This is a genomic window from Paracoccus sp. P2 (genome assembly GCF_046335115.1).
Classification (GTDB): Bacteria; Pseudomonadota; Alphaproteobacteria; order Rhodobacterales; family Rhodobacteraceae; genus Paracoccus; species Paracoccus pantotrophus.
In genome coordinates, this window is record NZ_JBGOSN010000014.1 from 56,014 (window position 1) to 108,102 (window position 52,089).

66 protein-coding genes and 2 pseudogenes are annotated in these 52,089 nt (G+C 65.1%); 24 read left to right on the forward strand and 44 right to left on the reverse strand.

Annotated elements, in window-relative coordinates:
- Positions 1-35: 35 nt before the first annotated feature.
- Positions 36-620, reverse strand: coding sequence for a TetR/AcrR family transcriptional regulator (locus tag ACDP63_RS11015; RefSeq protein ID WP_024844483.1), 585 nt, complete (start codon positions 618-620; stop codon positions 36-38).
- A gap of 81 nt (positions 621-701) precedes the next feature.
- On the opposite strand from ACDP63_RS11015, the gene ACDP63_RS11020 reads away from it, so the two are divergent.
- Positions 702-1,073: a hypothetical protein gene (locus ACDP63_RS11020; RefSeq protein ID WP_231486734.1), complete on the forward strand. Its 372-nt coding sequence runs from the start codon at positions 702-704 to the stop codon at positions 1,071-1,073.
- A 10-nt stretch (positions 1,074-1,083) separates the two neighbouring features.
- The gene (locus ACDP63_RS11025) at positions 1,084-2,247 is read left to right on the forward strand and encodes an alpha-hydroxy acid oxidase (RefSeq protein WP_024844481.1); all 1,164 of its coding nucleotides are present in this window, start codon (positions 1,084-1,086) and stop codon (positions 2,245-2,247) included.
- 9 nt (positions 2,248-2,256) lie between these two features.
- On the opposite strand, the gene ACDP63_RS11030 is transcribed toward ACDP63_RS11025, so the two are convergent.
- Positions 2,257-3,258, reverse strand: a complete 1,002-nt coding sequence (locus ACDP63_RS11030; RefSeq protein WP_024844480.1) for an acyltransferase family protein — start codon at positions 3,256-3,258, stop codon at positions 2,257-2,259.
- Positions 3,259-3,441: 183 nt separating this feature from the next.
- Here ACDP63_RS11030 and ACDP63_RS11035 point away from each other — a divergent pair, with 183 nt between their 5' ends.
- From ACDP63_RS11035 to gluQRS, 3 genes are all read left to right on the forward strand, one after another.
- Entirely contained in the window at positions 3,442-4,071 is a 630-nt protein-coding gene (locus ACDP63_RS11035) for a 50S ribosomal protein L25/general stress protein Ctc (protein WP_024844479.1), read from the forward strand.
- Between the two features lie 113 nt (positions 4,072-4,184).
- Positions 4,185-5,525, forward strand: coding sequence for a methylenetetrahydrofolate--tRNA-(uracil(54)-C(5))-methyltransferase (FADH(2)-oxidizing) TrmFO (gene trmFO / locus ACDP63_RS11040; RefSeq protein WP_024844478.1), 1,341 nt, complete (start codon positions 4,185-4,187; stop codon positions 5,523-5,525).
- Positions 5,504-6,367 carry a tRNA glutamyl-Q(34) synthetase GluQRS gene (gluQRS, locus tag ACDP63_RS11045; RefSeq protein WP_024844477.1) on the forward strand — a complete coding sequence of 288 codons (864 nt, stop codon included), beginning with the start codon at positions 5,504-5,506 and terminating at the stop codon, positions 6,365-6,367. Before trmFO ends, gluQRS begins: the two co-directional genes overlap by 22 nt.
- On the opposite strand, the gene hisI is transcribed toward gluQRS, so the two are convergent.
- The gene (gene hisI, locus ACDP63_RS11050; protein WP_024844476.1) at positions 6,349-6,714 is read right to left on the reverse strand and encodes a phosphoribosyl-AMP cyclohydrolase; all 366 of its coding nucleotides are present in this window, start codon (positions 6,712-6,714) and stop codon (positions 6,349-6,351) included. The two genes, gluQRS and hisI, sit on opposite strands and share 19 nt — an antisense overlap.
- A gap of 60 nt (positions 6,715-6,774) precedes the next feature.
- Between hisI and ACDP63_RS11055 the strand changes: the two genes are divergently transcribed.
- Positions 6,775-7,212 carry an iron-sulfur cluster assembly scaffold protein gene (locus tag ACDP63_RS11055; protein WP_024844475.1) on the forward strand — a complete coding sequence of 146 codons (438 nt, stop codon included), beginning with the start codon at positions 6,775-6,777 and terminating at the stop codon, positions 7,210-7,212.
- Positions 7,213-7,564: 352 nt separating this feature from the next.
- Here ACDP63_RS11055 and recG read toward each other — a convergent pair whose 3' ends face one another.
- From recG to ACDP63_RS11075, 4 genes and pseudogenes are all read right to left on the reverse strand, one after another.
- The gene (gene recG / locus ACDP63_RS11060) at positions 7,565-9,679 is read right to left on the reverse strand and encodes an ATP-dependent DNA helicase RecG (protein ID WP_036747520.1); all 2,115 of its coding nucleotides are present in this window, start codon (positions 9,677-9,679) and stop codon (positions 7,565-7,567) included.
- Entirely contained in the window at positions 9,655-9,987 is a 333-nt protein-coding gene (locus ACDP63_RS11065; protein ID WP_409928077.1) for a BRCT domain-containing protein, read from the reverse strand. Before ACDP63_RS11065 ends, recG begins: the two co-directional genes overlap by 25 nt.
- A 154-nt stretch (positions 9,988-10,141) precedes the next feature.
- A pseudogene (ligA, locus tag ACDP63_RS11070) lies at positions 10,142-12,103 on the reverse strand (NAD-dependent DNA ligase LigA); the annotation flags it as partial.
- Positions 12,104-12,224: 121 nt separating this feature from the next.
- Positions 12,225-12,422: pseudogene (locus ACDP63_RS11075) on the reverse strand (helix-turn-helix domain-containing protein); the annotation flags it as partial.
- A gap of 107 nt (positions 12,423-12,529) precedes the next feature.
- Between ACDP63_RS11075 and ACDP63_RS11080 the strand changes: the two are divergent.
- The 4 genes from ACDP63_RS11080 to ACDP63_RS11095 are packed head-to-tail and all read left to right on the forward strand — an operon-like array spanning position 12,530 to position 13,906.
- Positions 12,530-12,844 (forward strand): hypothetical protein, encoded by a 315-nt coding sequence (locus ACDP63_RS11080; RefSeq protein WP_409928027.1) that lies wholly within the window; start codon positions 12,530-12,532, stop codon positions 12,842-12,844.
- Between the two features lie 24 nt (positions 12,845-12,868).
- On the forward strand, positions 12,869-13,132 hold the full coding sequence (locus ACDP63_RS11085; RefSeq protein ID WP_409928028.1) for a hypothetical protein: 264 nt from the start codon (positions 12,869-12,871) through the stop codon (positions 13,130-13,132).
- 22 nt (positions 13,133-13,154) lie between these two features.
- The gene (locus ACDP63_RS11090; RefSeq protein ID WP_409928029.1) at positions 13,155-13,601 is read left to right on the forward strand and encodes a hypothetical protein; all 447 of its coding nucleotides are present in this window, start codon (positions 13,155-13,157) and stop codon (positions 13,599-13,601) included.
- The gene (locus ACDP63_RS11095; protein WP_409928030.1) at positions 13,598-13,906 is read left to right on the forward strand and encodes a hypothetical protein; all 309 of its coding nucleotides are present in this window, start codon (positions 13,598-13,600) and stop codon (positions 13,904-13,906) included. The genes ACDP63_RS11090 and ACDP63_RS11095 overlap by 4 nt, the downstream gene beginning before the upstream one ends.
- On the opposite strand, the gene ACDP63_RS11100 is transcribed toward ACDP63_RS11095, so the two are convergent.
- From ACDP63_RS11100 to ACDP63_RS11140, 9 genes are all read right to left on the reverse strand, one after another.
- The gene (locus ACDP63_RS11100; RefSeq protein WP_409928031.1) at positions 13,897-14,097 is read right to left on the reverse strand and encodes a hypothetical protein; all 201 of its coding nucleotides are present in this window, start codon (positions 14,095-14,097) and stop codon (positions 13,897-13,899) included. The genes ACDP63_RS11095 and ACDP63_RS11100 overlap by 10 nt on opposite strands.
- A gap of 135 nt (positions 14,098-14,232) precedes the next feature.
- A complete protein-coding gene (locus ACDP63_RS11105) occupies positions 14,233-14,415 on the reverse strand; it encodes a hypothetical protein (protein ID WP_179921159.1) in 183 nt (60 codons plus the stop codon).
- Positions 14,412-15,041 (reverse strand): glycoside hydrolase family 108 protein, encoded by a 630-nt coding sequence (locus ACDP63_RS11110; RefSeq protein ID WP_409928032.1) that lies wholly within the window; start codon positions 15,039-15,041, stop codon positions 14,412-14,414. The genes ACDP63_RS11105 and ACDP63_RS11110 overlap by 4 nt, the downstream gene beginning before the upstream one ends.
- A gap of 9 nt (positions 15,042-15,050) precedes the next feature.
- Positions 15,051-15,347 carry a hypothetical protein gene (locus ACDP63_RS11115; protein ID WP_024844649.1) on the reverse strand — a complete coding sequence of 99 codons (297 nt, stop codon included), beginning with the start codon at positions 15,345-15,347 and terminating at the stop codon, positions 15,051-15,053.
- Positions 15,344-17,599: a hypothetical protein gene (locus tag ACDP63_RS11120; protein WP_409928033.1), complete on the reverse strand. Its 2,256-nt coding sequence runs from the start codon at positions 17,597-17,599 to the stop codon at positions 15,344-15,346. Before ACDP63_RS11120 ends, ACDP63_RS11115 begins: the two co-directional genes overlap by 4 nt.
- A gap of 220 nt (positions 17,600-17,819) precedes the next feature.
- Positions 17,820-18,212, reverse strand: coding sequence for a hypothetical protein (locus tag ACDP63_RS11125; RefSeq protein WP_409928034.1), 393 nt, complete (start codon positions 18,210-18,212; stop codon positions 17,820-17,822).
- Between the two features lie 74 nt (positions 18,213-18,286).
- Positions 18,287-18,580 carry a hypothetical protein gene (locus tag ACDP63_RS11130; protein WP_409928035.1) on the reverse strand — a complete coding sequence of 98 codons (294 nt, stop codon included), beginning with the start codon at positions 18,578-18,580 and terminating at the stop codon, positions 18,287-18,289.
- On the reverse strand, positions 18,577-19,146 hold the full coding sequence (locus tag ACDP63_RS11135) for a phage antirepressor N-terminal domain-containing protein (protein WP_409928036.1): 570 nt from the start codon (positions 19,144-19,146) through the stop codon (positions 18,577-18,579). The genes ACDP63_RS11130 and ACDP63_RS11135 overlap by 4 nt, the downstream gene beginning before the upstream one ends.
- Entirely contained in the window at positions 19,147-19,404 is a 258-nt protein-coding gene (locus ACDP63_RS11140; RefSeq protein ID WP_409928037.1) for an Arc family DNA-binding protein, read from the reverse strand.
- Between the two features lie 59 nt (positions 19,405-19,463).
- Here ACDP63_RS11140 and ACDP63_RS11145 point away from each other — a divergent pair, with 59 nt between their 5' ends.
- Positions 19,464-19,769, forward strand: a complete 306-nt coding sequence (locus ACDP63_RS11145) for an Arc family DNA-binding protein (RefSeq protein ID WP_409928038.1) — start codon at positions 19,464-19,466, stop codon at positions 19,767-19,769.
- 3 nt (positions 19,770-19,772) lie between these two features.
- A complete protein-coding gene (locus ACDP63_RS11150) occupies positions 19,773-20,003 on the forward strand; it encodes a hypothetical protein (RefSeq protein ID WP_409928039.1) in 231 nt (76 codons plus the stop codon).
- A gap of 428 nt (positions 20,004-20,431) precedes the next feature.
- On the opposite strand, the gene ACDP63_RS11155 is transcribed toward ACDP63_RS11150, so the two are convergent.
- The 28 genes from ACDP63_RS11155 to ACDP63_RS11290 all read right to left on the reverse strand — a co-directional run bounded on the left by ACDP63_RS11155 (position 20,432) and on the right by ACDP63_RS11290 (position 45,168).
- Complete coding sequence (locus tag ACDP63_RS11155) at positions 20,432-23,731, reverse strand: hypothetical protein (RefSeq protein ID WP_409928040.1); 3,300 nt, start codon at positions 23,729-23,731, stop codon at positions 20,432-20,434.
- 17 nt (positions 23,732-23,748) lie between these two features.
- Complete coding sequence (locus ACDP63_RS11160; protein ID WP_409928041.1) at positions 23,749-26,349, reverse strand: hypothetical protein; 2,601 nt, start codon at positions 26,347-26,349, stop codon at positions 23,749-23,751.
- A complete protein-coding gene (locus ACDP63_RS11165; protein WP_409928042.1) occupies positions 26,349-26,897 on the reverse strand; it encodes a hypothetical protein in 549 nt (182 codons plus the stop codon). The genes ACDP63_RS11160 and ACDP63_RS11165 overlap by 1 nt, the downstream gene beginning before the upstream one ends.
- On the reverse strand, positions 26,897-27,364 hold the full coding sequence (locus tag ACDP63_RS11170; protein ID WP_409928043.1) for a hypothetical protein: 468 nt from the start codon (positions 27,362-27,364) through the stop codon (positions 26,897-26,899). Before ACDP63_RS11170 ends, ACDP63_RS11165 begins: the two co-directional genes overlap by 1 nt.
- Position 27,365: 1 nt before the next feature.
- Positions 27,366-29,405, reverse strand: a complete 2,040-nt coding sequence (locus ACDP63_RS11175) for a hypothetical protein (protein ID WP_409928044.1) — start codon at positions 29,403-29,405, stop codon at positions 27,366-27,368.
- Positions 29,405-30,013: a hypothetical protein gene (locus ACDP63_RS11180; RefSeq protein ID WP_409928045.1), complete on the reverse strand. Its 609-nt coding sequence runs from the start codon at positions 30,011-30,013 to the stop codon at positions 29,405-29,407. The genes ACDP63_RS11175 and ACDP63_RS11180 overlap by 1 nt, the downstream gene beginning before the upstream one ends.
- A 141-nt stretch (positions 30,014-30,154) precedes the next feature.
- Positions 30,155-30,484 (reverse strand): hypothetical protein, encoded by a 330-nt coding sequence (locus ACDP63_RS11185; protein ID WP_409928078.1) that lies wholly within the window; start codon positions 30,482-30,484, stop codon positions 30,155-30,157.
- Positions 30,477-30,905 (reverse strand): Bbp16 family capsid cement protein, encoded by a 429-nt coding sequence (locus ACDP63_RS11190; protein ID WP_409928046.1) that lies wholly within the window; start codon positions 30,903-30,905, stop codon positions 30,477-30,479. The genes ACDP63_RS11185 and ACDP63_RS11190 overlap by 8 nt, the downstream gene beginning before the upstream one ends.
- A 58-nt stretch (positions 30,906-30,963) precedes the next feature.
- On the reverse strand, positions 30,964-31,995 hold the full coding sequence (locus ACDP63_RS11195; RefSeq protein ID WP_409928047.1) for a major capsid protein: 1,032 nt from the start codon (positions 31,993-31,995) through the stop codon (positions 30,964-30,966).
- Positions 31,996-31,998: 3 nt separating this feature from the next.
- Entirely contained in the window at positions 31,999-32,643 is a 645-nt protein-coding gene (locus tag ACDP63_RS11200) for a hypothetical protein (RefSeq protein ID WP_409928048.1), read from the reverse strand.
- Positions 32,636-32,965, reverse strand: a complete 330-nt coding sequence (locus ACDP63_RS11205; protein ID WP_409928049.1) for a hypothetical protein — start codon at positions 32,963-32,965, stop codon at positions 32,636-32,638. The genes ACDP63_RS11200 and ACDP63_RS11205 overlap by 8 nt, the downstream gene beginning before the upstream one ends.
- Entirely contained in the window at positions 32,962-34,638 is a 1,677-nt protein-coding gene (locus ACDP63_RS11210) for a portal protein (protein WP_409928050.1), read from the reverse strand. The genes ACDP63_RS11205 and ACDP63_RS11210 overlap by 4 nt, the downstream gene beginning before the upstream one ends.
- 6 nt (positions 34,639-34,644) lie before the next feature.
- Positions 34,645-34,818: a hypothetical protein gene (locus tag ACDP63_RS11215; RefSeq protein WP_409928051.1), complete on the reverse strand. Its 174-nt coding sequence runs from the start codon at positions 34,816-34,818 to the stop codon at positions 34,645-34,647.
- 124 nt (positions 34,819-34,942) lie between these two features.
- Positions 34,943-37,540 (reverse strand): hypothetical protein, encoded by a 2,598-nt coding sequence (locus tag ACDP63_RS11220; protein ID WP_409928052.1) that lies wholly within the window; start codon positions 37,538-37,540, stop codon positions 34,943-34,945.
- Positions 37,540-37,794, reverse strand: a complete 255-nt coding sequence (locus ACDP63_RS11225) for a hypothetical protein (protein ID WP_409928053.1) — start codon at positions 37,792-37,794, stop codon at positions 37,540-37,542. Before ACDP63_RS11225 ends, ACDP63_RS11220 begins: the two co-directional genes overlap by 1 nt.
- Positions 37,795-37,857: 63 nt before the next feature.
- The gene (locus ACDP63_RS11230; protein WP_409928054.1) at positions 37,858-39,177 is read right to left on the reverse strand and encodes a phage terminase large subunit; all 1,320 of its coding nucleotides are present in this window, start codon (positions 39,175-39,177) and stop codon (positions 37,858-37,860) included.
- Positions 39,178-39,436: 259 nt separating this feature from the next.
- Entirely contained in the window at positions 39,437-39,832 is a 396-nt protein-coding gene (locus tag ACDP63_RS11235; protein WP_024844655.1) for a hypothetical protein, read from the reverse strand.
- Positions 39,833-39,834: 2 nt separating this feature from the next.
- Positions 39,835-40,167 carry a hypothetical protein gene (locus ACDP63_RS11240; protein ID WP_041530400.1) on the reverse strand — a complete coding sequence of 111 codons (333 nt, stop codon included), beginning with the start codon at positions 40,165-40,167 and terminating at the stop codon, positions 39,835-39,837.
- The gene (locus tag ACDP63_RS11245) at positions 40,164-41,057 is read right to left on the reverse strand and encodes a helix-turn-helix domain-containing protein (protein WP_409928055.1); all 894 of its coding nucleotides are present in this window, start codon (positions 41,055-41,057) and stop codon (positions 40,164-40,166) included. The genes ACDP63_RS11240 and ACDP63_RS11245 overlap by 4 nt, the downstream gene beginning before the upstream one ends.
- Complete coding sequence (locus ACDP63_RS11250; protein ID WP_409928056.1) at positions 41,054-42,454, reverse strand: replicative DNA helicase; 1,401 nt, start codon at positions 42,452-42,454, stop codon at positions 41,054-41,056. Before ACDP63_RS11250 ends, ACDP63_RS11245 begins: the two co-directional genes overlap by 4 nt.
- 106 nt (positions 42,455-42,560) lie before the next feature.
- Positions 42,561-42,929, reverse strand: coding sequence for a hypothetical protein (locus tag ACDP63_RS11255; protein WP_409928057.1), 369 nt, complete (start codon positions 42,927-42,929; stop codon positions 42,561-42,563).
- Entirely contained in the window at positions 42,926-43,468 is a 543-nt protein-coding gene (locus tag ACDP63_RS11260; RefSeq protein ID WP_409928058.1) for a hypothetical protein, read from the reverse strand. The genes ACDP63_RS11255 and ACDP63_RS11260 overlap by 4 nt, the downstream gene beginning before the upstream one ends.
- A 4-nt stretch (positions 43,469-43,472) precedes the next feature.
- Positions 43,473-43,751, reverse strand: coding sequence for a hypothetical protein (locus ACDP63_RS11265; protein WP_409928059.1), 279 nt, complete (start codon positions 43,749-43,751; stop codon positions 43,473-43,475).
- A 204-nt stretch (positions 43,752-43,955) separates the two neighbouring features.
- Positions 43,956-44,180, reverse strand: coding sequence for a hypothetical protein (locus ACDP63_RS11270; RefSeq protein ID WP_409928060.1), 225 nt, complete (start codon positions 44,178-44,180; stop codon positions 43,956-43,958).
- Positions 44,180-44,500 carry a hypothetical protein gene (locus ACDP63_RS11275; protein WP_409928061.1) on the reverse strand — a complete coding sequence of 107 codons (321 nt, stop codon included), beginning with the start codon at positions 44,498-44,500 and terminating at the stop codon, positions 44,180-44,182. Before ACDP63_RS11275 ends, ACDP63_RS11270 begins: the two co-directional genes overlap by 1 nt.
- Positions 44,493-44,627: a hypothetical protein gene (locus tag ACDP63_RS11280; RefSeq protein ID WP_323008508.1), complete on the reverse strand. Its 135-nt coding sequence runs from the start codon at positions 44,625-44,627 to the stop codon at positions 44,493-44,495. The genes ACDP63_RS11275 and ACDP63_RS11280 overlap by 8 nt, the downstream gene beginning before the upstream one ends.
- Positions 44,624-44,836: a hypothetical protein gene (locus ACDP63_RS11285; protein WP_409928062.1), complete on the reverse strand. Its 213-nt coding sequence runs from the start codon at positions 44,834-44,836 to the stop codon at positions 44,624-44,626. The genes ACDP63_RS11280 and ACDP63_RS11285 overlap by 4 nt, the downstream gene beginning before the upstream one ends.
- 113 nt (positions 44,837-44,949) lie before the next feature.
- Positions 44,950-45,168, reverse strand: a complete 219-nt coding sequence (locus ACDP63_RS11290; RefSeq protein WP_409928063.1) for a carph-isopro domain-containing protein — start codon at positions 45,166-45,168, stop codon at positions 44,950-44,952.
- Between the two features lie 85 nt (positions 45,169-45,253).
- Here ACDP63_RS11290 and ACDP63_RS11295 point away from each other — a divergent pair, with 85 nt between their 5' ends.
- The 12 genes from ACDP63_RS11295 to ACDP63_RS11350 all read left to right on the forward strand — a co-directional run.
- Positions 45,254-45,640 carry a helix-turn-helix transcriptional regulator gene (locus ACDP63_RS11295; protein WP_409928064.1) on the forward strand — a complete coding sequence of 129 codons (387 nt, stop codon included), beginning with the start codon at positions 45,254-45,256 and terminating at the stop codon, positions 45,638-45,640.
- A gap of 120 nt (positions 45,641-45,760) precedes the next feature.
- Entirely contained in the window at positions 45,761-45,985 is a 225-nt protein-coding gene (locus ACDP63_RS11300; RefSeq protein WP_409928065.1) for a hypothetical protein, read from the forward strand.
- Positions 45,986-45,988: 3 nt separating this feature from the next.
- Positions 45,989-46,234 carry a hypothetical protein gene (locus ACDP63_RS11305; RefSeq protein WP_409928066.1) on the forward strand — a complete coding sequence of 82 codons (246 nt, stop codon included), beginning with the start codon at positions 45,989-45,991 and terminating at the stop codon, positions 46,232-46,234.
- 1 nt (position 46,235) lies between these two features.
- The gene (locus ACDP63_RS11310; RefSeq protein WP_409928067.1) at positions 46,236-46,829 is read left to right on the forward strand and encodes a hypothetical protein; all 594 of its coding nucleotides are present in this window, start codon (positions 46,236-46,238) and stop codon (positions 46,827-46,829) included.
- 348 nt (positions 46,830-47,177) lie between these two features.
- Positions 47,178-47,372, forward strand: a complete 195-nt coding sequence (locus ACDP63_RS11315) for a hypothetical protein (protein ID WP_409928068.1) — start codon at positions 47,178-47,180, stop codon at positions 47,370-47,372.
- The gene (locus tag ACDP63_RS11320) at positions 47,369-47,674 is read left to right on the forward strand and encodes a hypothetical protein (protein WP_409928069.1); all 306 of its coding nucleotides are present in this window, start codon (positions 47,369-47,371) and stop codon (positions 47,672-47,674) included. Before ACDP63_RS11315 ends, ACDP63_RS11320 begins: the two co-directional genes overlap by 4 nt.
- A gap of 98 nt (positions 47,675-47,772) precedes the next feature.
- Positions 47,773-48,741 (forward strand): YqaJ viral recombinase family protein, encoded by a 969-nt coding sequence (locus ACDP63_RS11325; RefSeq protein ID WP_409928070.1) that lies wholly within the window; start codon positions 47,773-47,775, stop codon positions 48,739-48,741.
- On the forward strand, positions 48,738-49,724 hold the full coding sequence (locus tag ACDP63_RS11330) for a recombinase RecT (RefSeq protein ID WP_409928071.1): 987 nt from the start codon (positions 48,738-48,740) through the stop codon (positions 49,722-49,724). The genes ACDP63_RS11325 and ACDP63_RS11330 overlap by 4 nt, the downstream gene beginning before the upstream one ends.
- A gap of 100 nt (positions 49,725-49,824) precedes the next feature.
- Entirely contained in the window at positions 49,825-50,076 is a 252-nt protein-coding gene (locus ACDP63_RS11335) for a DUF2312 domain-containing protein (protein WP_409928072.1), read from the forward strand.
- Between the two features lie 83 nt (positions 50,077-50,159).
- Positions 50,160-50,717 carry a hypothetical protein gene (locus tag ACDP63_RS11340; RefSeq protein WP_409928073.1) on the forward strand — a complete coding sequence of 186 codons (558 nt, stop codon included), beginning with the start codon at positions 50,160-50,162 and terminating at the stop codon, positions 50,715-50,717.
- Positions 50,707-51,837, forward strand: a complete 1,131-nt coding sequence (locus ACDP63_RS11345; protein ID WP_409928074.1) for a hypothetical protein — start codon at positions 50,707-50,709, stop codon at positions 51,835-51,837. Before ACDP63_RS11340 ends, ACDP63_RS11345 begins: the two co-directional genes overlap by 11 nt.
- Positions 51,834-52,089 (forward strand): hypothetical protein (locus ACDP63_RS11350; protein WP_409928075.1); only part of this gene is annotated, 256 nt, incomplete at its 3' end. The genes ACDP63_RS11345 and ACDP63_RS11350, both read left to right, overlap by 4 nt.

A 52,089-nucleotide genomic window follows, 5' to 3' on the forward strand; every position in this document is an offset into this window, starting at 1 on the left:
CCTTATATCGGATCACGCCGGCCGGTTGCAAAGGGTCATGCACCGACCGCGCCGCGCACCAGTTCGCGATAGACCGCGACCACCCGCTCCTGGTCCAGCCGCCCGCCCTCGCGGTACCAGTTGGTGACGCCGGTCAGCATGGCGATCAGCGCCATGGTGGCCAGCCGGGTATCGGGCACGGCCATGGTGCCCTCGGCCTCGCCGGCGATCAGGATCGCCTCCAGCGCATCCTCGTAGCGACGGCGCAGGGCCGCGATTTCGGCACGGTTTTCCGGCGTCAGGTTGCGCAGCTCCATATAGGACAGGAACACCGCCTCGGGGCGCTCCAGGCTGGTCTGGATGTGAAAGCGCAGGAACGCCTCCAGCCGGTCGAGCGCCGGCCGGGCCGGATCGTCGCGCCAGGCGGCCAGCAGCTCCTCCATATGCACCCGCAGCAGGTCGGCCAGCAGCGCCTGCTTGTCGGCGGTATAGCTGTAAAGCGTGCCGACCTGCACGCCGACCTCGGCCGCGATCTGGCGCATCGAGACGGCGGCATAGCCGTGGCGCGCAAACAGCCTGCGCGCGGCGTCGCGGACCAGCGGTCCGGTGATCTCTGCCCTTGAGCCCTGGGTTCTTGCCATGCCGTCTTCTAGGCGGCGAGCCGCGGCAAGGTAAAGAGCGCATCTTGCCCCCGCCGCCCCGCCGGGCCTATGGTCCGGCGCATGAAGACATGGGGGAACGGCATGGGGCGGATCTGGGGCGGGCGGATCTGGGGCGCGCTGGCGCTGGCAAGCCTGGCCGCATGCGGCGACATGGTGGGCGACTATCCCGAACTGATGCCGACCGACCGGCTGCTGGCCGAACCGGCCCTGCCCGGCCATGCCGCCGATGCCGCCCGCGACCCCGCGGCGGCGGGCGGCGCGCTGGATGCGCGCGGCCGCTCCCTTGCCGCCCGCGCCGGCACCGCGCCGGCGGCGGGCGACGCCGCCTTGCAGCGCCGCGCCGAGGCCCTGCACGCCCGCGCCAGGGCCCTGTCGCAGCAATCCCCGGCCGAGGACTGCCCCGAGGGCAGCACCGACTGCGCGCCGAACTGAGGAGAATGCCATGCCGGTCATCACCTGCATCGAGGATCTGAAGGCGATCTATCGCCGGCGCGTGCCGCGCATGTTCTACGACTATGCCGAAAGCGGCAGCTATACCGAAAGCACCTTCCGCGACAATTGCAGCGATTTCCAGCGCATCAAGCTGCGCCAGCGCGTCGCGGTGGACATGACCGGACGGACGACGGAAAGCACCATGGTCGGGCAAAGGGTCGCCATGCCGGTGGCCCTGGCCCCGGTCGGCATGACCGGCATGCAATGCGCCGATGGCGAGATCAAGGCGGCGCGGGCGGCGAAAGCCTTTGGCGTGCCCTTCACGCTTTCGACCATGTCGATCTGCTCGATCGAGGACGTGGCCGAGGCGGTGCAGGCGCCGTTCTGGTTCCAGCTTTACGTCATGCGCGACCAGGAATTCCTGGAGGCGATCATCGAGCGGGCCCGGCGCGCCCATTGCTCGGCGCTGGTGCTGACGCTGGACCTGCAGATCCTGGGCCAGCGCCACAAGGATCTGAAGAACGGGCTATCCGCCCCGCCGCGGCTGACCCTGCCGGTGCTGCTGGATCTGGCGACGAAATGGCGCTGGGGCATCGAGATGCTGCAAACGAAGCGCCGCTTTTTCGGCAATATCGTCGGCCATGCCAAGGGGGTGGGCGACCCCTCGTCTCTGGTCGCCTGGACGGCCGAGCAGTTCGACCCGCAGCTCGACTGGGGCAAGATCGCCCGCATCCGCGACCTCTGGGGCGGCAAGCTGATCCTCAAGGGCATCAACGACCCCGAGGACGCCCGCATGGCCGCGGATTTCGGCGCCGACGCGATCATCGTCAGCAACCATGGCGGCCGGCAGCTCGACGGCGCGGTCAGTTCCATCCGCATGCTGCCCGAGATCGTCAAGGCGGTGGGCGACCAGGTCGAAATCCATCTCGACAGCGGCATCCGCTCGGGCCAGGACGTGTTGAAGGCGCTGGCCATGGGGGCGCATGCCACCCATATCGGCCGCGCCTTCATCTATGGGCTGGGTGCCATGGGCGAGACCGGCGTGACCCGCGCGCTGGAGGTGATCCAGAAGGAACTGGACATCACCATGGCGCTCTGCGGCGAGCGGGACGTGAAGAACCTGGGCCGCCACAACCTGCTGGTGCCGCAGGATTTCCTGCAAGCCTGGGGCTAGGCGGCCGGATCAGGGCGCCGGATCGGGCCGGGTCTGTTCGCCTTGCCCCCGCGTCCTTTCCTTGCCGAATCCGGGGATCCGCAACCGGCCCAGAAGCATCGCGGCCAGGGTCGGCAGGCCGACGGCGAACAGCATCAGCTCGCCCAGGTGCTCGAAGCCCAGCAGGCGGGCCAGATGCAGCGCCATGACATGCATGAAATAGATCATGGCCGAGATCGGATCGAGCCGGATCGGCGGCTGCGGCATGGCCGTGCCCAGCACCGCCACGAACAAGGCCGGCGCCGCGACGTAAGAGCTGATCGGGATGTCCAGCATCACCTGGTCGCTGCGCCAGGCCTGCACCAGCCAGGCCTCGGCCATCAGCAGCCCGGCCCCGGCGGCGGTGGCAGCCAGCGCCAGCCGGCGCGGCGGCAGCCCCTGCAGCCCCAGCCGGGCCACGCGGCGGCCGCAGAGATAGCCGATGGCCACGAAGGGAAAGCACATGAACAGGCCGTTCGAGAATTTCTTCACCCCGATCTGCATGATCCCGGACAGGGCGACATATTGCAGAACCAGCCCGATCGCGGCGCAGACCGCCGCCGCCGCCAGCAGGATGCGGTATTCATAGGCCGGCGCGACCCTGCGGGCAAAGCCGCGCAACAGCAGAACCACCGCCCCGGCAACCAGGATGCCGGCCATGAACCACAGGTGGAAATAGCCCCAGGCCAGGGTCTTGAGCAGCGAGACGAGCCCATGCACCTGATCCATCCAGAAAGGCAGATAGACCGCCATCCAGAACAGGTAGAGCGCCGCCACGCGGGCCAGCCACTTGTTGCCCTTGCCGCGCGCCACCGCCGAATAGAGGAAATAGCCCGCCACGATGCAGAAGGTCGGCACCATCACCCGCATCAGCCCGTTGCCGATCATGAACAGCTGCGGCGTCATATGCGACTGCAGCCAGTAGGTATGGGCAAAGGCCACCAGGACCGCCAGTCCCAGCTTCAGATAGTCCAGCGAATGAATCCGATGCAACGCGAAAACCCCGACCCGCACTGGAGCAAGCTTTGCAGCCAGCGAGGACGATCTGACAAGCATTTTCCCCGCGGCATGCAACTGTTTTTTCGCTTCACATCCGAATGACGTCGCGCTATAGGCGCGGCTTCGGCCATGCACCCTTGGAGGATGGCCGCGAACCGTAACCAAAGGAATACCATCATGGCCAAAGAGATCCCGGATCTGGTGGCCGAGGCACGCGCGGGGACAGGCAAGGGGGCCGCCCGCCAAGCTCGCCGCGAAGGCAAGGTGCCCGGCATCGTTTATGGCGACGGCAAGGAGCCGCAGCCCATCCAAATCGAGTTCAACTCGCTGCTGACCAAGCTGCGCGCCGGCCGCTTCATGTCCACGCTGTGGAACCTGAAGATCGACGGCCAGGACGACGTGCGCGTCGTCTGCCGCGGCGTCCAGCGCGACGTGGTGAAAGACCTGCCGACGCATATCGACTTCATGCGCCTGCACCGCAACACCCGCGTGAACCTGTTCATCCACGTGAACTTCGAGAACCACGACGCCGCCCCCGGCCTCAAGCGCGGCGGCACGCTGGTCGTGGTGCGCCCCGAGGTCGAGCTGGTCGTGACCGCCTCGGACATCCCCGAGCAGATCACCGTGGACCTGACCGGCCGCCAGATCGGCGACACCATCCACATCAACGACGTGGTGCTGCCGGCCGGCGTGAAGCCGACCATCGACCGCAATTTCGTCATCGCCAATATCGCCGCGCCCTCGGGCCTGCGCTCGGCCGATAACGAGGAAGCTGCGGCTGCCGAAGGCGAGGCCGCCGAGGCCTGATTGCGGGCCGAGGCCGGACAGAATCGGGCGGCACCCCTGCGGGCGCCGCCCTTTCTCTTGCCGTCATGGCCCGCGATTGCTAGGAGATCGCGCCTGACGCGAAGGGGAAACGCATGGAACCGATCCATATCATCGGCGCCGGTCTTGCCGGCTCCGAGGCCGCCTGGCAGATCGCCCGCGCCGGCCTGCCGGTGGTGTTGCACGAGATGCGGCCCCAGGTCGCCACCTTCGCCCACCGCACCGGCGATTGCGCCGAGATGGTCTGCTCGAACAGCTTCCGCTCGGATGACGACCGCATGAACGCCGTGGGCCAGTTGCATTGGGAGATGCGGGCGGCGGGCGGGCTGATCATGGCCATGGCCGCCCGCCACCGCCTGCCCGCCGGTGGCGCATTGGCCGTGGACCGCGACGCCTTCTCGCAGGCGGTGACCCAGGCGCTGCAGGCCGAGCCGCTGGTCAGCTTCCAGCCCGGCGAGATCCGCGAATTGCCGACGGAGGGCCGCTGGATCGTCGCCACCGGCCCGCTGACCTCCGAGGCGCTCGGCCAGTCGATCCGCGGCCTGACCGGGGAAGGCTCGCTGGCCTTCTTCGACGCCATCGCCCCCATCGTCCATGCCGAGAGCATCGACATGTCGATCTGCTGGCGGCAAAGCCGTTACGACAAGGGCGAGACCGAGGCAGAGCGCACCGCCTATATCAACTGCCCGATGACGCGCGAGGATTACGAGGGCTTCATCGACGCCCTGCTCGCCGCCGACAAGACCGAGTTCCACGAGGGGGAAACGGCCGGCTATTTCGACGGCTGCCTGCCGATCGAGGTCATGGCCGAGCGCGGCCGCGAAACCCTGCGCCACGGCCCCATGAAGCCCGTGGGCCTGACCAATGCCCATAACCCGGCCGAAAAGCCCTATGCCGTGGTGCAGCTGCGCCGCGACAATGCGCTGGGGACGCTCTACAATATCGTCGGCTTCCAGACAAAGATGAAATATGGCGCGCAAATAGATGTTTTCCGGCGCATTCCCGGATTGCAGGACGCCAGATTCGCCCGTCTGGGCGGCATCCACCGCAACAGCTTCCTGAACTCGCCGCGGCTGATCGACGACCGGCTGCGGCTGCGCGCGCGCCCGAACCTGCGCTTCGCCGGCCAGGTGACCGGGGTCGAGGGCTATGTGGAATCCGCCGCCATGGGCCTCTTGGCCGGGCGCATGGCCGCGGCCGAGGCACTGGGGCGCGACCTGTCGCCGCCGCCCGCCACCACCTCGATGGGCGCGCTGGTCAACCACATCACCGGCGGCGCGGATGCCAAGACCTTCCAGCCGATGAACGTGAACTTCGGCCTCTACCCGCCGCTGGACGCGACGCGCGGCGGCCGCAAGGGGCGCAAGGACCGCTACCCAGCCTATACCGACCGCGCAAAAGCCGATTTCCAGCAATGGCTTGCAGGACAATCTTGAATCGGACGCGCTTCGCCCCCTCGCCGACCGGCCCCTTGCATCTGGGCCATGCCTTCGCGGCCCTGACCGCCGCGCGGCTGGCCGATCCCGGCCAGTTCCTGCTGCGCATCGAGGATATCGACCAAGGCCGCTGCCGCCCGGAATACGAGGCGCTGATCGCCGAGGATCTGCACTGGCTGGGCCTGGACTGGCCGCGGCCGGTCATGCACCAGTCCCAGCGCCTGCCCGCCTATCAAGCTGCGCTCGAACGGCTTTCGGCGCTTGGCCTGACCTATCCCTGCCGCTGCCGCCGCGCCGATATCCGCGCCGCGCTCTCGGCCCCGCAAGAGGGCGCGGCGCCGCGGATCGGTCCCGACGGCCCGGTCTATCCCGGCACCTGCCGCCAGCGCCGCATGGCCGATGCCGGAGCTGATGACGCCATCCGCCTGGATGCGGCGCGGGCGCTGGACCAGCTGGGCCTCGACGAGATCGCCTTTCTCGACGAGAACGTCGCCCCCGGCCGGCCGCACCGGTTGTCGGCGCAGGATTTCATCGCCGGCATCGGCGATGTGGTGCTGGCGCGGCGCGGCATGGGGACCAGCTATCATCTTGCGGTGGTGGTGGATGATGCCGCGCAAGACATCACCCTGGTCACGCGCGGAAAAGATCTTCTGGATTCAACGTGGATCCATGTCGTCCTTCAGAAACTGCTGGAACTGCCGACACCACGCTATCATCACCACCGGCTGATCCGCGACGAGCAGGGCAAGCGGCTGGCCAAGCGCGACGACGCGCGGGCGCTGAAGCTTTTCCGCGACGAGGGCGTCAGCGCCGAACAGATCCGTCAATCCCTGGGGATCTGAGGCGCCATGATGACGACCTCCTCTCCCCCGCGGATGGCGGTATAAAAGCAGCTGCGCCGGTTGGTGTGGCAGGCCGGCCCGGCCTGGTCCACCAGCAAAAGCAGGCAGTCGCGGTCGCAATCCACCCGCAGCTCGACCAGCTTCTGCACATGGCCCGAACTCTCGCCCTTGACCCAGAAGCCCTGGCGCGAGCGCGACCAATAGGTGACACGGCCCGTCTCCAGCGTCCGTTGCACGGCCTCGGCATTCATCCAGGCCATCATCAGCACCTCGCCGCTCTGATGATCCTGCGCGATGGCGGGAATCAGGCCCTTCGCGTCATATTTCAGGCTGGCAGGGTCGAACATCGGCTTTCCTTTCGGGCTTGCCGTCCCTATCTAGACCGGGCGGCAGCAAGGGAAAAGACCATGTCCGACAGCGACCTGATGCAGCTCTATTCCCGGCGCATCTTGGCGCTGGCCTCGGATATCCCGCATCTGGGCAAGCTCGACCATGCGACGGGCAGCGCGCATCGCCGTTCGCCGCAATGCGGCTCCTCGGTGACGGCGCATGTGGCGATGCAGGACGGCCGCATCGCCGATTTCGCGCAGGAGGTGCGGGCCTGCGCCCTGGGCCAGGCCTCGGCCGGGGTGCTGGGCCGCACCGCGCTTGGCCGCTCGCGCGACGAAATCGCCCGCGCCCGCGACGAACTGCAGGCCATGCTGAAAGCTGACGGTCCCGCCCCCGCCGCCCCCTTCGACGAACTGGAGGCCCTGCTGCCCGCCCGCGAATTCCCCAACCGCCATGCCTCGATCCTGCTGGCCTGGGAGGCGCTGCTCGGCGCCATCGACGCCTCGCCGGCCTGATTTTCACCGTTTCCCAAATACCCCCCGCCGGAGGCACCTGCCGGCGCAACCGGCACATGCGCCCGGACAAAGAAAAGCCGGCCCGCAGGGGACCGGCAGTTGCGCGCATGATCGTCCGGGGGAAGGTTACGGCCCCAGGCGAAGGGCCGTCGATTGCGCGGGGCAGTAAGGGATCAGGCCGCCAGGATCGAGGGCAGCGAAAACAGGATGATCGCGGTCACCGAAATCGCGACGGTGCCAAGCAGGTCAGAGAGGGATTGGCGGGTCATGGGTCTCTCCAAGGTTCGTTTATGCTTTGTTCTCATGATTGGCGAACAAAGTAAAGAACTTTTTAAGAACATCATGCGAACATCTAGCCGGCGCTGATCAGCCGGATGGCGCGGTCCTGCTCCATCAGCCACAGAAGCAGCCGCACGGCCTGGCCGCGCTCGCTTTCCATGGCCGGGTCGCGCTCCAGGAAGTTCTGCGCATCCTTGCGCGCCAGCGCCATCAGCCCGGCCTGGCGTTCCAGGTCGGCGATGCGGAACCGCGGCAGGCCGGATTGCGCGGTGCCGATCACGTCGCCGGCGCCGCGCATCGCCAGGTCTTCCTCGGCGATGCGGAAACCATCTTCGGTCTCGCGCAGGATGGTCAGCCGCCGTCGGCCGGTCTCGGACAGCGGCTCGTGATACATCAGCAGGCAGCTTGACGCGCCCGAGCCGCGCCCGACCCTGCCACGCAGCTGGTGCAGCTGCGCCAGGCCGAAGCTTTCGGCGCGCTCGATCACCATGATCGTGGCCTCGGGCACGTCGACGCCGACCTCGATCACCGTGGTCGCGACCAGGATGCGCGCCCGGCCGGCGGCGAAATCGGCCATGGCCGCATCGCGCTCCTCGGCCGGCATCTGGCCATGGACCAGCCGCACCTGATCGCCGAACCGCGCCCGCAACTCCTGGAAGCGCGCCTCGGCCGCGGTCAGGTCGATGGCCTCGCTTTCCTCGACCAGCGGGCAGACCCAATAGGCCCGCGCCCCGCCCTCGAGCGCCCGGGCCAGATGCGCCACCACCTCGGCCATGCGCGCATCCGAGATCACCGTGGTGCGGATCGGCTGCCGCCCGGCGGGCTTTTCGTCCAGCACCGACAGGTCCATGTCGCCGAATTGCGCCAGCGCCAAGGATCGCGGGATCGGCGTTGCCGTCATCACCAGCATGTCGGGCGGCAGATGCCCGCCCTTGGCGCCCAGTTCCATGCGCTGGTTGACGCCGAAGCGGTGCTGCTCGTCGACGATGGCCAGCCGCAGGTCGTGGAACGCGACCGATTTCTGGATCACCGCATGGGTGCCGACCAGGATGTCGATCCGCCCCTCGGCGAGGTCGGTCAGGATATTGGCGCGGGCATCGCCCTTGTCGCGGCCGGTCAGCGCCTCCAGCCGGATGCCGGCCAGCCGCGCCAGGGGCTCCAGGGCGCGGAAATGCTGGCGGGCCAGGATCTCGGTCGGGGCCATCAGCACGCCCTGCCCGCCCGCCTCGACCGCGACCAGCAGCGCGAGGAAGGCGACCAGCGTCTTGCCGGCGCCCACGTCGCCCTGCAAGAGCCGGTTCATCCGCCGCGGCTCGGCCATGTCACCGGCGATTTCCTCGACCGCGCGGGCCTGCGCCCCGGTCGGCGGCCAGGGCAGCCCGGCCAGCACCCTGGCGCGCAGATGCCCGTCGCCCCGTGTGGTCAGCCCTGCCTGCCGTCGCCGGTCGCGGCGCATCAGCGCCAGCGTCATCTGATGCGCGAAAAGCTCGTCATAGGCCAGCCGCGCTCGGGCCGGATCGGTCGGCGACAGGCCGGCCGGCCCTTCCGGCGCATGGGCGCGGGCCAGCGCCTCGGCCCAGGCCGGCCAGCCCTCGCGCGCCAGGACCGAGGCGTCGCTCCATTCCCCCGCCGGCGGCAGCCGCCCCATCGCCGCCTGCACCGCCTTTTGCACCACGCCCTGCGTCAGCCGGCCCGAGAGCGGATAGACCGGCTCGAAATCCGGCGGCGGATCCGTGCCTTCGGCGCCGATATGGTCGGGATGCACCATCTGCGCCATGCCGTCGAACAGCTCGATCTTGCCGGAAACCAGCCGCCGCGCGCCCAAAGGCAGCTGGCTTTCGATCCAATCCTTGCGCGGATGGAAAAAGACCAGCTGCAGATCGGCGCTGCCGTCCGAGCAATGCACCCGCCAGGGCCGGCTCTTGGCCGTGGGCGGGCTGTGGCGCTGCACGGTGATCGCCACGGTGACGATCTCGGGCGGGCGGGCCTCGGTCAGGCGGGCGATCGGGCGGCGGCGGATGCCGGAATGCGGCAGGGTCAGGATCAGGTCGCGCAGCCGCGTCACGCCCATCTGGGCAAAGGCCTCGGCCGCGCGCGGGCCGACGCCCGGCAGGGTCTCGACACCCGCGAACAGCGGAAACAGCGCCGGCGGGCGGCCCGGCGTCACCCCTGGGCGATCGCCAGCCATTCGTCCTCGTCGATGACCTTGATGCCCAGTTCGGCGGCCTTCTTCGCCTTCGACCCGGCGCCGGGGCCGGCGATCAGCAGGTCGGTCTTGGCCGAGACCGAGCCCGCGACATGGGCGCCAAGCGCCTCGGCCCGCGCCTTGGCCTCGGCCCGCGTCATCTTTTCCAGCGTGCCGGTAAAGACCAGGGTCTTGCCGGTGATGGCGCTGTCGGCGGCACGCTTCTCGGGCGGCAGCACGGTCAGAAAGCCGAGCAGCCGGTCGATCGCCGCCCGCTCGCGCGCATTGGCGAAGGCGTCCGACAGCGACATGGCCAGCACCGGGCCGATGCCGTCGGCGGCGATCAGCCCGGCCCAGGCCACACTGGCCTCGGGCGGCAGATCGACCTGCGCCAGCGCGGCGGCGGGGGGGGGGGGGGGGGGGGGGGGGGGGGGGGGGGGGGGGGNCGTCCGACAGCGACATGGCCAGCACCGGGCCGATGCCGTCGGCGGCGATCAGCCCGGCCCAGGCCACACTGGCCTCGGGCGGCAGATCGACCTGCGCCAGCGCGGCGGCGCGCGCCTCGGACGGCCGGGCGCGGCGGCCCTCGGCCTGCGCGGCCGCGCGCTCGGCCTGGGCCGCATCCTCGGCCAGGCGATGCGCCACAGCCGCCGGGCGCGCGGTGTCGAGCGCCGCCTCCAGCGCCTCCCAGCTGCCGTAATGGCGGGCGAGATCCTGCGCCGCGACCTCACCGACATGACGGATGCCAAGGGCGAAAAGCAGCCGCGCGAACGGGATCTCGCGGCGTTTCTCGATGGCCTGGAACAGGCTGGCGGCGCTTTTCTCGCCCCAGCCCTCGCGGTTTTTCAACTGCTTGGGCTGGCCGGGGCCGTAGCGGTCCTGCAAGGTGAAGATGTCGGCCGGTTCGGCGATCCAGCCGTCGCGGAACAGTTCCTCGACCAGCTTGGCGCCCAGCCCCTCGATGTCAAAGGCGGCGCGCGAGACGAAATGGCGCAGCTTCTCGACCGCCTGGGCCGGGCAGATCAGCCCGCCGGTACAGCGCCGGACCGAATCGCCCTCTTCCCTTATGGCGGGCGAGCCGCATTCCGGGCAGGTCTCGGGGAAGGCGTAGGGCACGGACTCGGGCGGGCGCTTGGCCAGGTCCACGTCCGCGACCTTGGGGATCACGTCGCCGGCGCGATAGACCTCAACCCAGTCGCCGATGCGGATGTCCTTGCCGCCGCGGATCTCGCTGCCGTCGGCGCCGCGGCCGGCGATGTAATCCTCGTTATGCAGGGTGGCGTTCGAGACGACGACGCCGCCCACCGTCACCGGATGCAGCCGCGCCACCGGGCTCAGCGCGCCGGTGCGACCGACCTGGATGTCGATGGCTTCCAGCCGGGTCCAGGCGCGCTCGGCCGGGAACTTGTGCGCCAGGGCCCATCGCGGCGTGGTCGAGCGCATGCCGAGCCGTGCCTGATAGCCCAGATCGTTGACCTTATACACCACGCCGTCGATGTCATAGCCCAAGGTCGCGCGCATCTGTTCGATCTCGGTCCAGGCGGCCAGCATGTCCTGCACCGAGCCGCAGATCCGGGTCAGCGGATTGGTCTGGAAGCCGAAATCCCGCATCCGCCGCACCGCTTCCATCTGCGTGTCGGCAAAAGGCGCGCTGACCTCGCCCCAGGCATAGGCAAAGAAGCGCAGCGGCCGGGCCGCCGTCACATTGGGATCGAGCTGGCGCAGCGAGCCCGCCGCCGCATTGCGCGGGTTGGCAAAGACCCGGCCGCTGTCGGACTGGTTCAGCTTCTCGAAATCCGCATGCGACATGTAGACCTCGCCGCGGATCTCCAGAATTTCGGGCCAGCCGTCGCCGGCAAGCTGGCCGGGGATGTCGGCAATGGTGCGGGCATTGGCGGTCACGTTCTCGCCCACCGCACCGTCGCCGCGGGTCGCGGCCTGGACCAGCCGCCCGCCTTCGTAGCGCAGCGACAGCGACAGCCCGTCGATCTTGGGCTCGGCGGTGATCTCCAGCGGCGCGCCTGAAGCCAGGTTGAGGAAAGAGCGCACCCGCTGCACGAAGGATTCGACATCGCCCTGGGTGAAGCCATTTTCCAGCGACAGCATCGGCAGGCGATGCGGGATCTTGGCAAAGCGCGTATCGGGCGCGGCGCCGACCTGCTCGGTCGGGCTGCCGGGATGGGCAAGCTGGGGGAAACGCGCCTCGATCTCCTCGAGCCGACGCTTACGGTCGTCGTATTCGGCATCGCTGATGAAGGGCGCGTCTTCCTGGTAATAGGCCAGGTTCGCCCGCGCCACCTCGTCGCTCAGCCGGGCATGCTCGGCCGCGGCGGCCTCGGCGTCCAGGCTCGAAACGGGCGGCAAGGCCGCCGCCGGCACTGCCGGCTCCCCCGCGGGAGCCGTCCGATCCTCGTCATCTCCGGCCATCTGCCCTCCGCCTTCTGCCGGCCCCGTGGGCCGTGATCTGCGCAGCAGGTGATACCGGGGCGAAGGCGGGATTGTCCAGCGCCGGCCCCAGGGCGTTGCGCGACCCCGACGCCCGCGACGCTCAGGCGCGCAGGGCCATGCGCTCGGGATTCTGCATCTCGGAGGCGGGATCGCGCAGGACATAGCCGCGACCCCAGACCGTCTCGATATGGCTTTCGCCGTTCATCGCCGCCGCCAGCTTCTTGCGCAGCTTGCAGACGAAGACGTCGATGATCTTCAACTCGGGCTCGTCCATGCCGCCGTAAAGGTGGTTCAGGAACGTATGGAAAGCCCAACGGAATCAACGCCAATGGCTGAAATATCGGGCGGGACAAACCGGGACCGAATCGGGAATCTTGAAACGCCCCACCACAGAGGAATGACAGCATGAGCACCTGCGCGAGATGCAACGAGCCGCTGCGCGATTGCCGATGCCCGGAACCGGGCAGCGAGGCCGATCACTATGGCCGGGTCTGGCGGCACTGCGAGCAAGGCTTGACCATGACCAAGGCCAGCATGGCGAGGTTCATGATGTTCTGCCTCGCGAACCGTATCGAGATTGGCGGCGTCTATGCGTTCGACCCGAGGTTTCGCGGTTCGCAGGTGATCGCGGCGATTCGCATTCACCCCGACCAGATCGAAGCATTCGAGCGCGAGACAGGCGGCAAGCTGCGCCGGCCCCCTCGGCTCGTGCTGAACTGACCCCCGCGACGAGAAGGAGAGGACATGAGCGGCCTGAAACTTTCCGAGCAAATTCGCGTCGGGCTGGCTATCGGAGGTCAGATCACGCTCAGCCGAGAAGCGGCAGTTGCGCTGATCAAGGTGCTTGAAGATCTGGAACAGCACCCCCGTCGAATAGACCTGCTCATGGCAGATATGTCGGCTCGCCAGCGGAGATCAGAGGAACGGAATGAGCTGCTGATCCGCGACCTGTTCCTGATTGCGTTCTGCCTCGTTGTGTTGGGCTGGACGCTGGCAGGTGTGCTGTGATCCACCACAGAGGAATGACGCCATGAACGGCGCGGAACTGATCATCCTGGGCGGACCGCTTGCCTTTGGCGTGGCTGGCCTGATCTGGGCAAGACATACCGCTCATGCTCGTCGGGCGAAGAAGAAAAATGCCAGCCATGCGGGCGACGACGAAGCCCGCAGCGACTGCACCCTTTGCGGCATGTCGGACGGGTTGTGCGTGCGATGTGGCCGCGACCCAGAGGAAGGAGAGGACATGAGCGACTGGCAACCGATAAGCACCGCGCCGAGGGATGGAACTAGGGTTGACCTGTGGGGTATCAACCACGCGCACTATGCCAAGAAAGGCTATCGCAAGTGTGATGTGTCATGGGGGCCGGTGACCGATTGGCTAGGTCGCGAGCGCGATGATTGGAGGCACGGCATGGGCGAAGAGTTTGAACCCACTCACTGGATGCCCCTCCCCCAGCCCCCGGAGGACGCGCGATGAGTGACGAAATTTTCTCCGCCGTCTACGCCCGTCCCAAGCGTCGTCAGGGCATCACAGGCCAGACCATCGACGCGCAGATGCGCGGCACTATGTGCCAGATCACGGAGTTGGAGCTGGAAGAACTGCGCGACGAACTCGCCCGCCTCCGCGCCGAGGTGGAGAGGCTGACCGCCGCCCTAGCCGACGAGCGGGCGCATGCGGACGCGCTGGCGGAGACATTGGAGTCATGCCCGCCGTTCCGGGCGTTCGATCATGTAGCGCGGGAATACGTGTTGATCGCCCACCGCGCCCGGCGTCAGGTGTGACAGCCAGCCGCCATCTGGTCCAGCAGCACCAGCCCTGCCCGCTGGGACTGCGCCCCGCCGTCCTCGATCAGCGCGGCGGCCAGCGCCCTGCGGGACGCCTCGGTGCCGTCACAGATCGCCGGGCCGCTTGCTGGCGTGTTCGCGCAGGCGGTCAACGACAGCAGTGTCGTCCAGATCATCAGTCGATACATCGTCCATCCTCCTGCGCGTCTCACGATAAGCCGCATCCTCTCGCGCCTGTGTGTCCGCCCTGCCCCGCGACCGGCCGCGCAGGAACGCAGCCACAGCGGCGGCGATGGCTCCGAGGATGGTGAGAAGCCACGCGGTCATTTCTTCCCCCAACGCCAGAACACCAGCGCGTTCAGCACCCCTGCCCCAGCCAGCGCGATTGCCGCCTGTTCCAGGTCGATGGTGAACGTGCCGACCTCGGGATCGAACGTGCCGATTCCGAGCGAGGACAGGACGATTGCCAGCGTGTAAAGCGCCATGCGCAGATAAACGGGGTTCATGCTTTGCCTCCGAACATGGACTTGAAAAGCGCCAGAAGCGCGGCGATGATGCCCGCTGACGGCGCCGCAGGCTTGGTGGCGTTCGGCGCCGTCACCTTCGACATGGCGATTGCCGTCTCGCGCACGCTTTCCACGCGGCGCGTCCAGCCCTTGCCGTAGGTAGGCCAGAGTAGCGCGCCGGTCTTGGTGTTCTTCGCCACGCGCAGGAAAGCGAGCCGGGCGCTGATCGCCCGGTCAATCACGGCCTCGGGGTGCGCCTGCTGCGCCGCTGCGATGGTCTGCGGGCCGATCATCCCATCAGCCGTCACGCCGAGAGCGGATTGCAGCCATTTCGCCCCGCGCGAGACGCCGCTGTTCACCGCCGCGTCGAAGGCCACCAGATCCAGCCCCGCCGGCAGATCATCGCCGCGCACGGCATCCCAATAGTTCTGCCGGTAGATCGCAGCCACCTCGGCGTCGGAGATGTTCCGCAACTCGGCCTTGGTGATCGAGCGCTTCTTCCAGGCGCGATAGGTGGCAAAGGTGATGCCCTTCATGGTCGCACCGCCGGCATCGCGCGGGTCGTCCGCCCAGCCCCCCTCATGCGCGAGGGTTTCGGCCAGGCAGCGCTCGAAATTGCTTCTCATGGCGCTCTCCTATTTCCGCCAGTGCTTCCAGAGGTCGATGGCCTGCTTGGGGTCGTTCACCGCAATCAGCAGCCAGCGCATGGCGCCCTCGGCCGTGAGGGTGACGACAGCGGCGGCGATGGGCTGGGGCACGCGCAGGATTTCGGCGGCGTAATCGGTGCCGATCCATGCAGCGCCAATCGCCACGACAGCGGTGGTGATGACGCTGACAGGGCCAAGCTGCGCCGAGGACTTCACCTTGACGATCAGCGCCACGCCGACCGCGATCCAGAAATCCAGGCTGCGGAAAGGGCTCGGATCGGTCATGCCAGCAGCCTCCAGAAGCCGCCGACCCGGCGGAAGGTATATACGCGTCCCGCATTCCCGTTGGCGTTCGAAATCACCAGATCAGCGGGGCCTATCGCCATGTTGGAGCCATCCGCCCGAATCCTGATCGTGCCATTCGCGCCTGTCGTGTAAGCGGCGACGCAAACTTCTGCGCCGTCCATCCCATCCGCACCAGGGAGGTTATGAATAACTGTTTCGGCGGTATAGGCGGCGGTCCCGTCCGTAACGTAAAGGGTCCTATGCTGCGGGAACCAGGTCACTGTCCCGCTGTTCAAATTCGGGAAGCCGGCTTGCGTGCTCAGGCCCGCCGTGCTACTTCCTCGGCGTTCCGAAACGGGGCAGGTGTAGCGCTTCCCGTCATAGTCCAACTCGATGACTGATCTGTTGTTTATGCCGCCACCGATGTATTCCATTACCCCATTGCGTGCGGAAAAGTACTCCCCATCCTCAATGCCGATTGCGCACCGGGGGCTATCGGAAAGCGCGACAAATCGCGGCCGCTTGGCGGCGGGGAAAAGAATGCGCACGGTGGCGGAATCGGTCCCCTCGGCATAGTAAGTCGTATCGTCCACCGGGTGGATCTCGTTGAGGCCAGGACTTAGCTTGGTCCATCGCTGCGGACGTTGCCCGGCGCCAGGGGCGTAATAGGCCATGGCCTTTTCGATGACCCGAACAGCATCCGGCTCATAGGCAAAATTATAGAGATTGCCGTGCCGAATGTTCGAGGTCGATGCCACGGGGATTTCGGGGGACCAGTTCACCAGATCCGTGCTGACCTTGTGCCAGTAATTCCCGCTCCAATAAGCATCCGTCAGAAGGTGCCAGCGCCTCTGCAAAGTGGTTGATCCCAGCGGGAAATAATATTCCGGGACGACGCAGCAGCCCTCGACATCCTCGTCATAGTCTAGCGTGTAGCTGTAGGTCCACGCGCCGGTCAGCGTCGATGCGGTCCAGCACTCGATGTTTTTGTCGTAATCATTCTTGCAGAAGCCGACCCATTTGGTCCCATCCCACACCGGGAAGAAGCCAATGCGGCAGACCGTATCACCGAAGTCCATGCGAACCGGCGCATCAAACGTCATGCTTTCGCGGTCATTCACACGGCTGATGTAAAGCTGCATATTCGGGATGGTGCGTCCATGGACGTCTATAAAATCCTCGAAGGCGCGAATGATGCTGATGCCGTAGAGCTGACCCGCGTCGGGGCCGCTGACCTCTTCGTGCAGGCCCATCCACCAAACGATGCTGGCCGGGACAGTCCCGCCAGGTGCCGCCGTAGTATCGCTTCTCACCCGGTTGGGTCCCAAGTTGCGATAGAACGCTTGCCAGGTGATAAGGTCGCGAGAGCGATATTCCGTCACATCGTATTCTGTGCCGCCCTGAAAGACATGCACTGAAAATCGCTTGCGATCCCGGTCCCACCACATCGACGGGTCAAACCCGAAGAGCGCCTGGTTCGCCCCCCTGGCAATTGGAACCGGGTTGATCTGGAACAGGGCGCGCGGATCCTGCGTCGTATAGAGGTCGGCGCGCTGTAGGTCGGTCTTGAAGAATGTTCCGAAGAAAACGTTCTGCGGGCTTTCTACGCGAACGCCGTCGATCCCGAGCGGGTGCAGCGCGGACGCAAATCCGGTCGCCGAACTATCCACGATATAGGCGACCCCTTCGCAATGGACGCGTTGACCCTGTGCCAGATTCGGCAAAGCCGCCGCCAATTCGGCGCGACTGGGATAATCCGGCGTCACTCGGGACGCAGCATCCTCTGCCTCCTGTGCGGATCGCCTCGCGGCGTCTGCATATTGAGGCGCCGCCAGCGCAGCCGCCATGGCATCCTCGCCGTCGATCTCGGACGAAACCGGCAAGGTCAGCGCCCTGCCCTGCGCCTCGCGCAGATCCTGGACCTGCATGATCGTCAGGTCGAGGTCGGACTCGACCTGTTCCGTCCTGACCCGGCCCTGCGCATTGTAGTCGCTGCGCTGGAGGTTCGGAACGGCGCGCAGCAGATAGATCTGGTCGCCGCTCTGGATTCCGGTCGAGATGACGACGGTTCCGTCCGCTGTTCCGATCCCGGTGTGCCCGATCCCCGAGGTCAGGTCGGTTTCCTCTCCGTCCCGAACCCGGATCACCCGCAGATGATCCTCGTCGAGCAGGAGGAAGTCGCGAGGGAACGTCCCGCTCGTCCCGGTGACGTTGAAGGGGCCTGCCTTGTTCTTCGCGCTCTCTACCGTCATCTTCGCCTGCCTGCATGGGGTCAGGCGAAGGGTAGGAAGCGAGAGGCGGGCGATATATGTTGGCGGGGGCGGGGTGACATGCGATCGAATGGCCGCTATCTTGTGCGAGGGAGCGGAACCCACGGCAGGCTGACCCCGACCTGCTCCTGATCGGAGACTTCCGCCTTCGCGTCTCTCCAGGCTATCGGGGTGGCGCCTCCTTCGCGGGGGCGCTTCTGGTTCAGCCGATCAGATCACGGACCCCCGCCCAAAGGCCGGGGCAGTCTTCTTCGCGCGGCAGGTCCATCTTGCCGCCAGTTGACCTCGCGAACATCTTCGCGGCGAAGTCCCGCAGGTTTTGCGGCGGAATCCGGGCGATTTCGTCCTCGATGTCGGTCTGCCGCTGCGAGAGTTCTTCGAACTCATCCTCCGGCATGTCGTGATCGTCGCAGGCCGAAATCACAATCTTGGTGTGGGCCTCCCACTCCCTGAACAGCCGCATCACCGGCGTATCGGCCGGGTCGATGACGCACAGCGCCGAGGCCGGGGCGGCAGCCAGAGCGGCCGGGGCCGCGGCGAGAAGGGTGCGGCGGTTGATATCGCCGGACATGCGGGTAGAATTGGCAGAAGCCATGATGGTTCTCCTGGATAGAACTGTTGGGGTTAGGCTCCCGATGGCGCTGTCACGCCGCCGGGGGCCGTTTGGCCTCAGATAGAGCGATACCTCTGAATTGCCGATTTCAGCCGGCGCTTAGCGTTGTAAGCCTTTCTCCTCGCGGCTTGGGAAGCATCATAGGCGCCCTTCGTCTCGTCCATCATCGCCTCCCACGCCGGGGTGTCGGCGGCAATGTGCTCGATACCGTTTCGCTCCTTGAAGCCCTCATACGCTTCGTTAAGGTCGGCTTTCTCCAACGCGGCAAGACGTTCCAGTTCGTCTGCCTCAATGGCGATGTTGGCGATCTCAATCAGCTTGCCGATATGCTGCGACAGAACGTCCGTCATGCCGCCTCTCCTGCTGTTTTGATGGTGCTATAATCGAACAACGAGAGCTGTCGCGGATCTTGTAGCATCGCTGGAACAACCGGCAAGCCGAGCTTGAACCAGAGTTGCGCCGCTGCCTGATGGCCGAAAACTTGCCGGCTTTCCGTGACCATTCGAAGCCGCACGTTCTCATTCTCGCTGGCCTCTTTCTCCACGATCACTTCCGGTTTCTCGTGCCGCTTGCCGTAAAAGTGCTCGAACAGAACATGGTGGCATTCACGCTGATAGGTCAGCAGTCTTTGCCGCGTTTCCTCGTCCTTCACCCGACGCGAATCCACCTTGAACAGCCATCCGTTGACCAGTTCCAGCTTAAGGCAGGTGGTTTCCTGCGCGCCGCCAGGGGAAGGTATCACGATGGTCGTGATACCTTCGGACAGAACTGGATCGTCCTTGATCCGCTGATGCTGGCTTTGCCACGCAAGGCCAAGGCTATCGCAGATCGGCTTGACCGCCACAAACACCCCGTCGTCGCGCTCGACGGCGAACAGGGTATCTTGACGAAAGTTCACAGTAATGATGTTGCCCACTCAGGCCTCCTTTTCATTCTGGATGGTCTTGGCAGCGGGGGCTTGGGCGCCAACCGCGTCCCCCGCTGCCTCTTTCAGGATCATGACTATATGGGTGTTCATCGAACGCCCTTGATGGTCAGCCTGCCTCTTGATCTGATCCCGCAGTTCACGCGGCACCCGAAGCATCGTTGCTACGGTCTCCCCGCTCCCCGCTCTCGACTGAATAGCGCTCATCCTTTCCCTTTCTGAATTCGCAGTGAATTCAGACTGCACCATGCAAGCATTGACTGTCAAGCAGATACTTGCATGGTGCAGTCACCTTTGGAGGCAAGATCATGGTGCAAGGCAGGGCGGGTAGTGGAAACGTGGTTCCGCTTATGGTTCGCGTTCCAGAGGGCCTGCGTGATCGCATTAAGGCGGCTGCTGAAGCGAATGGACGTAGCCAGAACAGCGAAATCGTGGCGACGCTGGAGGAAAAGTATCCGGCGCCCAGCTTGGCAGAGTTCGAAGAAGCAAGCGCCCTAACCATGAAGGACGGCTTGACGCGGCGGGCGCGGCTGTTCAACGAATGGGTGACGATCCGCAAGGAGCGCGGCGGGCTGATGGTCTACCACGATGACACTCAACCTGGCGAGCCTTGACCCATGCAGACGACGCGCGACCCCCTGACTGCTTACAACGAGCGCGTGAAGCTGTTCGCCAACTTCCTGAACGCCACCGCCCTCGGGCTGATCGGCTTCGCCGTCCTGCGCCCCTTGACGGAAAGCCTGAGCAACGCCAACCTGTCCACCATGTGGTGGGGCGCCACCGGACTCGCAATCCACGGGGTTTCCCACTATATTATGGGCAGGATACGCAAGGAGGTGAAGGAATGACGTTCTTCGAGTTCATCGTCCCGGTCGTCGCCCTGGCTGTTGCCGGCGTCGGTATCCTTGTGTTGCGTCGTGAGGAGCGAAAGCTGGATCAGACCAAGCACCACCCGGCTGAGTGATGGGTGCCGACATCTCCGGGCTCAGCGTGTATGAGCGAGAGAAAATCGTTCGGGATTACGACGAAGCCCATCGCCAGTTTACGATATACTCCGAGAATGGCCCATGGGCTTTGTTCGCCGCTGCGGGATGGGTAGCCGTAGGGCTGGCTCTGTGGTCCCACCAGCCAGCCCGCGAGGTAATTCCCCTGACGGCAGTGACTGGTTTCCTCTCAAGAAATGTGCTCGATTACTTTAAGGCGCGACGCGCCTTTAGCCAAATTCACGAACGGTGGCACCGCAAGGGGGTAGACCTATCGTCGGCGCATCTTGAGATTACCTCTGCAAATCCTCCTTCAACGGATTGACGATCTGCCCGTCGATCAGCCAGCGGAAGTAGGGCAGGCTGACGAAAGGCGTCAGGCGGCGCAAGGTGCCCACGTCTCCGGCGGTCATGTCCAAGTCGCCATCAAGGGCGCGGAACCCCATGCCGACGGCCGACCCCAAATCAGTTAGCATTTCGAAGGACGGCCCGGCATATGACCCGACTACCGACCGCGACGCAAAGCGAGACGCGGGCGCCTTCTGGCTCTTGCTGGGGAATGCCGCGGCGGCAGTTCGATAGATGCCGGGACCGCCCAGCTTTTCCATGGCGTTGCTCACCTCGAACGCAAGAGAGAAGATGCCGGACCTGTCCAAGCCCTCGGCAATCCAGGTGCCCGGATTATCCGAGATTTCGCGCCCGCTTTCGAGCTGCTTGAGCATGTAGATGAACGACCCGATTGCCGACATGGCGATGACGCCGCCCCAGAACCGGGTCTGCTTCTCTTGCAGGCCGCGCAGCAGGACGCGCTGGTTGGAGGCCAGGGCGAAGGAGCGGAATTGCAGCAGCATCCTGCCGACCGTGGTGCTGGCGAACAGCGGCACGTCCGCAACGCCCTTGGTGACAATGATGCTGTCCACATCCTTGTTGATCGCCGCGCGCCAGGACCGGACCATGTGATCCATCTCGGCCGGCCACACCTCGGAATTGGCGACCCGAACCCCGTCGATCACCTGGCCATGCTCGCGGAACAGCCGCCCCAGCAGCGGGGCGCCGTCTCTGCCCAGGCCCAGATAGGCCATATATGCCTGCTCTGCCTTCGGCAGGGCGTCAAAGCCGCGATCCGCGGCAATCTCGGCGTTCTTCAGGATACGGTTCTGCGTCATCGTCGCGGCCAGCGTTTTCTGGAAGTCGTTCCAGTGCAGCAGGCCGGTCATCTTCGTGAAGCCGACCGATGCGTTCTGGAGGAACCGTTCAAACGGCGAGCCTTGCGCATAGGGGTCGGTCAGGTCGGCCAGCGTCGCTAGGCGAGAATGCAGGATCTTCTCCGAGATGGCCCCGGCCTCCTTGGCCTCCTTCTTCGCCAGCTTGATGCCCTGCATGTTCCTGATCAGCGGCTTGAGCCCGTCCTCCATGTAGGATTTCAGCCCATGAACCATGGCGGGGCGCACGGCATCCGTGAGCGATGAAATGGTGACGCCGCCAAGGGTGCGCAGGTAGTTGAAGGTCATTGCCGCATTGGCGATCCGGCCGAAGGCGGTGGTCTGGGAACGCGCGTTATAAGTGCCGCGCAGCATGTCCCGCACAGCTTGGATGTCCTCAATATCAGACTTTTCCTTGGCGGCGAGTTTCGCCAGTTGCTTCTGCTTGGCCGTCTCTGGCAACTCGGTGTTCTTCTCCAGTTCGGCGCGGATCTGGGCGTATTGATCGCGGATGGTCTTGATCTGATCTTTCATGGTGACGCTGCCGAAACGCGTTTTCAGCTCGACATCGGCCGCCATGACGCGCGCATACCGGCGCATGATCAGGTCGGCATTGCTGTCCAGAAACTTCTCGACCAGCTCGTCGGGAATATGAAAGGTTCGCTCTGCCAGGGGGCCGCGCTTGGTGGGAATGATATTCGACGGCAAGTCGGCATCAAGCGCGCGGCCGGTGACCACTTCATAAACGCTATCCACGATTTCATCGAGGTAGTTCTTGCGATCCGCATCGGACAACCAGTCGTATTCGCCGCGCCGCCCCAGCGCCTCCATCTCCGCGTCGATCTTTGCCAGCTTGGCCAGGTCGGCCTCGTCCAACTCGCCCACGACGCGACCGGCCAGCGTGTCCACGCCGGAACGGAATGCGCGCATGGCATCATCGGACATCACATCGGCCACGCCGCGGGCAACGCCGTCGGACAGCGCCGACGCATCGGCCTGCCGGCCCGCCATGCCGCGTTCGATGGCTTCTCGTGCGCTGCGCAGGCTGGCGGTCGCCTTGTCCGTCTCGGCCGCCGCGCGCTGCGCCGCTGCCGTCACCTGCCCGTCGAAGTAGTTGCGCAGGATCTGTTTGAACTCCGCCTCGTTCGCCTCGATCACGGGGCGGTTCCACACCCGCGAGAAATAGCTTTCCGCCGTGTCTACGCTGACCCCCTCGGGCAACAGCCCCGCCGCGACGGCTCGATCCTTCAGAGGATCGAACACCTTGGCGCGAATCGAGGCCGCGGCTTGGGCAACCTCGGGAATGTCGCTGCGGTCGCCGCGGCGCATTGCTTGTCCCACAGCGTTATTGAACTCGGTGCGGGTCATGGCCACGCCGCGCTTGCGCATGGCCTGATAGGCCTCATTCATGTCCTCGACGGTCGAGCCGACGGCACCGCGGGTCCATTCCTTCATCGAGGTTTCCGCCGCGGCCTCGCCCTGCCCTTCGAGGTTGCGCTTCAAATAGACCGGGTTCTCCATCAGCTGCGATGCGATTTCCCGCACCGCGACAGACGGGCTGTGCAGGGTGCGCAGAAGCGGGTTGAGCCGCGCCGTGGCCTTCGCCGCCTTGCTGGCAGCCTTCCCCGCCACACCGAAATCGTCGAGGGTCACGGCGGGCGCCGCCGCCGCGCCAGCACTTTCCGGCTTGGCCATGATCGAAAGCTCGGCGTGCAAGGCATCCGTAGCGGCATCGAAATCAGGACGGGCGGCATCCTCCATGAGCTTCGATGCCGCCTTGTATTCCGAGCGTGACATGAACGCACCGGCCCCGGCACCAAGGAGCGCGCCCAGAACCACCGATCCGCCGATGGTCCATGCCGATTCCTCTGCCGTGCGGGTCTGCTGCGTCGCCTGCAATCCGGCCTCCTGGACCGCGGCGGAAACGCCGGCCGCCGCCCCGACGGATAGCGCCGACTTTGCGGCGGAATAGCCGATTTTGCCGCCGGTGCGCGCCAGAACGCCGCCGGGAAGGAGAGTGGGCAGGTCAATAAGGCTGGCGCCGAAGCCCAGAACCGTTCCCACCCAGCCAGACGCGTCGCTTATGCGGCGGTCCTTGATCTCCCGGTCGATATCAGACTTTATCGCGGCCGCGGCCTTGGCGTTGAACGCGCCCTCAAAGCGGTCCATGTGGTCCTCGTATCCGGCGATGTCGTCGAAGACGTTGTAGTTTCGGTCGATGTCATAGAAATCGCCCTGCGTCCTCGCCCACAGAGACTCGGACGCCAGCGCGGACCCGACCATGTTGCCCAGCCGCCACTCCGCACCGGCGGATTCTGCGAGGGATGGATCGAGGCCAAGCCCGGCAGGAAGCTTCGGCGTTCCAAGAACGGTATCGCGATCAATGGGCATGCTGCTCTCCCTGAAAATCAAAAGCTGACGGCGGCAGCGCCATAGAGCGGCGAGTTTTCCATGAGCTCCTTACCTTGCTCATGAAGTTTCATCAGCCGGTCACGCTCCTTCATTGCCTCGGCCTTCCGCGCCGCCAGGGCCTCGTCCTGCGACGGAGGCTCGGCATAGAACGGATGCTGCGCGCGCTGAACCTTACCCTCCCCATCCACGAACCAAAGCTCATAGCGCGGCGGGCGCCCGGCCTGCACATCGGCGGCCGTGTCATCGTATGCCTGGAGGAATACCGACTGAACGAACCCTTCTTCCGGCACGATCCCCTCCTCTGCGAGAGCCGCGCGCGCCTGCTCGCCGATATAATCGTGGGAGCCGTCGATACCGGGCGGATAGGTAACCTCGGGAGGCAAACGGGTGACGGCGCCAGAACCGGAAGGCAGGTATTTCGAGGGGCCGTAAAGCCGACGGAACCGCTCGTCGGCAAGCACCTTCGCCTTGTCCTGGTCGCCGCCAGCATCAAAAAGGGCCTGCTCCAGTATCTCGCCATACTCTGCGACCGCCGCAGATTTTTGCAGCTCATTTTCACCGAGGGCCGGCGCACGGCTGAAAATCCCGGGGTCGAATATCGCCCTGACGCTCTCTGGCGTCGCCGTGTCCTTGATCCATTTTTTGGCGCCCTCAGACTTCAATAGCGCATCTCGCTCGCGACGCTTCTGCGGGTCGTTCAGGTCCATGATCTGTTTGGCGGCCTCGTCCTGAGACAAGCCCAGCACGCCGGTCGAATGATTGAACATCGCCACCTTGTCGGCGATTTCCGACCCTCCCTCGCGCCGCCCGAAGGCAGCAGGATCGAGGGAATGCAGACGCGATGCCAGAATAAGGGCATCCTTCATATCCCCGGCGCTCTGGCCCGACAGGGCGGTTCGCAGCGCCCCCATGATCGGCGCAGGGACAAGGCCGGTCTGCTCGACGATCCCGGCCGCCAGCGCCCCCGCGTCGGCGCCGTCCGGCAGGCTGCTGGACATCTCGTTCCAGAGGTTATCGACGCGCTTCTTTCCGTCGGCGCTATAGCGGTCGATGCGCAACCCGCCCCCTTCCCCGAAGGCCAGCACATCTGCACGGGTCTGCTGAACGGTCTTGGTCTTTTCGTTGAACGAGTTCAGCAACGTGGCCTTGGTCCCGTCATCGACGCCCAGGTTCAGGATTTCCTGAGCGGTCAGTGTTGGGTCCGCGGTTGCGATCCTAAGCTTTACGTTGTTCTCGACTTCCTGAATCTGGGCCTTTGCGGCGGCCTGCTGCTTGGTCGACCAGGATGCGACGCCGCTGGCGGCCGTCTCGCGCACCTGCGCGGCGAGGTTGCCGGGAAGGGTGTTGATCGCAGAGGCGACCTGGGGGCTGAAACTGACGCCGCCGCCCGCCGACATGCGCTTGGCGAATTCCTCGTCGGACAGCTTGGCCAGTCCCTCCCAAGTCGAGCCCAAGCCCTTGCGAACCAGATCATAGCGCCCGGCATTGAGGTCGGCAGACAGGTCGCGCCCGGTATTGGCCTTGTAATCCTGCTGCGCCAGCCACCAGGCGCCGCGATCCTGATTGGCCGGCGAAAAGTCGTCGAAGCCATTGGCTCCCGCAACCCTATCCCATGTGCCCTGGACAAACTGGTAGCGTCCCGCGGCGGTCGTTGTGCCGCCCTGCCCCTTCCTCCGTGGATGGTCCCGCAGGTCGGAAAACTTCTCCCCGCCGTTCAGCGTCTGGTAATCTGGGCTTTCGGTGCCGGAGATGGTGCCGAGAAGCGCATATGCCTCGGGCGGCAGGTCGGTAGCGGCGAAGGTCCAGGAGTCGATCCTGCCCCCTGTCGCCTGTGCCGCTGCGATCGCATCCCGCCCCGCGGCCTCGCTGAGGGGGCCGACTAGCGCGCTGTGCAGGTTCATCAGATCGACGGCGGAAAACTTGTCCGCATTCGTCGCGACGAACTCGGCCGCCGCGACGGGATCGTTCTGCATCATGTTCAGGGACGTGAGGCGGTAGACCTCGGACTGAACCCGGCCCAGCTCCTCCTGCGTCTGTTCTGGAGACCAGCCTTGGCGTGCCGCTTTTTCCGCGACCTCGTTTCGCGCGATCTGCATGGAACGGTCCAGCAGTGCGGGGTTGAGAACCGCGTCATCGGCTGCCGCTTGGATGCGGGCGTCGGCCTGGCTGTCCAGATAGGTGATCCGCTCCCGCCCGGCGTGCTGGTCGATGTCGAGATTCGCGGACTGGAGTCGGCTATCGAGCGCGCGCTGCGCCATCTCCTTCGCGGCCGGGCTTAGCTCGCTCAACCGCTGGTCATAGGCACGTTGTAGGCCATCCATGGCCGCCTTGCGACGGGATAGAGCATCGCCGCCCTGGGCATAGAGATAGCCCTGCTCGGGGTCATAGAGCGTTTCCCTGACGGTCTTTGCGAACGCAGTATCCGCCGCCTTGGCGTCCGCCTCGTCCACGTCGGCCTGCCACTGGTCGAACATCTGACCGACATCTGCCAGGCCCCTGGCGACCTGCCCGAAACCGGACTGACGCGCCGCCACACCCACGGGTCGCTGCGCCTGCACAACCTCGCGGCGCTCATAGGTCGGAACCCTCATTGCCATCACGCATACCTCGGAGTTGCACGGTCACGCGCCCATTGGCTGTATTTCTCGCCCACCTTGGCGCCGGTCGACAGGATCGTGCTGGCTGCGCCCCAGCGCCCCTGCGACAAGGCATTGGCGCCCTCGGTGCGGCTGTTGGCCGCCATCTGTGAATAGTTGCCCGCCTGATTGCGGAAGTTCTGCCGGATGGCGAACGCATCGTCCTCGATGGCGGCCTTGGTGTCGTCCAGCATCTCGATGGCCGAGGCCGAGCTGACATCGACGCCGTTCGCTGCCATTGCGACGCGCTGCTGCGCCAGCACGGCCGCACCGGCCCGGCGCTTGCGCTCGGACTCGTCCTCGCCCTGGCGGATCGATTCCCGCGCCGCGGCTTCCTGCTGTTTCGCCGTGGCCTCGGCTGCGGCCTGCGCCGCTCGGCCCTGCTGGACCGCAGAATAAGCGCCGACCACGCCGGAGCCGATGCTGAACAGCGATCCCAGGCTGCTGAACAGCCCACCACCAGCTTGCGCGGCGGTCCCGAGTGCGGCCAATGCCGGAACGAAGCACATCAGGTCATCTCCATCTCGAAATGCAGGAAGCGATGCCCCTGCAACACCACCGTCTTTTCCGCGTCGAACCGGAAGCCGATCCAGCGGAGCCAGCGCCGCGCGACCAGATTCTCCTCGGCCACCAGGTTCCAGAGCCGGCGAAAGTCCTGCCCCAGCCACTCCACCCCGACCCGCGACCCAGCCACGAACTCGCGCCGCACCTGCGGCCGGTCCACGGCGCGCGTCGTCAGCGCCCAGGGGAAACCGGTGTCGGACATGGCCGTCGCCGCCTTCACCCCGAAGATACAGACCAGATCGCCATCCATGTATGCTGCGCGGGACCGGCGCGACCCGGCAACCAGCCGTAGCAGGTCGTCCCGCGCGTCGCCCGTCCCCATGCAGTCCAGCTCCAGGCGGTCTATGGGGCGCAGGCGCGGCAGCAGGGCGTCGATCACATCGGGCGTGACGGGCGCGACCGTGACCGCCATGTCAGTTCCTGCCGATGCTAAGCTCGACCGAGATGGCCAGCACCGTCATGGGCAGCGGATAGTCCTGCCGCAGCGTCACCGTTCCGTCGCGGTTCCATTGCGCCGGCACGGTCAATTCGTGCATCCCGGTCCAGAGCGGGATTTCCTCGGACAGATCGCCGCCGGTCTGCACCAGCTCGCTTTCCCGGCCGTCGTCGGTGACGACCTTGATGCCGCGGGTGTTCTCCATCTGGATCCGAACCGCGCTGACGCTGTGCGGCCGGCCCCGCGCCGATCCGACATCATCGAACTGGATTGCTGGGGGCAGAGTCTCCAGCTCAGCGGAGAAGGGTAGACCGACATGCACCTTTGCCGCGGCGTGCGGCAGGGTGACCGCGCCATCTTGCACCGTCAGGCCGGTGATCACGTCCCCGTCGGCCAAGGCGACGACCTCGCGCCCCTCCAGGTGATCCAACCCGGAAATCGTGGCGGCCGGTGCCCCGGCATAGGTGATGCCGCAATCCACGAAAAAGGCATCGGACGCCGTGGCAAAATCCCTGTCGTCGAACCGCTCGACATAGCGCCGCTGCTGGCCGTCCACCTCGCGCCGCACGATCAGATAGGTGGCGTCGCTGGCGCCCTCGGGGATGCAGGCCACGCTTTCGACCGCGCCGTCGATATCCATCTCGGTCCACGCCCAGACCTGATGCTCGCGCTTGTAGGTCAGCGCCAGCAGCTTGCCATTGTCCAAGGCCACCCAGATGATCGACCAGGGGTTCTTGGCCATGGCCCAGCTGACGATGCGTCGGCCTTGAAGGAAATGCGAAGCGAAAATGGTCAGATCGTTGCCAGAATATCCGTCGCTCTCGTAGGTATAGCGCAGATCGCGCACGCCGCGCCCGGAACGGTCCACAAACAGGACCGTGTCATCCGCCACCAGCGGCTTGACCGCCGCGCTTCCGATATAGCCGTGCTGCGTCACGATGGGGTTAAGCGCATCGAACCCGCCATCCGGCCCCGTCACCGAAAATTCGCCCGCGCTGGTGAACACCAGCAATTCGCGCAGCTGGAGCATCGCGCGGATGCGGTTCAGCTGCTCGCCGGCCATGTCGAACTCCGCCCGGTCGGATGAGGTCATGTTCTGCGACCGCGTGAAGTTCAGGTAATCCGCGACGCGCGAAAGCCAGATCGTCTCCGGTTGCTCGTCGCTCGCGCCGAAGGCCAGGCGCTGCTGGTAGATCGAGACGACGGAGGGGTACTTGCCGGCTTCGTCGAAAAGATCCGCCTGGACCGGCGGTGTAACGGTCGTGTCCGGCGAGATATTGTCATCCCGGAAAACCAGCAAGGTAGTGAACCCGATGTAGCCCGGAACACCGTTTCGCATCCGATAGACTCGATACTCCGACGCGCCGGGGACCGAGGTATATTCTATCTGGTTCCAGGCTCCCTGCTCCCCTAGATAGCCCGCGTTTTCCACCAGTCCCACCGGCGAAGGGAAGCCTTCGACACCATCCACCACGGCGGAAACTCGATACCGATAAATGTCGCTACCGCTGCCGCTCGACGTGCCGGAAGTGATGGTGGGGCTCGGCACCGTCGGGTTGATCGGAACCGTGGCGATGCTCCAATCCGTTTCGCCATTGCGCATGATCCGCCGCGGCGCGACCTCACGGTGCGCGGTAAAGATCACATCGACCGATTGCACAGCATCCAGCGCCTGGGCCTGGTCCGCGGTCCAGGGCGTCGCGATGGTGTAATCCGCCCCCCCGGATTGCAGCCGCGCGCCGTTCTTCACGAACCCCATCTCGTTCTCGCCCAGGATCAGCACCGAGGCGTCATCCGCCTCGCGCACGAAGGGCAGAAGCCGGTGGCGATATGTGCTGTCCATGACCTCGCAGACGAAGCGCAGGCCGGGCCGGTTGCTGACGCCGCCATGGGCGTAGACAAAGCAGTTGCGGCCCTTGCGCAGGGCTGTGTCATAGCGCGCCAGGTCGATGCGGCCCCACAGCGCCGGACCAAGGACGCCAGAGGCGAAGGAGGGCTGGATCCGAGCGGCGGGCATCAGAATCCCCTCACGGTCAGTTGCATGGGATAGAAGGTCTGCTCGGTAGACGGCCGGCTGTTGAAGTCCATCGTCATCGCCTGGTTCAGCAACTCCTCGGCCTCGCGCTTGGCGCCCGTGACCTTGGCGGCGTCACGGGTGATCGGCATCGCTATGGCGGCGGCCAGATGCGCGGCGAGGGCATCAGCGAAGCCAGAGGAAAATATGGTCGGATCGATCACATCTCGGGTGTATTCGATCACGGCCCCCGGCACGTCGGAATAGATCGAATCCGCCGTCACCTCGCGCAGCGTGTCGGGCGACTGGCCCATCTGCATCGCCATGCGCGCCGCGGTCGGGTCGTTCACCCAGCGTATCGCCGCCATGTGTCCGGGCCGGGCGTAGCGATAGGACCACGCGCCGGCCCGGTCGTTCAGCGTCTCCTCGACCAGCTTTTCGCGGCGCGAGGCAAAGACCCAGGGCCAGCGTTCCAGCAGCGACCGGCGGATGCGGTCATAGTGCAGCTTGCACTGCTCGGCCTCGGGCGAGGTTTCCTCGAATGCCGTGATGGTCCTGGAGCCGAGATAGGTGGTCAGCGCGACATTGCAGATGGCGATGGCGGATTGCATCGTGGGCTCCGGTTATCTCGGGTCGATCCACAGCCCCGCCGCCTGGAGGGCGATCACGGCGGCGGCATAGTTCATGGCGAGGATGATGAGCATGGTGGCCTCCATGGAGAGCCCGGCCCCGCGACAGGACCGGGCGGCCGATCAGTCGGCGTTCAGCTTCTCGGTGATGCGCTCGATCATCGTCTCGCGCTTCATTGCGTGGTGCGGCTTCTCGCCCATGACTGTCTCATAATGGGCACGCAGCACCTCGTCCGGCATGTCCGCCATGTCCACGGCACCGCCCGCCGCCTCGGGCTCCGGCGACTGCCCCGTCGCCTCGCGGACCTCGGCCTTGGTGGCCTCGCGCATCCAGCGTTCGGAGAACAGGCCCGCCTCGATGCGAAACGGGCCGTCCTGGGGCTCGTGCCAAAGCCGGTCGGGAGACTGCCCCCGCGACTTGGCCACGACCCACATCTTGCGCTCATCAGCCATTGGTCTGGAGCCCCGCAGCGATGCCAGCCGTGATCTTGCCCGCAGTGGGCGTGCCGACCACGACGTAGTTCAGCCGCATGTAGCGCTGATCCGCGCCGAACGGGATGACCGGCACGGGGAACTTGTAGCCCGCCTTGAGATCGGCGACCGCGACGGCCGGCGAGGACGCGACGACCTTCGGGCTGGCGAAGGTATTTTCCGTCGCGGTCTGCACCTGCACCGTGACGCTAGTGCCGCCGTCGAAGTCCTCCACGACCTGCACCAGCAGCGGAACGTCGTAATTGCCGCCGATGTCGCGGGTCAGCTTTACCGGGGACAGCACCGGCTGCGCCGTGTCGCCCAGGTCGATGTGGTTCGTCGAAACGGCCGTGGCGGTCAGGGCCTGCGCGTCCGAGAACAGGTTTTGTGCGTCGAGATGCATGGCATCCTCCATGTCGAGATTATGGTGACGCCCGGCCCTGCGCGGACCGGGCCTGTTCTTACGGGAAGGTAATCGCCGCCTCGGCGTTGCTGATCGCGTCCAGTCGGCGCACCGGCATGTCGCCCCACATGGTGACGCGCTCGCCGGCGACTTCCTCGACGCGCAGCTGGACGTTCTTCTTGTTCAGGGCCTGCTTGCGCAGGAACTTCGCCACGGTGCGGCCGACATAGATGACGGTCTTGCCCTCGACCAGGTTGCCCTTGCTGTCGATACCCACGCGGCTCGCCGTGTCGATCATCTCCTCGGCGTCGATCATCAGATCCAGGAGGTCCGCGCCGGTTGCCGCGTCCTTGGTCAGCGCCGACACGTCGATGTTGCAGATCCGCGCGTTGCCGCGCCAATCGCCCACCGACAGGCCCATGTCCCATTTAAGGTGATCGACCAGGGCGCGGAACTTTCCGCTGCCATCCTGCGCATCCCAGAGCTGGGCGCCCATGTCCTTGTGAGACAGGCCGGCTGCCGAGCCCTTGGGATACAGCAACGTGGTGGCGCGAGGCCCCCAGGTCACGAACCAGATCGAGGTGTTGTCGGAACCCGTGCCGCCGGCATTGATCAGCTGGCGGCCCGAAGCCACGGCGGGATCGTCGTAACGCACGTCCAGCCCCATGAACCCGTCGGGGGTCACGGCGGTCGAGCCATAGATCATGTTGCGGGCCATGAACTGGTTGAAGCCCTCGATAAGGCCCGACATCTCGGACGCGCGAAACGCCGCCTCGTTGCCGTTCAGCTTGGCCAGCGCCTCGTCCACGACCGAGAACTCCTCAGCCATGCCGGTCGTGTCCACGACCTTTGCGGTGGTGGTCTTGCCCTGCTTGACGCCGGCGTTGTAGCGGCGCCATGCCGGCTCGGGAATGCCCGTGCGGATGACGTGCTGGTGCTTGGTGCCGTCGTTGCACTCGGTGAACACCGCATCCTTGAGGATCGGGTTCGATTTCTCGGCAAGCTCGATGATGTTGGCGATCTTGCCGTCCGGGTCGGTGCGCGACAGAATATCGACAAGGCCCGGATTCTTCACGTTCAGCTCGGCCATGGGTTAGTCCTTTCCGTTGCCGTTGCCATAGAGTGCGTCGGCGAAACTGCGACGCGTCGAAGTGCCTGCCTGGCCGGTGACGATGGCGGTATCCGCCACCATCTGCCCCACCTTCCAGAAGGCGCGCACAACGTCCGGGTGGCTTCCCAGCCCCGTATCGTCGAGCATCTTACGGAGTTCGGGAGATCCGACCGCCTCCAGGCCCTTCACGGCCGTGGCGACATTGGCGTCGTATTTCTCGCCTCCGAACTCGGCATCCTTGCGCAGGTCGCCGGCCCAGGCATCCAGCTGGGCATTCCGCTGCTCCAGCATCTGTTTCTGGGCATCGCCCGCGACACGCGCCTGCCGCATCGCCGCTTCGGTCAGCGCCTCGCGCGCCGTGGCGTTCGGATTGGCCTTGAGCCAGGCGTCCATGTCGCCAGCGAAGGCATCGAAATCGGCCTGGAATGCCTCGGCCCCTTCCGGCGCGGCAAGCGAGAAGGCTTCTGCGCCCGCTTCGGCGTCGCCGGCCTTTTCGGCATCCTTGCCCTCGGCGGCCTCTTGCTCGGCGGCCGCGGCGGCATCCGTCACATTGGCGTCGTCCCCTTCGGCGGCGGTCGCCGCGGCGGCTTCGGTGGTGTCGGTCGAGGCATTGGCTTCCTCACTCATCAGCTTGTTCCTTTTCGACTTGCTGTTCTGCGGCGAGCTGAATGCGGTCCATCAGCTCGGCATGCTCGATCTGCATGGCGGCGAAGGTGCGCACGTCATGCGGGAAGATGCGTTCGTTCAGGATCATCAGCCCGACCTCGCGCTGGCCGGCCCGCAGGCCGTCCAGGTCGGTGCCGAGGTGCGTCTGCGCGAACAGGTGGCAGCGTTCGAGGATCGACCACATGACCAGACGACCCTCGCGGGTGCGCAGCACGGCGTCCCACGCCTGCCGGACCTCCAGCGCCCGGCGCTCCGCGATGATTTCCGCGATCCGCTCGGTCATAGCGCCGCCCCCCGTTGCAGGGCGTCGATGCCGTTCAGGTTGGCCTCGCTGAGCAGCTTGGCTGCGCCCGCCATCGGCTCTGCGGCCGCCACTGCCTGGGCTTGCGCAGCGGCGCGCGCCTTGGCGTCGCGGACCTCGCGCAGCTCGTCGGGCGACAGCAGGATGCCGGGCGGGCCGCCAACCTGGTCCGCGAACTCGCGCATCATCTGCTCGCCGTCGATCATGTCGATCACGTCGGGCTTGATCTGCGCCAGCGTGCCGGCGAATCCGATGGTCCGTTCGATCGCACCGATCCCGATGGCTTTCTGCGCCTGGGCCAGCAGCGAGATGTATTCGACCTTGATCGGCTGGCCCACGATACCCTCGGGCGCCTCGGGCAGAATGTCGGCCTCCTGCATATAGGCGAACGTCGCCTCGATCAGAGGTTGCAGAAGCTCATGGTCCAGGCTTTCCAGAACCGGGCCCAGGGCCATCAGCTTTTCCTCGTGCCGCTCGGCAATCTCGCGCGCCGTGATCTGGCTGCGACCGTCCAGCGCCAGCGCGGTCATCTGGAACAGATCCTTGTAGAACGCGACCTCGACCCGGCGCTGCGTTTCCTGGATGTCGAGCAGCAGGCCCTGGATATCCGGCCTGACTTCATAGGCCGGCTTGATGCCGCCGGTGGAAAGATCGGTGGTCGCCATGGCCGTGAAGCCGCCTGGCACGTTCTTGAAAAACATCGCGCCCTGCGTCGGCCCGCCGATCAGCGGCGGGTTGTGCATCTTCTGGATCGCGATGGCCTTCTGTTCCTGCGACACCTGCAACGAGCGGGCGTCGCCGAGGGCGACCATGCCGGGAGACGACGCCGACCAAGCCTCGCCCTCAACCTGTTCCCAGCGCGGCGCCAGAAGCGGCTTGACGCGGTGCCCGCCGATCTGGAGGAACTGACCGCCGGGCGCATCCTTTTCCCAATAGATCGAAGCCCAAGCTCTGCCGCTGGCCTGCATGGCCTTCGGGTCGCCATCGGCGCGCTTGTCGATCATGTGGCATATGGTGAAGGTCTGGTAATACTCGCCCGTGTCCCAGGCGCGCTTGACGTGCTGCGACACGCCATCCAGCCCCCAGGTTTCGACGATGCCACGCACCGGCATCTTGATCTCGCGGTAAAGCGCGGTGACGCGGCCGTTGCCGTCCTCGCCCAGCCGGAAGCGCCCGACCTGGAGATTGTGGCCGCGCACCACGTCCTCGAAATCCGGGACGATCAGGTTGGCCGCGGTGCCGTAGAGGCCCAAGTCGCCATAGGTGCTGTCGAGCATGCGGTAGATGTTCGACCCGCGCATGACCTCATACATCCGGCGCTGGACTTCGTGCAGCCAGTCCTTGACCTCGAACTCGGCCTCGTCGGCCGTCGAGCCGCGCAGGCCCAGGCGGAACCAGGGGCGCGACGGCGAGGTGACGCCCGACATCAGCCCGGCGCGCAGCGTGCGCAGGGCCATCTGGGCGGTGTTGTCGAGAATGCGCTTGTTGATCGAGGAATCGCTGCGCCGCTCGTTCGCCTCGAACCGCCCGCGCGTCGGCTGGATCGCATCCCGCAACTCGCGGAAATGCGCCTGCCAATAGTCGAACTCCTGATTCATCGCCTGCCGGCGATAGTCCAGGGTCTTGCGCAGTTGCTGGTTGACGACGGCGGGCATGGACGATCAGGCCCCCAAGATGGTCTTTTTACCGTCGGGCGCGTAGCTCTGCCCGGCGGTGTCGGTCAGGATGGTGCCCTGCCGGCCCGATTTGGACCGGGGGCGCGAGGCGGTGTTGAACACCGGAGCCTTGCTGGCCTGGTATTGTGTCGGTTCAGGAACGTCCGGGCTTCCGCACATGATGACCTCTCGTTTTCGTCGAGGGCATCATGCGAGGCTGGCAGCGGGTGATATATGTTGGCCTAACGCCAATCCCGCACGAGGCGGGTTGAGCGGGTCAGGCATGCCGCCTCCTGTCAGGGGGTTAGACCGTGGTTCCCGTTGCATCGACCCAGGCGGTGCCGTTCCACCAGATCGGCTTGCCCAGCGTTGTATCGGCGTATTGCTGCCACAGGTAAGGGCTTCCGGGCCTGCCCCCTGTCCCGCCGGAATTAACTATATTGATAAATCGCCACGGAGACCACGCGCTTCCGTTGTTCCAGCGGGCTGCAATTTTTGGATCAAGCGACCCATCAACGGCATAGGCAATCTGCCAATAAACGCCCGTAGTGTTCAGCTTCAAATCGACAATATATGTGCTACTGTCTGGTTTATTGGCGGTCGCTCCTGTTGCGCGGACGCAGCGACGGAAAACGGACACCGTGTCAAGGTCGCTGGCTACTGGGGGCTGGACAGTGCCGCTCAACGCACCGTGTCCGGTCAGCATAACCTTGCCATTGCTGGCATCAGTGTTGCTGGATACGACCCCGGCCCCGCCGTATTCGCTGGCCTCGACCCTACCGAAGCGCGACGGGAACAGGCCCTTACCACGCTCCGATCCGAATGCCGAAATCATGCTGGACGCGCCATTCGGCCCGAGGCGCAGCGCCATCTGGTTGCCCTGCGGGAAATTGGCCGAGGGCGGCGTCAGGCCCCAGGTAATTTCCGCATAGACCTGTGCAGCCGGGATGGTCGGGGAGATATAGGCGCAGGCGCGGCCATCGTCGTCTGGATATTGGGTCAACTTGCCCCGCAGATCGACCATCATCTGATCGCCCACGAAAATGGCATTGCCCCAGCGCGGAGTATGGCCGGTTTGTTCCAGCGATCCGTCCAGGATGACGCCGCGCGCGTGGCCGAACACGACCCCAGCAGCGGTGCCACCGAAGTTGTTGTAATCGGTGCTGCTGCCATGGAGCTTGGTGTTACCGAACACCATCAGACCGACACTGCCCATTATGACTGGGATGCTGGACAGGAATGTGCCCGGCGAGCATTCGCAGCGCAAATCGTGAATGCCGATGTTGTCCGACCTGCCAATATTAAGGTCGTCGTCGAAACTGTCGGCCCAGATCATCGGGCTGAACACAATCAGGCGGCCGGTGAAATCATCCCTGATCGTGTCGGCAATCGTGATCGTGTCGCCAGAATGACCGACGATCTGCGTCGAGAGGACGCCCCGGTTGCCACCGCGTCCCTGCGCGTTGGCCTCGATGATGGAGATGTAGCGCCCCGTCAGGTCTCCGGTGAGGGTGGCGGTCATCTCCACCGTGTTGGTCCCGGCCAGTCCCGAACCCCGGATCGCCTCGAAGGAAGCGCGCACACCAGTCTTGTCAACTTGCGGAGCAACGGCCAGGGTGATCTGCGTCGGGCTGTCCACGCTGTCGATGACGGACCAGTGATTGAGCCGCGTGTTCTGATCGCTTAGACCGGCAGCAGCTAGGCAGAATTGCCGCCCGACATGATCTGCGGTGAATATCGGATGGCTGGCCGTCACCACCGCGCCGACGTTTGAAAACGTGACGTTGGATGCGATATGCCCCCACTCGCCGCCAAACTCGGTTGGCTCATACCCTGTCCGGGTGACAGTAACCCGGTTGAAATGGCCGTTCATCACGCCATCGAACATGATGCCATGGTTCAGCAGGCTGCGGACGACCAGACCGTCAACGCGCGGCTCGGTCACGAGTTTTATCTTGACGCCCACAGGATCGGTGGCCAGAGAAGTTTCTCCGGTCAGCGTGATGGTCCCTAAAATCTCCGGGAAGAAAGCGTTGCCGCCCTTTTGCTCCCACCGGAACATGACCTTGGGCACCGGATAGGTGATGCCGCGCTCGGCATATAGCCCCGAGGTGCGAACCGCCGCCCGGCCAACCCAGTTTTTGCACTGGAAATCAACGCCAGACCCGCGAATGACCGCCTTACATCTACCGTTCGCCGCGCCGGTCATATCCCATAGTTTCTGCGCGAAATGCTCGGAGAACAGTTCATCGCACACCGCGATGGTGACGGGCGGATAGACGAGTTCGCCATGCCGGTCATTCGCCGCTGACCACCAATTGATGAAATCGTTGTGCATGGCCTGCACGGCCATCGTGTTGGCGATTTCGTTTTGGGATGCTATGTCGCCAGCCAGAACCGCGTCATATTCCGCCGGAGACAGGAAGATCGCCAAGTAGTCAACCAACTGCCACCGACCGAAGTCGCGCCGCGCCTGCACCTGCTTCGCCTCCGTCGCCTTGGCGTCGGCGGCGGTGGCTTTGTTGTCGGCCGTGACTGCCTTGGCGTCTGCCGTCGCGGCGGCGCCGGCTGCGGCGGTTGCGACAGCCTGGGCCGATGCCGTCGCCACCTTGAGCGCGGCCGAATCCAGCGTGGCGAACTCGGGAACGACCTTGAGCAGAGTCACCGACACAGCGACGCCCGCGCCCCTGGCCCAGATGATTTCTGCCCCTTTGACCGGCCACATCATCGAACCGTTGAGCGAGTGTCCGCTGGCCACATCGCCGCGGGGCGGCTCGCCATCTGCGACGGCCAACTGGACCGCGCCATAGGCGTCGATCATCGCCATGGCCTCTCGGCCTTTTGCCTCTGCGATCTTGACCCAGCCAGAGGACAGGATGATGCGTTTCGTCGCGCTGGCCATCAGGTCACCGTCAAGTTGGTCGGGGTTGCGGCGCTGGCCCAGAGGTGCTGGGCGGCGACCAGGGGCAGATCGGTCTTGCCGGTGACGCGGTGGCCGGTCTGCGGAGGGATGTCGGGCGGGATGGATTTTGCGCCCACCGTGACGGCCAGGTTGAACTGCCCCGCGCCCTCGATCTTGACAACCTGTCCGTCAGCGCGCCCGCTGGCGATGCGCGTCCAGGAATTGCCCACCGTGAAGTTCTGCGTCGTCGCCATGGCCCGCCCGTCGTTGGTCAGGCGCAGGATATGGGCGGCGCTGGGGGCGATATATGTTGAGGGTCAGCCCCAGACCGGATGCCATTCCTCCTGCGCGCGGGCCTCTTGCTGGCGCTGGATCGAGCGCGGCACCACGGGATAGGCGAAGGTCAGCGCCAGCGCGTCTGCCTCGTCCGGGCTGGCCACGCCGCGCTTCTTCATGTCCGATTTCTTCTCCAGCTCAATCGCGTTCTGCACATCGAAGCTGTAAAGAGGCCCGGTCAGGTCCATCTCAAGGTCGCGGCTGTCGGGGATGCAGCCGCCCGAGCGCAGCCACTCGCGCATGGTCGCCCACATCTGCGCGCGCTTGTTCCGGCATTTCGGCACGCCCTCAATGGCGCGATCAGCCTTGCCGCCGAAGTTCACGCCGACGACGCTGTATCCCATCTGCCGGCAACGGTCGATCACGCCACCGCCCACGCCGCCCTCGTCGATGAACACGGCATCAGGGTGCAGCCGGTCAATCTCGGCCATGACGCGCGCCGCGACCGCCATGGTATCGGCGCCCTTCATGATGATCGGCGGCTCGGTCTTGGCGTCCCTTCCTCGTCGCGCCCAGATCACGCTGCGGTCATCCCCGAAGCGCGCAACGTCCACGCCCAGCACTAGCTCGTCGCCGATGGTCGGGTTCGGCTCACGCGCCATCGCCTCGCGCACCAGACCGCCGCCGATGAACTGCATGTCGGATTCGGCCTCGTAATCGCCTTCCCAGATGTGGCGATAGCGGGCCTCGTCGCCGGCGAGGTCAAGCAGACGTTCCTCCTCCAGCTCGGGGCCGCGGAAGGGGTTGTCGCGCCAGTTGGCCTCCACCACCGTGCGGCTGTCCTCAAAGCGCGGGTCCTGGCGCATCATCACGTCCACAGGGTCGGAGCGCAGGCGGGGGTTGTAGGTGAACCAGATCTGCGACCCCGGCTTGCGCAGCGTCGGGCGCAGCATGTCGAGCGGCCCCTGCCCCGCGGTCGCGGCTTCCTCCCACCAAGCGATGTCGAAGCCCTCAAGAGACTTGATGTTCTCGGCGTTGAACTCGTTCATCCCGTTGAATGCGATGATGCCGTTGCCCGGCGTCCTGATGATCCGATCCGATTCCACCGGCCTGATAGCCTCTGCTACCCCGAGACGGGCCGCCGTCTCGACCAGCAGCTTGAACACCGACTGGTCGAGGGATTTTTGCACGTCGCGCAGGCAGATCGACGAAAGGCCGGGCTCCGTCAGGTGGCGCACGATCATGTGCATGGCCCGGTCCCAGGACTTGCCCGACCCGCGCCCGCCCCAGGCGCACAGATACCGCCGCTTCGACTTCCAGAGCGGGGCAAAGACCTTGGGCGGGCGAACGTCGAGGATCATGCGTCAGGATACCCGACATTGCGGCAGGATTGGATTACCTCGTCCACCAGCAGGATATTCTCGTCTATTTTTTGCTGACACCGACCGCGCGGAAATAAATCGGAAAGATCAGTCATGGAGGATCGCAGGTCTAGGGCGCGCCTCATCTTTTCGCGCGCCTCATCCGGGGACAGCATTCCCGCGCTGAGGCGCCGCAATAACGCCCTGCACCGAATGCGGGTGAGGATAATCATCACCGTGATCAGAGGCCATAGGATAATCATTCCTCGTCCCCCACGAATTTCACCTCGACGCGCTCGATCTGCACGCGGCCGTTGATGTCCAGATCCAGCTTGTCCCCGTATTTTTTCGGCTGTCGCTTGCCGGCCGTCCATTTCAGCGCGTCGATGGCCGCACGGGCTGCCTGAGGGTCCAGCTTGCCCGCCAGCACGCGGTCCACGATGTCGCCGATCTTGTCAGCGTCGGCGTCTGCTTGAGCTTCGCGCGCGCGCGCGTAATTGGCCTGGAAATCTGGGTCAGCAGCCAGCCACTTCATCACGGTCGTATACCCCGGCATGCCCTTCTTGCGCAGGTGCTGGAGCAGGCTTGATCCGCTTGCGATGGCCTCGCAGATGCCGGCCTTGTGCTTGGCTATTTCATCGACGCTGTAGGCCATGATTACACCCCTCCGTCATGAAGCTGCGCGACCTCCTTGCGACATGCTGAGCACATCCGCAGGCCGTGATCTATGTTGGCCGACACGCCGCACCGCATGCAGCGCCGCACGGGCCGCAGGACACGCCCCGCATCGGGTTTCAGCACCCCGGCGTCGCGCATGAGCCTCGCCGCGGCGAGCGAGCCGTATTTGTTCGAGATGCGGGCGCGCAGGCTGTTGTGCGTCACGCCGTGCATGCGGGCGGCCTCGGCATAGGTCGCGTCCGGCGTCGCGATGATCCATGCCTCGGCGTCGTCGATGGGTCCGGTCTTGTAGGGCGGCGCCATGGTGGTCATGCTCCTGCTGCGGCTTCTAGGGCTTGAAGGCGCGATACGATTTCCCGCCTTCTGGCGAACGCTGCATCACTGTTGCTGCCCCGCAGCGCGCCAAGTTCTGTCACGAGGGCCTGCCGCTCAGCCTCGGCATTCGGGTCGGCAAGGGGCCCATTCGGCTTTGATCCCAGTTGCGCCGATGCTGGATCCCGTCGCTTTGCAGCTGCCAGTTCGCCCATACCTGCGGTGAACCACGACCACCTGTTCGGGAAGAACCCCGGAACCTTGGCCCGCTGCTTGTCGAGCATTTCGCGGATCTTCCCGTCCTGTTCCGCCCTGGTAAGCCCAAGAGCGTCCCACTTCGGCAGCTCAGCCATGTCGGTCGTCTGTCCCGTGAACCTGCCATCCGGCCGGATCACACCGTCAAGTCCCATAAGGCGCAGAACCTCGTCCCTTCGCCTTGACCGCTCGTCGGCGACGACAGCCTCGCGCGCAGTCGTTGATGGTTCCTTGATGGTTCCTTGATGGTTCGGCGGAACCAGGGTTCCGGGTTTTGTGTCGCCACGTTCCGGGTTTTGTGTCGCCACATTCCCGGTTTCTCGTTCCGGGTTTCTCTTTCCCGGAATGTCATTCCCGGTTTCTCGTTCCGGGTTATTGCCCATCAGGACGCGGTAACGGGACTTCCCGCCGCGACCTCCGCCAATCTTGACGGCGATCCATCCTCCGGCCTCCAGGCGCCGGACAATGCCCCTAGCCCCGCGTTCGGTGACGCATGCCTTGGTGGCGATTCCGATCATGCTGGGATAGCACCAGCCAAGATCGTCGGCGTGGTCTGCTATGGCAAGCAGGACCAGCCTTTCTGTCGGATCGGTCGGGCCGTTCTTCCAGACCCATGCCATTGCCTCGACGCTCATCCGTAATCGTCCCCCCAGACGCTGTTGGTCGCGAGGGCGCAGCGGCAGCGCGCGGTGCCCGTCTCGCCCATCCGCTGCTTGGCGACGATCACCTCCAATTTTCCGCGCGCGGCATCCATCTCCGCTGCCCACTTGCAGATGTCGTCGGGCGCGGCCTCAGGTGCGGGCTCTCGCTGTGCGATGTAGTATTCCGGCCGGTAGCAGAACAGGATGTTGTCGGCGTCTTGCTCAAGCTGGCCGGATTCGCGCAGGTCGGACATGACGGGCCTTTTGTCGTCGCGGCTCTCGATGGCACGAGAAAGCTGCGACAAGGCTATGACCGGGATATTCAGGGATACGGCCATCCCCTTGAGGGCGAGCGAGATAGCGGTGATCTGCTCGTATCTGGACTTTCCTGGCGCGGTCATCAGCTGGGCATAGTCCACGATCAGCAACTTAAGGTCGGTGGTTCTGGCAATCTGGCGAACACCTGAAACCATGGCGCCGATGTCGGAGAATTGGCGGGGTAGGAAGTATATCGGCAGATCGCCCAAGCCGCGCGATTGCTCGTAGAGCGTGCGCATCTGATCCTCGGTAAGCGCGCCGCGCCGCATGTCGATGTAAGGCACGGCAGAACCCGACGCTGCCGATGCTTCGGACAGCGCGCGCATAGCCATGGCCTCTGGCGTCATCTCCAGTGACGCGATAGCCACCCCCTGTCCCGCGCGCGCAACGTTCAGCGCTATGGACAGCGATACCGCAGACTTGCCCATGGCTGGACGGCCGCCAAGGATGGTCAGTTCTCCGGGGAAAAAACCGGGGATGATGCTGTCCAGCGTCGAGATGCCCGACTTGACCAGGTGCGAGTAATCGCCCCGATAGGCCATGAGCGTCTGGTCCATCGACTGAGTGACGGCGCGCAGCATGGACATCGGGCCAGCGCTGTCTCCGATCTGGCTGGAAGCCAGCATGGCGGTTTCGAGCCGCGCCGCCACATCCGCGGCCTTCATGTCGCCCCGCGCCAGCGATGCGGTCGCCTCGGAAATAGCCGCCTGTATCTGCCGCTTGCGAGCTAGTTCGGCCAAGGCCTCTGCATATCCCTTGACGGACGCGGGACCGATCGAAGCCGCAGCAAGACGGACCAGGTAGCGCCCGCCCCCTAGCACTTTCAGCCCCTCGTGATCCACCATCGTCAACCCGACCGTGACCGGATCGGCCAGAACGCCCGCGCGGTTCTTCTCGATAAGGGTGGTGAATATCTCGGCATGGACCGGGTCAAAGAACAGATCGGCGCCGCCGAGACGGTCGACCTGTCCGGCCAGTTCAGGCGCCAGCAGAAGGGCACCAAGGATCTGCTGCTCAGCCTCGACCGAGAACATGGCCGGTGCCTCATCTCGGATAGGGGTAACGGTATTCATTCCGCTGCCTCCGGTTTTTGGTTGGTGGATTTTTCCAGAAGCTCGCGCGCCAGATCGCCTATGCTGCGGAACGGTGCGGGCGGCCGCTGGGGTTTCTGTTCAGCCATCAAACCACCTCCACCTCGACGATCACCGCGCCCGCCTTGCACCGCTCGCCGCGGATCGGCTCTTGCAGCTTGATCCTGCCGTCATCGATGCGCAGCACCGCCGCCAGCGCGTCCCGGGCGCCCTTGTTCGCGGTCACGACATTGTCGTCGTCGACGGTGGTGACGGTGCTGGGCGGGCAGTAGATCAGCGTCATGCGCAGCTCTGCGTCGGCCGGGATGCGGGCCTTGTGCCAGCCGGCCTCGCGCGCCAGGGCATCGGTCACGCGGCGCTGCGCCTTGACCAGCTTCGCCCGCTTGCGCCAGTGCAGGCGACTGTTGGCGGAAAGCTCGCTGGTCTTTGCCCATGGGAGGGTGACGCGGAGAATCATGACCTGGCCCTCACCACTGCCGGGAAACGGTTCTGCGCGTCGAATCTGAACCACGCCGCGTTATCCTTGCCGGGCGTGCCGTTGCCGAGCCACGAGACGCGACCGATAGGCACGATGTCGCTGCACTGGTCGATCAGGCGGCCGAAATAGCCGTTGGCGGCGAAGTCCCAGGGGAGCAGCACCCAGGCCGGCGCGATGCCGATCAGGTGCTTGATGATGGATAGCGCCGGGTCGCCCTTTCCGCCGGTGACAGGCCAGGGAACATTCGTCACCCACAGGTCGACATCATCCGCCGCCTTGATATCGGCCACGGCCATCGCCTCAATGCCCGGCCCCTGCGGCTCCAGGTCAGATACCCAGACGCAGCGGCCCGCTGGCCACAGATCCCGCAGGTGCCCGATCAGCGCCCCATCGCCTGCGCAGGGCTCGCCATAGCGGGCCCGTGGCGGCAGATACGGGACGAGCGGCACCACCGCTTCGCGGGGCGTCGGCCAGAAGCCACGCGGGCGCTGGGGAAGGCCGGGGGTTCGCTTGCTCATCAGCTCAGATTCCCAGCCTCGCGCGATAGCTGGACCGCAGGCTTATCCCAGCCGCCCCCCCCCATTCGCCCTTCCTGACGATGGCGCCGAGGTCGCGCACCAGGCCCTTTGGATAACCCTTGCGCTTAGCTGCGCTGGTCGCGTCCTTCTGGGCGTCGCTGTAGGGTTCTCCGACGACATAGCCATCGGCATAGAGCCGCGCGAAATGCTCCAGCTCGCGCTCGGTGGCGTCCCAGAGGCGATCCTTGACCGCCAGATCCTCGGCCGTTTCCTTGAACTTCATCTCAGGCCCTCCGATTGGTTGACGGGCCATCCGCCGCGGCTTGGAGGCGCCCAAGCGCCATCGCCAGCCGTTGGCGAATACCCTGTGTCTCGAATGATTTCGGTGCGCGGCACGGGCATTCCGCGAGCGCGACGCGCAGGCCGTGAACCTCGGCCAAGGGTATGCGGATGACGGCATGGCCATCCTCGACGCGGACGGAGGCGGTCATTGCGCCGCCCTCCACGGATACTCTGCACGCATCTCGGCGGGGGTCATCTCACCACTTTCCGCCAGATCGGCCACCGCTACCCGCCGCGCGGCAACCCGCACGCTTTCCTTCGTCACACCCAGCGATACGGCTATCTGCCCAAGAGACTCTCCGTTGCGAGCGCGGCGAAGAATATCCAACAGGCGCTCATCGTCGCGCCGTCCACACGCATTGAACGCCATCACGCCGCCTCCAGCAGCGTCAGCGCCCGATCCACGGAGATGTTGAGCGCCTCGGCGATGTCGGCCAGCGAATAGCCCTGCCCTCGCAGGATGCCGACCATCTCGCGCCGCGCCCGGTCGGCGGGCTTGAGCCGCGCCACCTTCGGCTCCGCCTGGGCCTGGGCCAGTTCCTCGACCCGGACGACCATCGCGCCGGGATAGGGGGTCACTGCCCGCGCCATCGCGGCTTTCTTGTCCGATGCCCGGATGACGTGGCTGATGCGCCCGCCGGCCGCCGTCTCGACGGTGATCTGGAATTTTTGGGGTGATCGGTCAGTCATCAGAGAGTTCCCCGGAAAGTTTTCCCAAACGATGGCGGGCCGAAGCCTGCCACCAGCGCCCGAAGGCGCGGACGTGAGTTGCCGCGACGATCTCCACGACGACCAGGCGGATGCGCAGCCGTCTCATGCGTCACCTGCGAGATGGTGCGCCGCCGCGTCGGGGTTCATCGCGAAGGCATAGCCAACCGCGAAGCCGGACGGCGCGTGGCTGCCCTCCCACCACTTGCGCGAGGTCGAGGCATCGACGCCGAACACCATCGCGGCGTGTTCGGGGCTGTCGAAGCACTCGCGGATGAACGACGACCAGGACGCCGCAAAATGCTGGCGATAGGTCATGGCCTTCCGCTTCGGAGAAAACTTTCCGGGAGACATGCTCTGAAATCCTGTGCTGCTATCGGGATGTGCAGACCCGACAGAAACAGCAGACGAGAAAGAGGGGGCGGCAGCGGTCATCGCGTCGCCTCCTCGGGAGTTTGGGCGGGCCAGAAGTCGTCGCGCGACAGGGGCAATCCCCTTCGCAGCGCAGCATCCAGCACCACCGGCTTCTCTGCGTCTGGAATCGTCCCGCGGACCTTCCAGCCCCGAACCGTCGAGGGCGCCCGCCCCAGCGCGGCGGCCGTGGCGCGGATTCCTCCGAACTTCTCGATTATGGTTTGTGCGTAGCTCATGGGCGCAATGTGCGCTATTTGCGCCCATTATTCAAGCGCATATTGCGCACAGACGCGGCCAGCGTTCTCATGCGATGCAACAAGCATGAGTGATCAGCAGGTTACATATGCGCTCCGTGCGCTACGCGAGGGCGCGAAGGTCGGCGTGCGGGAAATGGCCAGAAGACTAGGCATCTCCCCGAACAGCTACACACACTATGAGAACCCGAACCGCTTCAAGGATCCCTACCTTCCGATGCACTGGGCCGAGAGGTTTGCCGACGCCTTGGAACCGGATGGCGTGCCCAGGGATGCGGTTCTCGCCTTGGCCGGTGTATCTGACGTGCCCAGCGAGGAGAGCCTCGACGCACGCCTATCGAAGCTTCCTGCGGATCGTCGTCAGAGGGTTCTTCAGTATCTTGCCGATCAAGAAGCTCTTCACGAGAGAGAAAATCCAGCACGCGACGCCGATACGACGGAGGCAGGGCAATGACCCGCGCCCCAAAATTCACCCTTTTACTCATTCTCTCCCCTGCGAACTTATGGAACAAACAAAGAACACGTTAAGCAAGAATCCGCCACCGGCGACATGTAGAAAAGGATAGGTGAGGCCATGGTGAAAAAGTTTGTCGATGGCTTTGGGACAGGCGCCTTGCTTGCTCTGGCAATCCTTTTAGCCATAGGAGACATCTACTGGATCTATACCTCGCTGAGGATAGGCAGCTTTTTCATGTTCCTGATTGGCGTTCTCGGGCCGACGATCCTGATCAGCGCCCCGGTCGGCGCATTCGCGCTGATCTTCGGGTGGCCGGCTTGGATTTACTCAATTTTCGGCTGATCCATGACCCGCGACACATCCGCCCGCATAACCGCCCTCAAGGCCGAGGTCGCCGCTACCCAGGACGCGGCTGCGGCGATGGTGGTGACGACGATCCAGGCCATGGGCGCGACGCCAGGGCAGATGCTGCTGATCGCGCGGGAGTATCAGGCGGTCGCGGATGGGCGGCGACGTAGCCGGATTACGGGCATCATCGCGCGGAAGGTTGCGGAAAGGTTGAGGGGCGAGGCGGAAACTAGGGGTGAGTAAAATGAGTGATATTCAACCAGTAAGGCAAGCAATTAAAGTGTTAGATCAGCGCGTCACTGAGATTGAGAGGGCTGGAAGCCCCGATGAGCTGGAGGCCGCATGGATCGGGGTACTTAACGCGTACTATAGTTTCTTTGAAAAATGCAAGGCAATCTCGAAATCAGAAAGTAAATCAGGACGTTGGTTTGAGGGAAAGGTCCACGCCAGACGAACTGATCCCCTGCTCGCCTACATGCACCACGCCAGGAACGCCGAAACACATGGACTGGAAGGGTCCCAAAAATGGGACTCGGGCACATTACTTCTCGGCATTCCGGGAATGGGCGCAAGTGAGTCCATGACCATAAACCTGTCATTCGACCATCGAGGAATCCCAACCGGAACCGTGAGGTCGAATGACGGACGGCCAATCACCGGATATCATGCGCCAGCGCGGATGTATCTGGTTGATGTAATTGATAAAGGAACATCCTTCCCGGTTCCGACAGAGCATTTAGGCAAGCCGTTGTCATCCACTGATCCGTTACTGCTCTCTAAGCTCGTGCAGACATATCTTCGGACAATGCTCGAAGAGTTGACCGCCCTTCATGAATAGCCTGGAGAACCATCTGACAGTAGATGCTGCGCACCAAATTTCTGTGGTCGTCTCTCAGGATATCGCAGTCATATAGCCGGTCAAGTCCAGCCTCAATCATCCCGTCTGTGACTTCAATGTAGCGCAGTTCTTCTGCCATCCAACCCCTTCGCCCGCCTCGCGCGGGCTTTTTCATGCGCGGCCGCCCCGCGCCGGCAGGGGCAGGATAGCCCGGTGATTCGGCGCGCGCTACAGATTTGTGCGCTTTAAGCGCCCGATGTGCGCTTTTTACGCTTGACGCATTGGGCGCATTGTGCGCACACTTCATCTCAACGGCGCACCCCACCGCGCCAGCAGATGGAGCATCCCATGTCACGCCTGAACATCGAGAACTGCGTCGTCTGGGGCACGATTGCGTGCCTGGTCGTCGCCTTCTGGGCATCGGCCGTCGTCTTCGGCGTCCCGTTCGCCAAGCACCTCATCGAAGCCGCGACGCAGCGGCCCGCCGCCTGCGCCGGGCTGAACGGCTGGGACTGCGCGGCCCGTGCGGATGGGGGCTGGTGATGGCGTTCCAGTTCGAGCCCTACCGCATCCCGCCGCACAGCGGCAGCGAGGACATCTCGGACGTGTGGGCCGAGGAAACCGACCCGGAGAACGAGCGCGGCGAGTGCTGCGAGGCGTTCTTCGACGACGAGGTGAGCGGCTACGGCTGCCACAGCGCGCTGATCGCGATCCGTGTCACCGGCGGCGTGGGGGATGACCTCTGGTCGGTGAACCTGCCCCGCGACATGGCGATGAAGCTGCTGAACCCCATGACCGTGACCCGGCTGGAGCGTCTGCGCGCCGACCGGCTGGACGAAGAATAACCCGAACCGGCCGGCGCCCTCCTCCCTGCTGGCCGCCCTGCCCCTGCGGCGCTCCTCCTCCCTGGCCGCAGGGGCGACAGTTTCAAACGAGGTTGAAGATGAGCCAGATTGCACGGGACGAATTCCTGCGCCGCAGGCGCGCCGGGATAGGCGGCAGCGACATCGCCGCCATCCTCGGCCTGTCGAAATACAAGACGGCCTATGACGTGTGGCTCGACAAGCGCGGCGAAGCGCCTGCCGAGGACGAGAGCGATAAGCCCTGGCTCTATTGGGGCTCGGTGCTGGAGGATGTGGTGGCCAAGGAATACGGCCAGCGCACCGGCAGCAAGGTCCAGCGCGTCAATGCCCAGCTGATCCACCCCGAACGCGATTTTGCCGTGGCGAACATCGACCGCGCCGTGGTCAACCCGGATATCGCTGGCCGCGTCTGGTGGAAGGATGGGCGCCTGACCACCGATCGCATCCTCGAATGCAAGACCGCCAATGGTTTTGCGGCGAACCTGTGGGGCGAGCCCGGCAGTGACCAGGTGCCGGAGTCCTATCTCTGCCAGTGCCAGTGGTATCTCGGCATCACCGGCGCCCGCTACGCCGATGTGGCGGTGCTGATCGGGGGATCGGATTACCGGACCTATACCATCGAGGCCATGCCCGATCTGTTCTCCGACATGATGTCCGAGGCCGAGGCATTCTGGAAACTGGTGCAGGACGGCGTGGCGCCCGATCCGCAGACGCTCGCCGACGCGCAGGCGCGCTGGCCCCAGCACGTTGCCGGGAAAACGGCCGTCGCCTCGATCCCGACTGTCCGCGCCATCGAGGAACTGGACGCGATCAAGCAGCAGGCCAAGGCGCTGGCCGAGCGCGAGGAAGCCTTGAAGCTCCAGATCATGGCCGAGGCGCAGGATGCCGAAATCCTGACCGATATGGGCACGCCCATCGCCACGCTGAAAACCCAGAGCGCCACGCGCATCGATGCCAAGGCGCTGCAGGCCGACCACCCCGGCATCGCCGACCTCTACAGCAAGACCAGCAGCTCGCGCGTCTTGCGCATCAAATCCAGAAAGGAATGATCGTGAACACCATGACGAAGCCCGCCACGGCCGTTGCCGTGCAGCCGGAAGGCGCCGCGGTCGCGCCGCAGGACCGACCCGCATTGGGATTCCTCACCCCGGCCAACCTCGGGGAGGCGATGGAGATGGCCAAAATCCTGGCAGACTCGTCCATCGTCCCGAAAGACTTCCAGGGCCGGCCTGGCAACGTGCTTATCGCGTGCCAGTGGGGAGCCGAGCTTGGGCTCCAGCCCCTCCAGGCCATGCAGTCCATCGCCGTCATCAACGGCCGGCCTTCGATCTGGGGCGATGCGATGCTTGGGCTGGTGCAGGGCTCGGGCCTTCTGGATAGCATCCACGAGGAAATCAGCGACGACGGGAAGGTTGCGACCTGCACCCTGCGCCGCCGCGGGCACGCCCAGCCGATCAGCCGCACCTTCACCATGGAGGATGCCGACCGCGCCGGGCTTAGCCGCAAGGACGGGCCGTGGAAGCAATACCCGAAGCGGATGCTCCAGCTGCGCGCCCGCGCTTTCGCCCTGCGCGACGGTTTCGCCGATGTGCTGCGCGGCGTGGCAATCGCCGAGGAAGCCCGCGACACGCCGGTGATGCGCGACGTGACGCCCGATGACGCCCCAGTCAGCACCGCTGAAAAAGTCCGGGCGAAAGTGTCGGCGAAGAAGGCCAAGGCCGAGGGGCCGTCACTGAACGAGGTGCTTGAAAAAATCGGCGCCGCCGCGACCGAAGCTGCGCTGAACGAAGTCGGCGCAGACTGCGGCAAGCTTCCAGACGCAGACAAGGATCAGGCCCGCCGCGCCTATGCCGACCGCCTGGCAGAACTGCGCGCGTCGGATCTGGACCGGATCGAAAGCCTGCTGGCAGCCGAACTGGATGCCGGCGCAGACCTCGACGCCGTGCTGGAAACCTATGCCGAGCAGATCGACGGCCTGCGCGCCAAGGACTCCGGCGCGGCCGAGGCGATGATCGCCCGCCTGCGCGGATAGCCTGAACCCTGCCGCCGCGCTCCAATCGCCGGGCGCGGCCAACTCCCCGGCTGGCCTGTTCGCCATCGCCAGCCGGGGCTTTTCCAGAGAGGAGCCAACCATGCAGGACAACGACACCTATACCGTCGCCGCCGACGAACTGCGTCAGTTCGTGGAGCGGATCGAGCAGCTGGAAGCCGAGAAGCGGGACATCGCGGAGCAGATCAAAGAGGTCTACGCCGAGAGCAAGGGCCGCGGCTACGACGGCGCCGCTCTGCGCCAGATCGTCGCCCTGCGCCGAAAGGACAAGGACCAGGTGGCCGAGCAAGAGGCGATCCTTGACCTCTACAAATCCGCCCTCGGCATGGCCTGACCGGCCCTAGCACAAGGAACCCGTAGCATGAGCAAGACAATTCGCGGCATCTGCGTCGGCGGCAAGCTGGTGGAGGTCGCAGAATGACCCCCATCGACACGGCAGAGCTTGAGCGGCTGGCGGCGAGCATCACGCCGGGAGAGTGGTATGCGCACGAAACGCATCCGCAGAACGCCTGCGCGTATGTATCAGCGCGGCGCGAATTTATGGACCACGAAATTGCCACGCTCTACCATGGCGAGTCCGACAACGCCGGGCTGGATGAAGCGGGCATCTGGGGCGATCATCCCGAGCGCCGTGCCAACGCCCGCGCCATCGCTCTCGTCCCCGCCCTGATCCGCGAAGTCCTCGCCCACCGCAAGGCAGAGGCGTGGCGGCCGATCAGCAGCGCGCCTTTTCATACGCCGGTTATCGTCAAGGTCGGGCAAATGACGTTTCCGGCCGTGTTGAGAGGAAACGCGGCGATGGATGAGAACGGCCAAGATTGCGCCCAATGGCAGGCCATGAACGAGGGCGAGCATCCGCCGTGCTGGTCCGATGGGGCCTGCTGGGCGAGCAATGCTGACGGCCTGACCAGCATGCAGCCGACCGGCTGGAAGCCCGCCACCACCGAAGCCGAAGGAGGCTGCGATGCCGAGTGAAAAAGCACAGCGCTTCACGAAAAAGCCCGTGACCGTCGAGGCCATCCAATATACCGGCGTCAATCTGCGCGAGGTTCTGGACTTTACCGGGAAGCACCCGCGCTGGGAAGAGTGGTTCAAGTCGTTCGAGGATTACGAGGCTCACGTCCATGTTGACAGGGGCGCGTTCAAGATCCTGACCTTGGAAGGGACGATGGAAGCCCTACCGGGAGACTGGATCATTCGCGGCGTGAAAGGCGAGCACTATCCATGCAAGCCCGACATATTCGCCGCCACCTATATTCGCGCCGACCTCTGCGCCTCGGGCCAGCAGGTGCGGGCGCTGGAGTGGGAGCAAGTTGACCCGACTGCGGTCCTTGGGCACGGCATTGAGCCCTGCCAGTATTACATACGCTATGAGGTCGGATTCTGGTGGATGCCCGGCGACGCGGAAGTCGAAGACGCGCAAGAGTTTGATGACCTCGAAGCCGCCAAAGCCGCCGCGCAGGCCGATTACGAGCGCCGCATCCTCTCCGCCCTGACGCCAGCCCCGCAGCCCGAGGGGCACCACGACGATCTGGCCGTGGACCGCTTTGCCGCCGCCATGAAAGCCAAGCTGGCGAAGAAGCGCGCCGAAGGCCGTGGCGGCTGGGAACGCAAAGACGAATGCAGCGCCGAAGACCTGACCTACATGCTCGTGCAGCACCTTTGGAAGGGCGACCCGCTGGACGTGGGCAACATCGCCATGATGCTGCATCAGCGCGGCGATCGGATCGTGCTGGACGGCGAAGCGAAAAACATCGTCCCGCAGCCCGAGGGGGAGGCGGTGCCGGTGGCGTGGCAGGCCAAGGGCAGCGACGACACTTGGCGGTATGTCGAGATGCCGAAAACGGCCCGTGCTGTTGGTATGGAGCTGCGACCCCTCTACGCCACCCCGTCCAGCGCCCACCCGCCCCAGCCCAGCGAGACGGTCGCGGAGGCGCTGAAGCTCGCCGCACTATCCGAGCGGGTCAGGGTGTTGGAGGGGGCGCTTAGCGACATGGTTTCCGTTGCGGAGCAGGATGAGTGGGCCATGGCGATGACAGGGCGCCAGTTAATCCTGAAAGCCGCCCTGCGCGCCCTGAAAGGATCGGACCAATGAGCGCCCTCGAATATGAGCTTGAAGGTCAGCGCGCGAAAAACCGCAAACTCAAGGCAGACCTCGCCGAAGCCCGTGCCGAAATCGAGCGGCTGACGCTTCTGTTGGACTTGTCCAAGAAAACCACAGAAGCGGTTCTGGAACGCGCCAATAAAGCCGAAGCCGCGCGCGACGCAAATGCTAAGTGGCTCGGGGAGTTGCTCGCGGTTATACATCGAGACGGTGGGCATTATCAATCTCAGCACGGTGACGAAA

Coding starts and splice junctions, on each gene's coding strand:
- ACDP63_RS11015 (WP_024844483.1), bottom strand. CDS start 620: ATGGCAAGAACCCAGGGCTCAAGGGCAGAGATCACCGGACCGCTGGTC.
- ACDP63_RS11020 (WP_231486734.1), top strand. CDS start 702: ATGAAGACATGGGGGAACGGCATGGGGCGGATCTGGGGCGGGCGGATC.
- ACDP63_RS11025 (WP_024844481.1), top strand. CDS start 1,084: ATGCCGGTCATCACCTGCATCGAGGATCTGAAGGCGATCTATCGCCGG.
- ACDP63_RS11035 (WP_024844479.1), top strand. CDS start 3,442: ATGGCCAAAGAGATCCCGGATCTGGTGGCCGAGGCACGCGCGGGGACA.
- trmFO (WP_024844478.1), top strand. CDS start 4,185: ATGGAACCGATCCATATCATCGGCGCCGGTCTTGCCGGCTCCGAGGCC.
- gluQRS (WP_024844477.1), top strand. CDS start 5,504: ATGGCTTGCAGGACAATCTTGAATCGGACGCGCTTCGCCCCCTCGCCG.
- hisI (WP_024844476.1), bottom strand. CDS start 6,714: ATGTTCGACCCTGCCAGCCTGAAATATGACGCGAAGGGCCTGATTCCC.
- ACDP63_RS11055 (WP_024844475.1), top strand. CDS start 6,775: ATGTCCGACAGCGACCTGATGCAGCTCTATTCCCGGCGCATCTTGGCG.
- recG (WP_036747520.1), bottom strand. CDS start 9,679: ATGGCTGGCGATCGCCCAGGGGTGACGCCGGGCCGCCCGCCGGCGCTG.
- ACDP63_RS11065 (WP_409928077.1), bottom strand. CDS start 9,987: ATGTCGCTGTCGGACGCCTTCGCCAATGCGCGCGAGCGGGCGGCGATC.
- ACDP63_RS11080 (WP_409928027.1), top strand. CDS start 12,530: ATGAGCACCTGCGCGAGATGCAACGAGCCGCTGCGCGATTGCCGATGC.
- ACDP63_RS11085 (WP_409928028.1), top strand. CDS start 12,869: ATGAGCGGCCTGAAACTTTCCGAGCAAATTCGCGTCGGGCTGGCTATC.
- ACDP63_RS11090 (WP_409928029.1), top strand. CDS start 13,155: ATGAACGGCGCGGAACTGATCATCCTGGGCGGACCGCTTGCCTTTGGC.
- ACDP63_RS11095 (WP_409928030.1), top strand. CDS start 13,598: ATGAGTGACGAAATTTTCTCCGCCGTCTACGCCCGTCCCAAGCGTCGT.
- ACDP63_RS11100 (WP_409928031.1), bottom strand. CDS start 14,097: ATGTATCGACTGATGATCTGGACGACACTGCTGTCGTTGACCGCCTGC.
- ACDP63_RS11105 (WP_179921159.1), bottom strand. CDS start 14,415: ATGAACCCCGTTTATCTGCGCATGGCGCTTTACACGCTGGCAATCGTC.
- ACDP63_RS11110 (WP_409928032.1), bottom strand. CDS start 15,041: ATGAGAAGCAATTTCGAGCGCTGCCTGGCCGAAACCCTCGCGCATGAG.
- ACDP63_RS11115 (WP_024844649.1), bottom strand. CDS start 15,347: ATGACCGATCCGAGCCCTTTCCGCAGCCTGGATTTCTGGATCGCGGTC.
- ACDP63_RS11120 (WP_409928033.1), bottom strand. CDS start 17,599: ATGACGGTAGAGAGCGCGAAGAACAAGGCAGGCCCCTTCAACGTCACC.
- ACDP63_RS11125 (WP_409928034.1), bottom strand. CDS start 18,212: ATGGCTTCTGCCAATTCTACCCGCATGTCCGGCGATATCAACCGCCGC.
- ACDP63_RS11130 (WP_409928035.1), bottom strand. CDS start 18,580: ATGACGGACGTTCTGTCGCAGCATATCGGCAAGCTGATTGAGATCGCC.
- ACDP63_RS11140 (WP_409928037.1), bottom strand. CDS start 19,404: ATGGTGCAGTCTGAATTCACTGCGAATTCAGAAAGGGAAAGGATGAGC.
- ACDP63_RS11145 (WP_409928038.1), top strand. CDS start 19,464: ATGGTGCAAGGCAGGGCGGGTAGTGGAAACGTGGTTCCGCTTATGGTT.
- ACDP63_RS11150 (WP_409928039.1), top strand. CDS start 19,773: ATGCAGACGACGCGCGACCCCCTGACTGCTTACAACGAGCGCGTGAAG.
- ACDP63_RS11155 (WP_409928040.1), bottom strand. CDS start 23,731: ATGCCCATTGATCGCGATACCGTTCTTGGAACGCCGAAGCTTCCTGCC.
- ACDP63_RS11160 (WP_409928041.1), bottom strand. CDS start 26,349: ATGGCAATGAGGGTTCCGACCTATGAGCGCCGCGAGGTTGTGCAGGCG.
- ACDP63_RS11165 (WP_409928042.1), bottom strand. CDS start 26,897: ATGTGCTTCGTTCCGGCATTGGCCGCACTCGGGACCGCCGCGCAAGCT.
- ACDP63_RS11170 (WP_409928043.1), bottom strand. CDS start 27,364: ATGGCGGTCACGGTCGCGCCCGTCACGCCCGATGTGATCGACGCCCTG.
- ACDP63_RS11175 (WP_409928044.1), bottom strand. CDS start 29,405: ATGCCCGCCGCTCGGATCCAGCCCTCCTTCGCCTCTGGCGTCCTTGGT.
- ACDP63_RS11180 (WP_409928045.1), bottom strand. CDS start 30,013: ATGCAATCCGCCATCGCCATCTGCAATGTCGCGCTGACCACCTATCTC.
- ACDP63_RS11185 (WP_409928078.1), bottom strand. CDS start 30,484: ATGGCTGATGAGCGCAAGATGTGGGTCGTGGCCAAGTCGCGGGGGCAG.
- ACDP63_RS11190 (WP_409928046.1), bottom strand. CDS start 30,905: ATGCATCTCGACGCACAAAACCTGTTCTCGGACGCGCAGGCCCTGACC.
- ACDP63_RS11195 (WP_409928047.1), bottom strand. CDS start 31,995: ATGGCCGAGCTGAACGTGAAGAATCCGGGCCTTGTCGATATTCTGTCG.
- ACDP63_RS11200 (WP_409928048.1), bottom strand. CDS start 32,643: ATGAGTGAGGAAGCCAATGCCTCGACCGACACCACCGAAGCCGCCGCG.
- ACDP63_RS11205 (WP_409928049.1), bottom strand. CDS start 32,965: ATGACCGAGCGGATCGCGGAAATCATCGCGGAGCGCCGGGCGCTGGAG.
- ACDP63_RS11210 (WP_409928050.1), bottom strand. CDS start 34,638: ATGCCCGCCGTCGTCAACCAGCAACTGCGCAAGACCCTGGACTATCGC.
- ACDP63_RS11215 (WP_409928051.1), bottom strand. CDS start 34,818: ATGTGCGGAAGCCCGGACGTTCCTGAACCGACACAATACCAGGCCAGC.
- ACDP63_RS11220 (WP_409928052.1), bottom strand. CDS start 37,540: ATGGCCAGCGCGACGAAACGCATCATCCTGTCCTCTGGCTGGGTCAAG.
- ACDP63_RS11225 (WP_409928053.1), bottom strand. CDS start 37,794: ATGGCGACGACGCAGAACTTCACGGTGGGCAATTCCTGGACGCGCATC.
- ACDP63_RS11230 (WP_409928054.1), bottom strand. CDS start 39,177: ATGATCCTCGACGTTCGCCCGCCCAAGGTCTTTGCCCCGCTCTGGAAG.
- ACDP63_RS11235 (WP_024844655.1), bottom strand. CDS start 39,832: ATGGCCTACAGCGTCGATGAAATAGCCAAGCACAAGGCCGGCATCTGC.
- ACDP63_RS11240 (WP_041530400.1), bottom strand. CDS start 40,167: ATGACCACCATGGCGCCGCCCTACAAGACCGGACCCATCGACGACGCC.
- ACDP63_RS11245 (WP_409928055.1), bottom strand. CDS start 41,057: ATGAGCGTCGAGGCAATGGCATGGGTCTGGAAGAACGGCCCGACCGAT.
- ACDP63_RS11250 (WP_409928056.1), bottom strand. CDS start 42,454: ATGAATACCGTTACCCCTATCCGAGATGAGGCACCGGCCATGTTCTCG.
- ACDP63_RS11255 (WP_409928057.1), bottom strand. CDS start 42,929: ATGATTCTCCGCGTCACCCTCCCATGGGCAAAGACCAGCGAGCTTTCC.
- ACDP63_RS11260 (WP_409928058.1), bottom strand. CDS start 43,468: ATGAGCAAGCGAACCCCCGGCCTTCCCCAGCGCCCGCGTGGCTTCTGG.
- ACDP63_RS11265 (WP_409928059.1), bottom strand. CDS start 43,751: ATGAAGTTCAAGGAAACGGCCGAGGATCTGGCGGTCAAGGATCGCCTC.
- ACDP63_RS11270 (WP_409928060.1), bottom strand. CDS start 44,180: ATGGCGTTCAATGCGTGTGGACGGCGCGACGATGAGCGCCTGTTGGAT.
- ACDP63_RS11275 (WP_409928061.1), bottom strand. CDS start 44,500: ATGACTGACCGATCACCCCAAAAATTCCAGATCACCGTCGAGACGGCG.
- ACDP63_RS11280 (WP_323008508.1), bottom strand. CDS start 44,627: ATGAGACGGCTGCGCATCCGCCTGGTCGTCGTGGAGATCGTCGCGGCA.
- ACDP63_RS11285 (WP_409928062.1), bottom strand. CDS start 44,836: ATGACCTATCGCCAGCATTTTGCGGCGTCCTGGTCGTCGTTCATCCGC.
- ACDP63_RS11290 (WP_409928063.1), bottom strand. CDS start 45,168: ATGAGCTACGCACAAACCATAATCGAGAAGTTCGGAGGAATCCGCGCC.
- ACDP63_RS11295 (WP_409928064.1), top strand. CDS start 45,254: ATGAGTGATCAGCAGGTTACATATGCGCTCCGTGCGCTACGCGAGGGC.
- ACDP63_RS11300 (WP_409928065.1), top strand. CDS start 45,761: ATGGTGAAAAAGTTTGTCGATGGCTTTGGGACAGGCGCCTTGCTTGCT.
- ACDP63_RS11305 (WP_409928066.1), top strand. CDS start 45,989: ATGACCCGCGACACATCCGCCCGCATAACCGCCCTCAAGGCCGAGGTC.
- ACDP63_RS11310 (WP_409928067.1), top strand. CDS start 46,236: ATGAGTGATATTCAACCAGTAAGGCAAGCAATTAAAGTGTTAGATCAG.
- ACDP63_RS11315 (WP_409928068.1), top strand. CDS start 47,178: ATGTCACGCCTGAACATCGAGAACTGCGTCGTCTGGGGCACGATTGCG.
- ACDP63_RS11325 (WP_409928070.1), top strand. CDS start 47,773: ATGAGCCAGATTGCACGGGACGAATTCCTGCGCCGCAGGCGCGCCGGG.
- ACDP63_RS11330 (WP_409928071.1), top strand. CDS start 48,738: ATGATCGTGAACACCATGACGAAGCCCGCCACGGCCGTTGCCGTGCAG.
- ACDP63_RS11335 (WP_409928072.1), top strand. CDS start 49,825: ATGCAGGACAACGACACCTATACCGTCGCCGCCGACGAACTGCGTCAG.
- ACDP63_RS11340 (WP_409928073.1), top strand. CDS start 50,160: ATGACCCCCATCGACACGGCAGAGCTTGAGCGGCTGGCGGCGAGCATC.
- ACDP63_RS11345 (WP_409928074.1), top strand. CDS start 50,707: ATGCCGAGTGAAAAAGCACAGCGCTTCACGAAAAAGCCCGTGACCGTC.